This is a genomic window from Nocardia sp. NPDC127526 (genome assembly GCF_042672265.1).
Lineage (GTDB): Bacteria > Actinomycetota > Actinomycetes > Mycobacteriales > Mycobacteriaceae > Nocardia.
The window spans coordinates 397945-455254 of sequence record NZ_JBHXVO010000004.1; the positions used below are offsets into that span (position 1 = coordinate 397945).

At 67.9% G+C, this 57310-nt stretch carries 54 protein-coding genes, 1 tRNA gene and 1 riboswitch (2 of these 56 running past the window's edge); of the genes, 24 read left to right on the forward strand and 31 right to left on the reverse strand.

The features are described 5' to 3' along the window. A protein-coding gene (locus ACFVIV_RS10695; protein WP_379194770.1) for an AAA family ATPase crosses the window boundary here: on the reverse strand, positions 1–383 show its beginning. Its footprint begins 742 nt before the window's first position; 383 of the gene's 1125 nt are visible here — the first part of the coding sequence; the start codon lies at positions 381–383; the stop codon falls past the left edge of the window. A 174-nt stretch (positions 384–557) separates the two neighbouring features. Next, positions 558–1460 (reverse strand): LysR family transcriptional regulator, encoded by a 903-nt coding sequence (locus ACFVIV_RS10700; RefSeq protein WP_379194772.1) that lies wholly within the window; start codon positions 1458–1460, stop codon positions 558–560. A 91-nt stretch (positions 1461–1551) separates the two neighbouring features. On the opposite strand from ACFVIV_RS10700, the gene ACFVIV_RS10705 reads away from it, so the two are divergent. From ACFVIV_RS10705 to ACFVIV_RS10740, 8 genes are all read left to right on the forward strand, one after another. Further along, positions 1552–1872 carry a DUF1330 domain-containing protein gene (locus ACFVIV_RS10705; protein WP_379194774.1) on the forward strand — a complete coding sequence of 107 codons (321 nt, stop codon included), beginning with the start codon at positions 1552–1554 and terminating at the stop codon, positions 1870–1872. A 270-nt stretch (positions 1873–2142) separates the two neighbouring features. After that, the gene (locus ACFVIV_RS10710; protein ID WP_379194776.1) at positions 2143–3414 is read left to right on the forward strand and encodes a hypothetical protein; all 1272 of its coding nucleotides are present in this window, start codon (positions 2143–2145) and stop codon (positions 3412–3414) included. Further along, positions 3411–4382, forward strand: a complete 972-nt coding sequence (locus ACFVIV_RS10715; RefSeq protein WP_379194777.1) for a glutamate ABC transporter substrate-binding protein — start codon at positions 3411–3413, stop codon at positions 4380–4382. Before ACFVIV_RS10710 ends, ACFVIV_RS10715 begins: the two co-directional genes overlap by 4 nt. 6 nt (positions 4383–4388) lie before the next feature. Then, entirely contained in the window at positions 4389–5570 is a 1182-nt protein-coding gene (locus ACFVIV_RS10720) for a hypothetical protein (RefSeq protein WP_379194779.1), read from the forward strand. Further along, the gene (locus ACFVIV_RS10725; RefSeq protein ID WP_379194781.1) at positions 5567–7843 is read left to right on the forward strand and encodes a tetratricopeptide repeat protein; all 2277 of its coding nucleotides are present in this window, start codon (positions 5567–5569) and stop codon (positions 7841–7843) included. The genes ACFVIV_RS10720 and ACFVIV_RS10725 overlap by 4 nt, the downstream gene beginning before the upstream one ends. Next, positions 7840–8958 (forward strand): protein phosphatase 2C domain-containing protein, encoded by a 1119-nt coding sequence (locus ACFVIV_RS10730; protein WP_379194783.1) that lies wholly within the window; start codon positions 7840–7842, stop codon positions 8956–8958. Before ACFVIV_RS10725 ends, ACFVIV_RS10730 begins: the two co-directional genes overlap by 4 nt. Then, a complete protein-coding gene (locus tag ACFVIV_RS10735) occupies positions 8955–10247 on the forward strand; it encodes a VWA domain-containing protein (RefSeq protein WP_379194785.1) in 1293 nt (430 codons plus the stop codon). The genes ACFVIV_RS10730 and ACFVIV_RS10735 overlap by 4 nt, the downstream gene beginning before the upstream one ends. Next, the gene (locus ACFVIV_RS10740; RefSeq protein ID WP_379194786.1) at positions 10247–10945 is read left to right on the forward strand and encodes an FHA domain-containing protein; all 699 of its coding nucleotides are present in this window, start codon (positions 10247–10249) and stop codon (positions 10943–10945) included. The genes ACFVIV_RS10735 and ACFVIV_RS10740 overlap by 1 nt, the downstream gene beginning before the upstream one ends. A gap of 312 nt (positions 10946–11257) precedes the next feature. Here ACFVIV_RS10740 and ACFVIV_RS10745 read toward each other — a convergent pair whose 3' ends face one another. Together ACFVIV_RS10745 and ACFVIV_RS10750 are read right to left on the reverse strand one after the other, a co-directional pair. After that, positions 11258–13633, reverse strand: a complete 2376-nt coding sequence (locus tag ACFVIV_RS10745) for a beta-glucosidase (protein WP_379194788.1) — start codon at positions 13631–13633, stop codon at positions 11258–11260. Next, positions 13630–14472, reverse strand: coding sequence for an alpha/beta fold hydrolase (locus ACFVIV_RS10750; protein ID WP_379194790.1), 843 nt, complete (start codon positions 14470–14472; stop codon positions 13630–13632). Before ACFVIV_RS10750 ends, ACFVIV_RS10745 begins: the two co-directional genes overlap by 4 nt. 149 nt (positions 14473–14621) lie before the next feature. Between ACFVIV_RS10750 and ACFVIV_RS10755 the strand changes: the two genes are divergently transcribed. Continuing rightward, positions 14622–15224, forward strand: coding sequence for a TetR/AcrR family transcriptional regulator (locus tag ACFVIV_RS10755; protein WP_379194792.1), 603 nt, complete (start codon positions 14622–14624; stop codon positions 15222–15224). A 19-nt stretch (positions 15225–15243) separates the two neighbouring features. Here the strand turns inward: ACFVIV_RS10755 and ACFVIV_RS10760 are convergent, their stop codons facing one another. From ACFVIV_RS10760 to ACFVIV_RS10770, 3 genes are read right to left on the reverse strand one after another with little or no spacing between them, the layout of a single operon-like run. Further along, a complete protein-coding gene (locus tag ACFVIV_RS10760; protein ID WP_379194794.1) occupies positions 15244–17232 on the reverse strand; it encodes an acetoacetate--CoA ligase in 1989 nt (662 codons plus the stop codon). Continuing rightward, positions 17229–17987 carry a 3-hydroxybutyrate dehydrogenase gene (locus ACFVIV_RS10765; RefSeq protein WP_379194796.1) on the reverse strand — a complete coding sequence of 253 codons (759 nt, stop codon included), beginning with the start codon at positions 17985–17987 and terminating at the stop codon, positions 17229–17231. Before ACFVIV_RS10765 ends, ACFVIV_RS10760 begins: the two co-directional genes overlap by 4 nt. Continuing rightward, positions 17984–19360: an MFS transporter gene (locus ACFVIV_RS10770; RefSeq protein ID WP_379194798.1), complete on the reverse strand. Its 1377-nt coding sequence runs from the start codon at positions 19358–19360 to the stop codon at positions 17984–17986. The genes ACFVIV_RS10765 and ACFVIV_RS10770 overlap by 4 nt, the downstream gene beginning before the upstream one ends. A gap of 137 nt (positions 19361–19497) precedes the next feature. Here ACFVIV_RS10770 and ACFVIV_RS10775 point away from each other — a divergent pair, with 137 nt between their 5' ends. Next, positions 19498–20424 (forward strand): LysR family transcriptional regulator, encoded by a 927-nt coding sequence (locus tag ACFVIV_RS10775; protein ID WP_379194800.1) that lies wholly within the window; start codon positions 19498–19500, stop codon positions 20422–20424. Between the two features lie 76 nt (positions 20425–20500). Beyond that, positions 20501–21271, forward strand: a complete 771-nt coding sequence (locus tag ACFVIV_RS10780; protein WP_379194802.1) for an SDR family NAD(P)-dependent oxidoreductase — start codon at positions 20501–20503, stop codon at positions 21269–21271. 2 nt (positions 21272–21273) lie between these two features. Here ACFVIV_RS10780 and ACFVIV_RS10785 read toward each other — a convergent pair whose 3' ends face one another. From ACFVIV_RS10785 to ACFVIV_RS10795, 3 genes are all read right to left on the reverse strand, one after another. Next, on the reverse strand, positions 21274–22176 hold the full coding sequence (locus tag ACFVIV_RS10785; RefSeq protein ID WP_379194804.1) for an MOSC domain-containing protein: 903 nt from the start codon (positions 22174–22176) through the stop codon (positions 21274–21276). Positions 22177–22191: 15 nt separating this feature from the next. Next, positions 22192–22491, reverse strand: coding sequence for a three-helix bundle dimerization domain-containing protein (locus ACFVIV_RS10790; RefSeq protein WP_379194806.1), 300 nt, complete (start codon positions 22489–22491; stop codon positions 22192–22194). A 355-nt stretch (positions 22492–22846) separates the two neighbouring features. Next, positions 22847–23713 carry a thermonuclease family protein gene (locus ACFVIV_RS10795; protein WP_379194808.1) on the reverse strand — a complete coding sequence of 289 codons (867 nt, stop codon included), beginning with the start codon at positions 23711–23713 and terminating at the stop codon, positions 22847–22849. Positions 23714–23916: 203 nt separating this feature from the next. Between ACFVIV_RS10795 and ACFVIV_RS10800 the strand changes: the two genes are divergently transcribed. The 3 genes from ACFVIV_RS10800 to ACFVIV_RS10810 all read left to right on the forward strand — a co-directional run bounded on the left by ACFVIV_RS10800 (position 23917) and on the right by ACFVIV_RS10810 (position 25765). Continuing rightward, positions 23917–24249, forward strand: coding sequence for a hypothetical protein (locus tag ACFVIV_RS10800; RefSeq protein ID WP_379194810.1), 333 nt, complete (start codon positions 23917–23919; stop codon positions 24247–24249). Between the two features lie 28 nt (positions 24250–24277). Next, a complete protein-coding gene (locus ACFVIV_RS10805; protein WP_379194812.1) occupies positions 24278–24784 on the forward strand; it encodes a carboxymuconolactone decarboxylase family protein in 507 nt (168 codons plus the stop codon). A gap of 168 nt (positions 24785–24952) precedes the next feature. Continuing rightward, complete coding sequence (locus ACFVIV_RS10810; protein WP_379194814.1) at positions 24953–25765, forward strand: LLM class flavin-dependent oxidoreductase; 813 nt, start codon at positions 24953–24955, stop codon at positions 25763–25765. A gap of 119 nt (positions 25766–25884) precedes the next feature. Here ACFVIV_RS10810 and ACFVIV_RS10815 read toward each other — a convergent pair whose 3' ends face one another. The 10 genes from ACFVIV_RS10815 to ACFVIV_RS10860 all read right to left on the reverse strand — a co-directional run bounded on the left by ACFVIV_RS10815 (position 25885) and on the right by ACFVIV_RS10860 (position 37229). Further along, on the reverse strand, positions 25885–27120 hold the full coding sequence (locus tag ACFVIV_RS10815; RefSeq protein ID WP_379194816.1) for a cytochrome P450: 1236 nt from the start codon (positions 27118–27120) through the stop codon (positions 25885–25887). Between the two features lie 13 nt (positions 27121–27133). Next, positions 27134–28429, reverse strand: a complete 1296-nt coding sequence (locus ACFVIV_RS10820) for a cytochrome P450 (protein WP_379194818.1) — start codon at positions 28427–28429, stop codon at positions 27134–27136. A gap of 262 nt (positions 28430–28691) precedes the next feature. After that, positions 28692–29390: a hypothetical protein gene (locus tag ACFVIV_RS10825; protein ID WP_379194820.1), complete on the reverse strand. Its 699-nt coding sequence runs from the start codon at positions 29388–29390 to the stop codon at positions 28692–28694. A 77-nt stretch (positions 29391–29467) separates the two neighbouring features. Beyond that, complete coding sequence (locus ACFVIV_RS10830; RefSeq protein WP_379194822.1) at positions 29468–30733, reverse strand: cation:proton antiporter; 1266 nt, start codon at positions 30731–30733, stop codon at positions 29468–29470. Next, positions 30730–32115 carry a cytochrome P450 gene (locus ACFVIV_RS10835; RefSeq protein WP_379194824.1) on the reverse strand — a complete coding sequence of 462 codons (1386 nt, stop codon included), beginning with the start codon at positions 32113–32115 and terminating at the stop codon, positions 30730–30732. The genes ACFVIV_RS10830 and ACFVIV_RS10835 overlap by 4 nt, the downstream gene beginning before the upstream one ends. Next, positions 32112–33200, reverse strand: coding sequence for an alpha-hydroxy acid oxidase (locus tag ACFVIV_RS10840; protein ID WP_379194826.1), 1089 nt, complete (start codon positions 33198–33200; stop codon positions 32112–32114). The genes ACFVIV_RS10835 and ACFVIV_RS10840 overlap by 4 nt, the downstream gene beginning before the upstream one ends. Positions 33201–33205: 5 nt before the next feature. Next, positions 33206–34789 (reverse strand): NAD(P)-binding domain-containing protein, encoded by a 1584-nt coding sequence (locus tag ACFVIV_RS10845; RefSeq protein ID WP_379194828.1) that lies wholly within the window; start codon positions 34787–34789, stop codon positions 33206–33208. 105 nt (positions 34790–34894) lie between these two features. Then, entirely contained in the window at positions 34895–35671 is a 777-nt protein-coding gene (locus ACFVIV_RS10850; RefSeq protein ID WP_379194830.1) for a class I SAM-dependent methyltransferase, read from the reverse strand. Beyond that, positions 35671–36603 carry an amidohydrolase family protein gene (locus tag ACFVIV_RS10855; protein ID WP_379194831.1) on the reverse strand — a complete coding sequence of 311 codons (933 nt, stop codon included), beginning with the start codon at positions 36601–36603 and terminating at the stop codon, positions 35671–35673. The genes ACFVIV_RS10850 and ACFVIV_RS10855 overlap by 1 nt, the downstream gene beginning before the upstream one ends. After that, positions 36600–37229, reverse strand: coding sequence for a TetR/AcrR family transcriptional regulator (locus tag ACFVIV_RS10860; protein WP_379194833.1), 630 nt, complete (start codon positions 37227–37229; stop codon positions 36600–36602). The genes ACFVIV_RS10855 and ACFVIV_RS10860 overlap by 4 nt, the downstream gene beginning before the upstream one ends. 338 nt (positions 37230–37567) lie before the next feature. Between ACFVIV_RS10860 and ACFVIV_RS10865 the strand changes: the two genes are divergently transcribed. Beyond that, positions 37568–38749 carry a serine hydrolase domain-containing protein gene (locus ACFVIV_RS10865; RefSeq protein WP_379194835.1) on the forward strand — a complete coding sequence of 394 codons (1182 nt, stop codon included), beginning with the start codon at positions 37568–37570 and terminating at the stop codon, positions 38747–38749. Positions 38750–38987: 238 nt separating this feature from the next. On the opposite strand, the gene ACFVIV_RS10870 is transcribed toward ACFVIV_RS10865, so the two are convergent. Next, positions 38988–39061: transfer RNA gene (locus tag ACFVIV_RS10870), tRNA-Pro, on the reverse strand. Positions 39062–39309: 248 nt separating this feature from the next. Between ACFVIV_RS10870 and ACFVIV_RS10875 the strand changes: the two genes are divergently transcribed. Beyond that, on the forward strand, positions 39310–40017 hold the full coding sequence (locus ACFVIV_RS10875) for a helix-turn-helix domain-containing protein (RefSeq protein WP_379194971.1): 708 nt from the start codon (positions 39310–39312) through the stop codon (positions 40015–40017). 125 nt (positions 40018–40142) lie between these two features. Further along, a complete protein-coding gene (locus tag ACFVIV_RS10880; protein WP_379194837.1) occupies positions 40143–40460 on the forward strand; it encodes a hypothetical protein in 318 nt (105 codons plus the stop codon). Positions 40461–40514: 54 nt separating this feature from the next. Here the strand turns inward: ACFVIV_RS10880 and ACFVIV_RS10885 are convergent, their stop codons facing one another. Together ACFVIV_RS10885 and ACFVIV_RS10890 are read right to left on the reverse strand one after the other, a co-directional pair. Further along, entirely contained in the window at positions 40515–41033 is a 519-nt protein-coding gene (locus tag ACFVIV_RS10885) for an ATPase (RefSeq protein WP_379194839.1), read from the reverse strand. Between the two features lie 40 nt (positions 41034–41073). Beyond that, complete coding sequence (locus tag ACFVIV_RS10890; RefSeq protein WP_379194841.1) at positions 41074–41415, reverse strand: TetR family transcriptional regulator C-terminal domain-containing protein; 342 nt, start codon at positions 41413–41415, stop codon at positions 41074–41076. On the opposite strand from ACFVIV_RS10890, the gene ACFVIV_RS10895 reads away from it, so the two are divergent. Next, positions 41414–42046, forward strand: a complete 633-nt coding sequence (locus tag ACFVIV_RS10895) for a class I SAM-dependent methyltransferase (RefSeq protein WP_379194843.1) — start codon at positions 41414–41416, stop codon at positions 42044–42046. The two genes, ACFVIV_RS10890 and ACFVIV_RS10895, sit on opposite strands and share 2 nt — an antisense overlap. Here the strand turns inward: ACFVIV_RS10895 and ACFVIV_RS10900 are convergent. Beyond that, positions 41987–42388, reverse strand: a complete 402-nt coding sequence (locus ACFVIV_RS10900) for a DUF1918 domain-containing protein (RefSeq protein WP_379194845.1) — start codon at positions 42386–42388, stop codon at positions 41987–41989. The genes ACFVIV_RS10895 and ACFVIV_RS10900 overlap by 60 nt on opposite strands. Positions 42389–42644: 256 nt before the next feature. Here ACFVIV_RS10900 and ACFVIV_RS10905 point away from each other — a divergent pair, with 256 nt between their 5' ends. The 6 genes from ACFVIV_RS10905 to ACFVIV_RS10930 all read left to right on the forward strand — a co-directional run bounded on the left by ACFVIV_RS10905 (position 42645) and on the right by ACFVIV_RS10930 (position 49404). Continuing rightward, a complete protein-coding gene (locus ACFVIV_RS10905) occupies positions 42645–43223 on the forward strand; it encodes a CBS domain-containing protein (protein ID WP_379194847.1) in 579 nt (192 codons plus the stop codon). Positions 43224–43288: 65 nt separating this feature from the next. Beyond that, the gene (locus ACFVIV_RS10910; RefSeq protein WP_379194849.1) at positions 43289–44989 is read left to right on the forward strand and encodes an ABC-F family ATP-binding cassette domain-containing protein; all 1701 of its coding nucleotides are present in this window, start codon (positions 43289–43291) and stop codon (positions 44987–44989) included. 176 nt (positions 44990–45165) lie between these two features. Next, positions 45166–46530, forward strand: coding sequence for a glutamine synthetase family protein (locus tag ACFVIV_RS10915; RefSeq protein WP_379194851.1), 1365 nt, complete (start codon positions 45166–45168; stop codon positions 46528–46530). After that, positions 46511–47251 (forward strand): gamma-glutamyl-gamma-aminobutyrate hydrolase family protein, encoded by a 741-nt coding sequence (locus ACFVIV_RS10920; protein WP_379194853.1) that lies wholly within the window; start codon positions 46511–46513, stop codon positions 47249–47251. The genes ACFVIV_RS10915 and ACFVIV_RS10920 overlap by 20 nt, the downstream gene beginning before the upstream one ends. Next, positions 47248–48609 carry an aldehyde dehydrogenase family protein gene (locus tag ACFVIV_RS10925; protein WP_379194855.1) on the forward strand — a complete coding sequence of 454 codons (1362 nt, stop codon included), beginning with the start codon at positions 47248–47250 and terminating at the stop codon, positions 48607–48609. Before ACFVIV_RS10920 ends, ACFVIV_RS10925 begins: the two co-directional genes overlap by 4 nt. Before the next feature lie 30 nt (positions 48610–48639). Continuing rightward, entirely contained in the window at positions 48640–49404 is a 765-nt protein-coding gene (locus tag ACFVIV_RS10930; RefSeq protein ID WP_379194857.1) for a 3-oxoacyl-ACP reductase, read from the forward strand. A 9-nt stretch (positions 49405–49413) separates the two neighbouring features. Here ACFVIV_RS10930 and ACFVIV_RS10935 read toward each other — a convergent pair whose 3' ends face one another. From ACFVIV_RS10935 to ACFVIV_RS10965, 7 genes are all read right to left on the reverse strand, one after another. Then, the gene (locus ACFVIV_RS10935) at positions 49414–50964 is read right to left on the reverse strand and encodes an amino acid permease (RefSeq protein WP_379194859.1); all 1551 of its coding nucleotides are present in this window, start codon (positions 50962–50964) and stop codon (positions 49414–49416) included. A gap of 102 nt (positions 50965–51066) precedes the next feature. Further along, positions 51067–51699, reverse strand: a complete 633-nt coding sequence (locus tag ACFVIV_RS10940) for a (2Fe-2S) ferredoxin domain-containing protein (protein ID WP_379194861.1) — start codon at positions 51697–51699, stop codon at positions 51067–51069. After that, positions 51696–52484: an ABC transporter ATP-binding protein gene (locus ACFVIV_RS10945; protein WP_379194863.1), complete on the reverse strand. Its 789-nt coding sequence runs from the start codon at positions 52482–52484 to the stop codon at positions 51696–51698. The genes ACFVIV_RS10940 and ACFVIV_RS10945 overlap by 4 nt, the downstream gene beginning before the upstream one ends. Next, complete coding sequence (locus tag ACFVIV_RS10950) at positions 52481–53617, reverse strand: FecCD family ABC transporter permease (RefSeq protein ID WP_379194865.1); 1137 nt, start codon at positions 53615–53617, stop codon at positions 52481–52483. Before ACFVIV_RS10950 ends, ACFVIV_RS10945 begins: the two co-directional genes overlap by 4 nt. 89 nt (positions 53618–53706) lie before the next feature. Continuing rightward, positions 53707–54705 carry a FecCD family ABC transporter permease gene (locus ACFVIV_RS10955; protein WP_379194867.1) on the reverse strand — a complete coding sequence of 333 codons (999 nt, stop codon included), beginning with the start codon at positions 54703–54705 and terminating at the stop codon, positions 53707–53709. Further along, entirely contained in the window at positions 54702–55739 is a 1038-nt protein-coding gene (locus tag ACFVIV_RS10960; protein ID WP_379194869.1) for an ABC transporter substrate-binding protein, read from the reverse strand. Before ACFVIV_RS10960 ends, ACFVIV_RS10955 begins: the two co-directional genes overlap by 4 nt. A 30-nt stretch (positions 55740–55769) precedes the next feature. Further along, positions 55770–55984, reverse strand: a riboswitch (cobalamin riboswitch). Between the two features lie 18 nt (positions 55985–56002). After that, positions 56003–57310, reverse strand: the end of a protein-coding gene (locus ACFVIV_RS10965) for an amino acid adenylation domain-containing protein (protein ID WP_379194871.1). It continues 15723 nt past the right edge of the window; only the last 1308 of its 17031 coding nucleotides appear in the window; its start codon lies off the right edge, out of view; its stop codon occupies positions 56003–56005.

The following is a 57310-nucleotide window of genomic DNA, read 5'->3' on the forward strand; positions in this document are numbered from 1 at the left end:
AGGGTCGAGGGCCGCAGCACCGGCCCGGCCCAGACCGCCTCGGCCTTGATTTCCGGATCACGGTTGAACATCGACTGCCCGGGAATCGGTATACCCAGCTCGGCCGCGTACCCGAAGTCCTCACCGGCGAATCCGACCCGCAATCCCAGCGGCTCATTTCGCGCCGCACGGTTGGGCCCCGCCCACAGCGTCGAATCCAACCCGCCTTCCCGGGCCAGCCCGGCCACCGCCCCATTCCGCGAGAAATCCGCCAGCAACCGCAGCACCCGATACAAACTCGACTTCCCGCTCCCATTGGCCCCGGTTACCACATTCAACCGCCCCAACGGCACCACCAAACGCCGCAACGACCGGTAATTCTCCACCGCCAACGTGGTCAACATTCCCCCACCCTATTCGCAGAGATATCGAGTGGGCTTCGTCACTCTGCGCGGAGCCCGAAGACAGTGCCGAACCTCTCGAGCTGAAACGGCGCGACTTCGATCCGGCTGAACGTCACCTCGCCGAGTTCCCTTCAGGCTTGTCCTGCTGGTCCTTCTCGCTTGACCTCTTGCGCGTCAGCCCGGCAGCCAGTGCAGCTCGTGCGCCAGGGTCTTGGCGACGGCGCGGATGCGGCGGTGGACTGGCGACTGCTCGCGCGGGAGGACCAGGTGGAGTGTCAGGCTGGGCGCGCCTCGCAGCGGTCGCCAGGTGAGACCGGCCGATAGTGTCGTGACCGCAGCTTCACTGGCGGGGGCGAGGGTGAGCCCGTCGCGCAGGTCGTGCTGAGACATGTCGAAAGAGACTGCGGGCGTGTGGAATCGGGGGTGTGGTCGGGTGTCGCGGAACAGTGCGGACAGCTGATCGTGGATCACGGGATTGGCCGCACGGTCCGGGAGCCGCACCGGATACGCGGCCGCGTCGGCGATCTCGATCTCCGGGTGTTCGGCCAGCGGATGATGCTGCGCCAGCTGGACTCCGACGCGCGCACGCCGCAGCAGGAACCGGCGCACGCCACGACCCGGCTGTGCACCGCGGGTGATCCCCGCATCGATGCGGCCGGCGGCGACCGCGGGGGAGATCTCCGGTGTCGCCATCGGGACCGCGCCGACCTCGAGTCCCGGGCTGCTGCGAATCAGCCTGTCCACCAGGGCCGGTGCCGTCTCGGCCCCCGTGCTGATGCTGTAGCCGATGCGCAGTGTGCCCAGTTCACCGGCCGCCGCGCTCCGGGCGGTGTCCCATGCCCGGTCCAGCGCCGCCAGCGCGGGCGGCGCCGACTCCGCCAAAGCCGCACCGGCCGTGGTCAATACGACGCTACGCGTGTCGCGGATCAGCAGGGCCGTACCGAGTTCCGCCTCCAATCGGCGCATCCGGGCACTGAGTGCGGGCTGTGCGATACCGATCCGTGCGGCCGCGCGGGTGAAGTTCAACTCCTGCGCCAGCACCAGAAAGTACCGCAGGCTCACCGTATCCGGCGCCACATGCCCTCCCTGCCGATTGATAACGATCCGTTCTGAGCCTATCCCGTATCGGTCTTTCCCCCGATCACACATCAAGCCCTAACCTGCGCGTATGACGATTCAACAGGAGGCTTCCGTGGCTAAGGGCTACTGGGTCAGTGTCTACCCCGCGATTTCCGACCCCGAGAGCCTGACGCCCTACAACAAGCTGGCCGGCCCGGCTGTCCAGGCCGGGGGCGGGCGCCTCCTGTCCCATATCGGCAGTCGAGTCGTCGCCCACGAGGCCGGAATCGCGCAACGCGTCATTCTGATCGAGTTCGACAGCTTCGAACAGGCCGTCGCAGCCTACGAGAGCGAGGCATACCAGAAGGCGCTGGCGGCCCTCCCCGCCGGCGTCGAGCGCGACTTCCGCATCATCGAAGGCATCGACTGATGCTCGCGATCCGAGAGGTCCACGAACGACTCGACTCGTAATCGCCCCACCCGGCCCAGCCGCGGTGGAAAATTCAGAATGACGAGCCGGTGATGTCGGTGGAACAGGGGCCGGCTGCTTACGTTTGGTGAAATTTCTGCCCGCCGTGTTAACGAAACACGAGATTCACCAACCGAATCCAACTGGTCGGATCGTGATCGACACAACGGGAGGGCTACCGTACGATCGCCGTACGGGGAGCAGAGCAGCCGGTCGAACGGGGGAAACGGTGTGAGCAATCGGCTACCGGCGGCCCTCCGCGACGCAGCGGAGTGGGTGCGCCGTTTCGCACGGACGGCGCCGGGCACAATCGGCGCGGTGGGCGCGGGATTGGCCATTCTGTGTTTGATCGCGGGCCTGGTGAGCGCGAGTCAGCTCAGCGCCAAGATGACCCAGCGCGATACCGTCCTCGCCAATACCGAGCCATTGGCCAATGCGTCGCAGCGTTTGTACGTGGCCCTGTCATCGGCCGATGCCGCGGCCTCCGCGGCCTTCCTGTCCGGCGGCATCGAATCCGCCGAGGTGCGTTCGCGATACCGGCAGGCGCTGGCCGATGCCGCCGCCGCCCTCGCCGAGGCCACCACCGGCGCCTCCGACCAGCAGACGCGAATCGCCGTGGCGCGCATCTCCGCCGAGCTGCCCACCTACACCGGCCTGGTCGAATCGGCCCGCGCCAATAACCGGCTGGGCTTGCCGGTCGGGTCGGCGTACCTGCGGCAGGCCTCGGACCTCATGCAGAATTCCCTGCTGCGCGATGCCGAGCAATTGGAACAGAACCGGCTCGCCCACCTGCACGCGGAACAGGACGACATCGCCTCGCTGCCCTGGTTCAGCGTCGCGCTGCTGCTCGCGGTGCTGCTGGCCTGCGCGCTGGGGTCGCTGATGTTGTTGCGCCGCACCAATCGCCGCGTGAATCTCGGCGTGGCCACGGCCGCCGGCGCGGCGGTGCTGCTGCTGTTGTGGATCGGCGTGGCCACCATCGCCGCGCACACCGCCATCGACGGCGGCCCCAAGGGCGCGACCGCGCGGTTCGAAACCCTGGTCAAGGTCCGCATCCTCGCCCAGCAGGCCCGCACCGAGGAGACCATGCTGCTGGTCACCCGCGGCGATCTCGACGAGAGCGAGGGCCGGTTCGCCACCCGCAGCGCCGAATTGCGCGATCATCTGCTTTCCGTGGTCGGCTCGGACGCTCCGGCCACGCAGGCGTACGCGAGCTGGCAGGATGGGCATCGCGAGCAGATCGAGGCCTATCGGGGCAATGACTACCGCGGCGCGGTGGACCAGGCGATCGGCACCGGCGTGGACGACACCGCCACCCGGTTCGCCGCACTGGACGTCTCGCTGCGCGACGAATTGGCCCGCACCCGTGAAGAATTGCGTGACGACGTGGACGCGGCGGGCGACGCGCTCATCCTGAGCCCGCTGGTGGCCCTGGTCCTGCTGGTGGGCGCCGCCGGCGCGGTCGGCGTCGGAGTGTGGCCGCGGTTGAAGGAGTTCCTGTGAGCGCGCGGATTCGGCTGATGGTGCTGGCGGCGGTGGCCGGGCTGGCCGCGGCCTGCGGCGGGGAGGCGCCGGAGTCGGCGCCCATGGAGCTGACCGTCACGAACCTGCTGCCGCAGGGCGCCACCGAGATCACCAGTGCGCCGGGCGAACGCGGCGGCCTCACCTGCGACGAGACCGCGAGCCTGCGCCCGGGCGCACAGCCCGGTCCGGGAAACATGCCGGTCGGATCGACCATGGCGACCATTGTGGCGAACGGCAAACTCCGCGTCGGGGTGGACCAGAATCAGTATCTGTTCGGCTACCGGAATCCGGCCACCGGCCGCATCGAGGGCTTCGATATCGATATCGCCCGCGAGATCGCCCGCGACCTGTTCGGCGATCCGGACAAGATCGAGCTGCATCCCATCCAGTCCGCGGATCGCATTCCGTCACTGGTGAACAATGAAGTCGACATCGTGGTGCAGAATTTCTCGGCGACCTGCGAGCGCCGCCGCGATATCGAGTTCTCCACCACATATTTCGAGTCGGATCAGCGCATTCTGGTGACCAAGGGCTCCGGTATCGGATCCGCGGCGGATCTGGCCGGCAAGCGCGCCTGCGCGGTATTCCGCACCACCACCCTCGACGCGATTTTCGCGCTGCCGCAACGGCCCGCCATCATCGGCATGAACAATTGGCTCGACTGCCTGACCGCCATGCAGCAGGGATTGGTGGACGCTGTCAGCACCGATCTGCCGATCCTCTACGGCCTGGCCGCGCAGGACCCGAATCTGGAGGTGGTGGGCACGGCGCTGGCGAAGGATCACTACGCGGTCGGCGTGCAGCAGCAGGCCAAGGATATGGTCCGCTTCGTCAATGGCGTGCTGGACCGTATTCGCACCGACGGCACCTGGCAGCGGATCTACAACGAGCGCCTCAGCGTGCTGGGCCCCGCCCCGAGTCCACCCGCTCCCCGGTATTTCGAGTGAGCCGGCATGGACGGGAATTCGGGGCACATTCTCACCCTCGCCGAAATCGACCGGGAGATCGAAGCCCGGGAGCGCGATATCGCCGCCATCGCCTCGACCCTGGTCGATCTGGACAAGCATCCCGGGCTCGTGCAGTTGCGCAGTTTCCCGCCGATCGGAGTCACCGAGGAACGCTGGGCCGCGGCGCGGTCGGCGCTGGAATCGATGTGGGAGGACTTCGGGCGGCTGCGCACGATTCTGGATCGGGCGCACGAGACGCGGAAACGGCGGCGGCCCGACGCCTTGGATCGGGAGGAGTTGACGGGATTGCTGCGAGGCCGTCCATTGGAGGTGGCGCGCACGACGATTCCGCTGGTGCAACGCTCGCTGATGGGCCCGCGACATCAGGTGGAGTATGTGGGGTTCGCGGAAATGGTGACGCGCATGCACACCGCATTCCCTACTATCGCGAAGGTGCTCGATGCGGTGGCCACGGTGAATCACCGCGTCATGTCCGAACTGCAGCCCATGCGCTCCGAACTCGAACGGTCGGGTACCGGGATTCCGCAATTGCGCACGCTCGCGGACGATATCGACGCGCTCATCCGGCAGTCGGCCCTCGATCCGCTCTCCCTGCGGACCGAGGAAATCGACCGGCGGATAGCCGAGTTGGCCGCCCGCATGACCGCCGCCGCGACGCTGCGCGCGGAATTGTCGGCCCTGGCCGTGGATTGGGGCGGGGCCGTCGACGGACTGCGCGCCCGGGTGGAGCTGCTGCGCCGGACCTATGAGCGCGCCGACCACGCCCGGGTGGAGGTCGAGCGCACGGTGCTGGCCGGGCCGCTCCCCCGCCACGCCGACGACAGCGCCCTGTTCGGCGCGGAACTGACCGCGCTGCAAGCCAATCCCCCGGCGCCGGCCGCCCTGCTGGATCTGCGGCGGCGGGTCGAAGCCGCCCTCGCCACCGCGCAGCGCAATGCGGAACTGGCCCAGGGCCTGCTGGACCGGCGCATGGAACTGCGCGGCCGGCTGTCTGCCTACCGGGCCAAGGCGGCGCGGCTGGGCGTCGGCGAGGATCGCGATGTGCGGGCCACCTACCGGATCGCCGCCGGCCTGCTGACCCGCAAACCCTGCGACCTGGCGGCGGTCACCCGGGCCGTGACCGACTATCGGCAGCTCATCGCGCAACGATCGGGGAGGCGACCATGAACTGCACCGAAACCGCCGGTTGCACCGGAACCATTGCGGCGGACGGATATTGCGACACCTGCGGGGCCAAGGCCGCCGCGCCCGAGCCCGCGGCGCAGTCATCGGGCGCACCCGCGGCGCAGTCCTCGGCCACCGTGTCGGGGGCGCTGTCGCGGGGCAGCGCGGCGCGCACGACCATCCGGTCGGGGCGCACCGGCCGCGGGCCGATCACCGCACCCTCGCGCGGGCATCTGGGCGCCGGACTGGTCGCCGTCCCGCCGGTGGCGCCGATCGAGCCCACATCCGCCGTGATGACCGATCCGAAAGTGCCCGAGCACCAACGGTTCTGCAGCAAGTGCGACCGCCCCGTCGGCCGCAGCCGCGGTGAGCAGCCGGGCCGATCCGAGGGTTTCTGCGGGCACTGCGGGACCCGGTTCTCCTTCACGCCCAAGCTGTCCCGCGGGGATATGGTCGGGCAGTACGAGGTGCTCGGCGCGCTGGCGCACGGCGGGCTCGGCTGGCTGTACCTGGCGATCGATCACAAGCTCGAGTCCCGGTCGGTGGTGCTCAAGGGCCTGCTCAACTCCGAGGATCCGGATGCCATGCGGGCGGCGGTGGCCGAGCGGCGGTTCCTCGCGCGGCTCGAACACCCGAATATCGTCAATATCTACAACTTCGTCGAGGAGACCGGGCCGGACGGGCGGCCGGTCGGCTACATCGTGATGGAGTACGTCGGCGGCACCTCGCTCAAGCAGCTGCTGCGGCGGCGGCGCGAGCAGCACGGGGAGTATCTACCGCCCGCGCAGGCCATCGCGTACATGCTGGAGATGATGCCGGCGCTCGGCTATCTGCACGGGCGCGGGCTGGCCTACTGCGACTTCAAGCCCGACAACGTGATGCAGCGCGAAGAGCAACTCAAGCTCATCGACCTGGGCGCGGTCATCACTATGAGCGACCAGCAGAGTGCGATCTACGGGACGCCCGGCTATCAAGCGCCCGAGATCGCCGAGACCGGGCCCACCGTGGCCTCCGAGGTGTACACCGTGGGCCGCACGCTCGCGGTGCTGATCATGCGGATTCCCGTCGAGCACGGGCGCCTGGGGCCGCTGCCAGGGCCGGATACCGAGCCGCTGCTCGCCCGGCACGAATCGCTGTATCGATTCCTGTTGTGCGCCACCGATCCCGATCCCGAAGCCCGGTTCGCGTCGATGGACGAGATGGCGGATCAGCTCACCGGGGTGCTGCGGGAAGTGGCGGCCGCGGCGGACGGGAAGCCGCGCGCCGGACTCTCCACCAGGTTCGGGCCGCCGCGGGCCGTCTTCGGCGCGGGCGCGGAGCTGCCCGACGATCCCGGGAGAATCATTGCCGCACTGCCGGTTCCGCAAGTCGATCTGAGCGACAGCGGCGCCGCCCTGCTGGCGAGCAGCAGCGCGGTGACCCCGGCCGAGCTGGAGCGCGAGATCGCAGGCATGCGCGCGGTGGCGACCCACCCGGAGGACTCCATCGAGATCCCCCTGCGATTGATCCGCGCCGCACTGGAATCCGGCGATGCCGACGACGCGCTGCGCCGCCTCGACGAGGTGGGCGGTGCGCTCGACGGCGACTGGCGCTTGACCTGGTTCCGCGGGCAGGCCCGGCTGCTGCAGCGGGATTGGGCCGCCGCGCACGAGGAATTCGATGCGCTGTACACGGCGCTGCCCGGTGAGCACGCGCCGAAGCTCGCCCTGGCGGTGACATCGGAGTTCATGCTGCACGACGGCCGCGAGCCCGAACCAGAGCAGGTGCGCGAACGCGCGGTGCGGTACTACGAGGCGGTCTGGCGCACCGATCGCACCTATCCCGACGCCGCTTTCGGCGCCGCCCGGCTGCGACGGACCGCCGGCGATCGCCAGGGCGCGATCGCGGTGCTCGATCAGGTGGACGCGAGCTCGGCGGTGCACACCGAAGCCGGTGTGCTCGCCGTGGACATCCTGCTGGACGTGCAGCGCTCCGGTGAACTCACCGAGAATCTGCTGCGCGATGCCGGCCGGCGAATCGGGAATCTCACCATCGATTCCAAACGCCGTGCGGCGCTGGCCCGGATGCACGTGCTGGATGCGGCACTGCAATGGCTGCGCCTGGGGCGGGTGCCTGCCGAGCAGGCCCCGCTGTTGAATGTGACGCTCGATCAACAAGGGGTGCGAACCGGTTTGGAACGGTGTTATCGGGTCTTGGCCCGGGAGGCGGACGATATGTGGGAGCGCATCGCGCTCGTGGAGCAGGCGAACGCGGTTCGCCCGAGGACCACGCTGTGACCGCGCGCTGCCCGGCCTGCGGCACGTTCGCGGCGGAGACCGACAGGTTCTGCGAGGCCTGCGGGCGGCAGCTCGGGGGGCGGGTGGCCCTGCCGCCCAATGGGAATGCGCCGTCCGGTGCGAGTGCGGCCCTGGCGGGCGATGACGGGGCGCCGCCCAGCACGACCGTGCAGCCCCACACCGGGACGACACTGTCCTACGACACGCAGCCGCTGATCGTCTGCGAGAACTGCGGCGGACGGCGATTCACGACCGACGGCTATTGCGATCAGTGCGGGCAACTGGGCCCGCAGCGCGACCGGTTCGAGGCCGACCTGGCGACGGTATCGCTCATCACCGACCGCGGAATCGCGCACGCGCACAACGAGGATGCCGTCGCGGCGGCGATTCTGGCCAGCACCTCCCCCGGTACGCCGCCGACCACCGTGATCGCGGTCTGCGACGGAGTGTCCACCTCCGAGGACCCGCAGGCGGCCTCGGGCGCGGCCGTGCGCTCCGGGGTGGACGCGTGCCTGGCCGCGCTGGTCACCGCCACGCCCGCCGAGACGAGCGTGCTGGCCGGGCTCAATGCCGCCGCGCAGGCCGTGCGCGATATCGGCACCCCCGACGGCCGATCGCCGTCGTGCACCTACGTCTCGGCCGTGGTGCAGTTCGACAATGCCGGCGGCGCGCACATCACCGTCGCGAATGTCGGTGACAGCCGGGCCTATTGGCTGCAACCGGGCGCGGACGGCTCCCGCCGGCTCACCGCCGACGACTCCCTGGCGCAGGCGCTCGTCGACAGCGGCGCCATGGACGAGGCCGCGTCCATGAACACCCCGCACGCCCACGTGCTCACCCGCTGGCTCGGCGCGGACGGCCATTCCCAGCCGTGGTCGGCCAGTTGCGTGCGCACACTGCACACCCGCGAGCCGGGCGTGCTGCTGCTGTGCACCGACGGCCTGTGGAACTACCTGCCCGACGCGACGGCGCTGGCGCGCATCGCGACCGCGTCCGCACCGCTGGCGGCGGCCCGGGCGCTGGTCGATTACGCGCTGCTGGCCGGGGGTAAGGACAACATCACCGTCGCACTCGTCCCGATTTCATTCTCCGCGCCAGAAGGAGACGCACCGTGAGTTCCGCTGTAGACAACGCCATTTCGGTTTTCATCGATCAGAACGAGTACCTGGCGGAGGGGGTGCGCACGGTCGACGCCATCATCACCGTGGAGACGCCCGCCGATCTGGTGGTCGCCGCACCGGTCAAGGAGCGCGTCGAGATCCTGATCATCGACTGCTCGGGATCCATGGGCAACAACGACAAACTCGAACACGCGCGCCGGGCGGCCACGGCAGCGCTGAATGTCCTGCCCGACGGCACCCGCTTCACCATCATCGAGGGCACCGATCAGGCCGAGGTGGTCTTCCCGCGGGACGCCGCGACGGCCGTCATGAACAAGCAGAACCGGTCCGCAGCGCAGCACGCACTGAAAAAGCTGCACGCGCACGGGGGTACGGCCATGGGCACCTGGCTGGGGCTGTCGCGCATGGTCGCCGAACGCCATCCGGATGCCATGGTGCACGCGATCCTGCTGACCGACGGCAAGAACGAGCACGAGACCGCCGAGCGGCTGACTGCGGAGATCAAAGCTTCCGAGGGGGTCTTCACGTGCGACTGCCGTGGGATCGGAACCGATTGGCACGTAGCGGACCTGCGTGCGATCGCACTAGCGCTGCACGGTACCGCGGATATCGCCACGACACCGGAGGAACTGGCCGCGGAGTTCGCCGCAATGGTGGAAATGTCGATGGCCAAGACTATTCCAGAGCTGACGCTACGAGTCTGGTCTCCGGCCGGGGCCACCGTACGGTTCATCAAGCAGGTCGCGCCGCAGATCGAAGATTTGACCGGACGCCGTACCGATGTGGCACCGCTGAACGGTGAGTATCCGCTGGGCGCTTGGGGTGCGGAGGAACGGGACTACCACATTCAGATAGATGTGGAACCCGCCGACGCCGGACGCGAAAAGCTTGCCGCCCGCATCAGCGTGCTCGCCGACGGCGCGATTGTCGGGCAGGGTCTGGTGCGGGCGGTCTGGACCACCGACACCGATCTCTCCGCCCGGATCAGCCGCCGGGTCGCGCACTACACCGGGCAGGCCGAACTCGCCCAGGCCGTGCAGGAGGGACTGGCCGCTCGCAAACAGGGTGATCTGACCACCGCCACAGCCAAATTGCAGCGCGCGGTAGAGCTGGCGAACGAATCCGGAAACGAGGCCACCGCGAAACTGCTGGCCACCGTCGTCGATGTGGACGAGCGCACCGGTACCGCCCGATTGCGTACCGAGATCGACGATATGGACGAGCGCGCGCTCGATATGCGGTCGGTGCTGACGGCCCGGGTGCGCAAGGAGGACGGTGCGTAATGGCAACCTGTCCCGAGGGACATGATTCAGCGGCGGTCGATTACTGCGATACCTGCGGGCTGCCGATCGAAAACGGCGGAGGCGGCGGAACTCCGGCCGCCCCGGCCGTCGCCCCGGTCTGTCCCGCCTGCGATGCGCCCTCGGAGAGCCGCTTCTGCGAGAACTGCGGCTGGGATCGTGACCTGGCCGCACCGCCGCCGCTCGAACAGAACTCCGCGATCAGTGGTGATACCACGATTGTCGGCGGGGACACGGGCGCGTGGACCGGCATCGGCTCCGGCTCCGGGCCGCTGGTCTGGGTCGCGACCATCAGCGCCGATCGCGACCACTACGAGCGGATGATCGCGATGAAAGGCCCGGACAAGGACCGCGTCGAGTTCCCCGACTACTATCCGGATCGCCGAATTCCCTTGAGCGGTCCCACCGTACTGATCGGAAAACGCAGCGCCTCGCAAGGCATCCATCCGGAGATCGACCTGTCGATCGCCCCCGCCGACATCGCGGTCTCGCGCTCACACGCCATCCTGCACATCAATGACAACACCCTGACCGTCACGGACCTGGGTTCCACGAACGGCACCTGCGTCAACGACAGCTCGAAACCCATCCCCCGCCACATCCCCATGGACCTGCGCCCGGGCGACCGCATCCACGTCGGCGGCTGGACCACCATCACCCTCACCGCCGAACCGCGGTAGCCGAATCCAGCGCCCGCCGCGAGCGGGAACCACGGCGTGCACACCCCGCACCAACAGCAGACCGCCGACCAGGAAGAGCGGCGTAAATCCGGCGAGGCCGACGACCGTGGAGGCGACGAACGGCGCCACGTTGTGCGGTACGGCGTTGGCGATATGCAGCACGCCCATATCTCGGGCGGCTTCCATGGGCGACGGTCCCGTGCGACCACGTCGACGGCGTTGCATCATCGCGAGATCGGCGTGCATGCCCCCTTCGACCACTGCGCAACCGACGGCTTTCCGGGCTCGCACGCGGCGAGCCCCGAAGCGCGATCAGCTGATTTCGGTTGTGAGGGGCAGGTTCGCGACAGAGGTGCCGATGTGCAGGGTGAAGGGGCCGGGTTCGACGGCCCAGCCCTTCTCCGTCCAGTGTTCGAATGAGCGGCGGGGCAATTCGATGGTGGCCGTGACGGATTCGCCGGGGGCGGCTTCGACGAGGGCGAAGGCGGACAGCCAGCGGATCGGGCGATCCACGGTGCTGGTCTCGCGGGACAGGTACGCCTGCACGACCTGTCGGCCCGGGCGGTCACCGGTATTGCGGACGGTGAGGGTTGCGGTGCGGCCCGAGACCACGAGGTCCGCCAGTTCCCAGGTGGTGTAGCCGAGGCCGTGGCCGAAGGGATAGGCCGGGGCCACACCGGATTTCAGCCATGCGCGGTAGCCGATGTGGATGCCTTCGTCGTAGGGCAGGGTGTTGTCGGGGTTGGGCTTGGTGTTCAGCACCGGGACGTCGGCCATGGCCTTGGGCCAGGTGGTGGGCAGGCGGCCGCCGGGTTCGGTTGCGCCGGTGAGCACATCGGCCAGGGCGGCGCCGAATTCCTGGCCGGGGAACCAGGCCAGCAGGACCGCGGCGACGTCGTCGCGCCACGGCATCTCCACGGGGGCTCCGGCATTCACGACCACGACGGTGCGCGGGTTCACGGCGGCGACGGCCGCGACGAGTTCGTTCTGGCGGCCGGGCAAGTCCAGCGTCTTGCGGTCGTAGCCCTCGGATTCGATCTGCTCGGTGGTGCCGACCACGACGACGGCCACGTCGGAGGTGCGCGCCAATTCCACTGCGGCGGCGAACTCTTCGTCCGCGGACCGGCGGGGCCGGCCGATCGCGAAGGTGAGCGCCAGGGCGGGCATGCCGCCGGCGGGCACGAGCCGGATGCGGACGTCGACCTCGTCGCCCTCGGCGAGGGCGCGGGTCACGAACCGCTGCGGCGGGTTGAGCAGCATCTCGACCGGATCGGTGCCGTCGGGCAGCACACTCTCCGCGAGCACCGTCTCGCCGTCGAGTTCCAGGCTCAGGTCGCCGACTCCGGCGAAGCCGATGCGCCATTCACCGGCGGTATCGGCGCGCAGCCGGCCGGTGATCTCGATGGCCTTGGCCCGCATGGCATGTGGATTGCCGAACAGCATGAGATTGCCCGCCGCGCGATGCTCGGCGGCAAGCATGGCATCGCCGTCGAAGTAGCGCAGGCACACGCCTTCGACGCCGGTTTCCGGATCGGTGACCAGGGCGAGCGGCACCGGAATCAGGTGCTCGCTCAGGTATACACCCGGCGTGTAGGTCACCGGGAGCACCGCGGACAGGCCCGCCAACGGTGAACTGGTGTGCGACGGGATGACCGTGGCGCTGCCACCGCCGCCGAAGCGGGGTTCACCGGCGGCCGAGCCGAGCAGGGCCACCCGGGCGGGCGCACCCAACGGCAGCGTGCCGTCATTGGCGGCCAGCACCATGGCCTTGGCGGCGGCCTCGCGCACCAGCTGCCGCGCCGTGTCGTCGGTGAAAGCCGGTGTGGCCGCGGGTGTTCCGTTCAACGCCCCGACGCGCTCGGCGAATCGCAGGATGCGCCGCACCTTGTCGTCGATGGCGGACTCGGGCACCTCCCCCGTGCGCACGGCCTCCTCCAGCGCTTCGCCCCACAGCGGCCACGGTCCGGGCATGGCGAGGTCATTGCCCTTGGCCGCGCCGAGGGTGGACCGCACCGCGGTCCAGTCCGAGACGACGACGCCGTCGAATCCCCACTCCCCCTTCAGCGGTTCGTCGAGCAGATCGTTCTCGGTCATGGTGACGCCGTCGACCGAGTTGTAGGCCGACATGATCATCCACGCCCCGGCCCGCACCGACCGCTCGAACGGGTACAGGTACAGCTCGCGCAGGGTGCGCTCGGCGGCGATGACGTCGGCGGTGAAGCGCTCGGTCTCGGAGTCGTTGGCCACGTAGTGCTTCGGGCACGCGCTCACCCCGTGTGACTGCACGGCCCGCACATAGGCGTCGGCGATCTCGGCGGTGAGCATCGGATCCTCGGAATAGCATTCGAAATGCCTTCCGCCGAGCGGAGATCGGTGCAAGTTGATGGTCGGGCCGAGCACGGCGTACACATCCTTGCGCCGCGCCTCGGCGGCAATGAGCCCGCCGATCGCGGTAATGAGCTCCCGATCCCAGGTCGCGGCCAGCGCGGTGCCCGAGGGCAGGCTCACCGACGGATCCCGCTCGTCCCACAGTTCGCCGCGCACCCCGGACGGTCCGTCCGAGACCGGCATCTCCGCCAGCCCGATGGCCGGATCGCCCGCGAACCGGAACATCCCGGCCCCGGACACGAGCCGGATCTTGGCGGGCAGGTCGAGCTTGCCGAGCAGGTCTTCGATGCGGTCGCTCATGCCGTTTCCTCCCAGAATTTCACCAGGTCCGCGCACACCTGCGCGGGTACGTCCTCGTTCGGCAGGTGCCCGACGCCGTGGTAGACGGCGGTCTCGGCATGCAGCTGCGCGGCGAAGTTCTCGTGCACGCCGGGCGCCCACAGATCATTGGTGTCGCCGTAGGCGACCAGGATCGGCACTCCGGCATCGCGCAGCACGGCCGGATCGGCTACCGGCGGCACCTCCATCACCTTCAGGATCCCCAGGATATTGGCCTTCTTGGTGGCCAGAATGCGGTTGTGCAGAAACTCCAGGCGCTCCGGGGCCGGGGCGTTTCCGGAGTCGAACATGGCGGTGCTCATCTGCTGCCAGATCGCCTCCTGCCCACCGGCTTCCACGAACTGGGCGACCAGCTGCGGCGGCGGGAAGTTGATGTCCTCGATCGAGGAGGGACCGGAGGCGAGCAGGGTGAAGCTGCGCACGCGATGCGGTGCGGCGATGACCACGACACGCGAGACATAACCGCCGAAGGAATGGCCGACCAGATGGACGGGCTCGTTCGGCGACACCTGGTCCAGGACGCGGATCAGATCGCCGGTGAAGTCGTCCATGGTGTAGCCGGAGATATCGTCCGGGCCGTCGGACTGCCATTGCCCGCGCTGGTCGTAGGCGACGGCGCGATAGCCGTCGTGCGCCAGCAGCGGCAGCATGGCCTCGAAGTCCTCCTTGGACCCGGTGAATCCCGGCACCAGCACGACCGTGCCGCGCACCTCGACCCCCGCGGGTGGCCGCGCCTCCCAGGCCGCGAGTGTTCCGGCTCCGCCGCGCAGCGTCAGCGGGGTGATAGGTGCCTGGCTCATCGGGATCCCTTCTTCGTACGTCCCTGTACGGCTGGCACGAGTGTGCCAGCGGAGTTCCCAGTTTACCGAGTGGTTACTCGGTACTGTTATAGTTTCGTTACCTATGCCGATTTCCGCAGGTCAAGTAGAGCGCACTACTGTCCACAATCATGACGCCGCACCCCCAACGCCGGAGACGGGGCGACGACCGCCGCGAACAGATCATCGACGAGGCGCTGAAGACCTTCGCCGACAACGGGTACCGCAGCGCCTCCATCGCCGAGATCGCCGAGCGCTGCGGGCTCTCGCAACCCGGTCTGCTGCACTACTTTCCGAACAAGGCCGCCCTGCTGTCGGCGGTGCTGGACTACCGCGACCGGCTGGATTACACCCGGCTCGGCTTCGATCAGGACCTGCGCGGCACCGCCCTGCTGGAGCGGCTGATCCAGCTGGTCGAGCACAATATGCACGTGCCGGGACTGGTGCGGCTGTTCACCGTGGTCACCAGCGAGGCGGTCACCGCCGACCATCCGGCGCACGAGTGGGTGGTCGACCGCTACCGGAATTTGCAGGCCCACTTCGTCAAAGCCCTCGAGGCCGGCATCGCCGACGGCGAATTCCGGTCCGATATCGATACCCGGGCCATTGCCCGGCAGATCGTCGCCATGATGGACGGCCTGCAGCTGCAATGGCTGCTCGATCCGGAGGGCGTCGATATGGGCGCGCTGTTCCGAGAATTCATCGAGGAGCTCAGCGCGCACATCGCGCGCTGAGCTCCTCGGAAGGCGCCCATTACCGCCGGTGAGCGGCGTACCAGGCCAGCAACTCCGGATCGTCGACCGAACTGGGGTCCACCACCCGGTCCGGATCGACCCCTTGCAGAATGCGTTTCAAGGGGACCTCGAGTTTCTTGCCGGTGCGAGTGTGCGGAATGCCCGGGGCCCGCAGGATTTCATCGGGGACGTGCCGGGGCGACACCTCGTCGCGAACGGCGGTGGCGATGCGCCGCTTCAGATCCTCGGTGAGCTCGTGCCCCTCGGCGAGATCGACGAACAGCGGCATCCAATAGTCGCCATCCTCCCCTTCGATGCCCAGCACCAGGGCCTCGGCGATCTCGGGGAGGGCTTCGACGGCCTGATAGATGTCGGCGCTGCCCATGCGAATGCCATTGCGGTTCAAGGTGGAATCGGAACGGCCGTGCACGATGACGCTGCCGTGACCGGTCAGGGTGATCCAGTCACCGTGCCGCCAGACTCCGGGAAACATGTCGAAATAGGCGTCGCGGTAGCGGGTCCCGTCCGGATCGTTCCAGAAGGCCACGGGCATGGACGGCATCGGCTTGGTGATGACGAGCTCGCCCACCTCGCCGCGCACCGGATTGCCCGCACCGTCCCAGGCCTCCAGGGCCACACCGAGATACGGGGCCGAGAGCTCGCCGGGCCAGACCGGGACCGTCGGCGCGCCGCCGGCGAACGCCGAGACCACATCGGTGCCGCCACTGATGGAGGCGACGGGGATGATGTCGCCGACAGTGTCGCGCAGCCACAGCGATGACGTGGCGGGCAGCGCCGAACCGGTAATGCCGATCAGGCGCAGCGCGGTGAGGTCGTGGTCGCGGGCGGGCACCGCGCCGGCCTTCTCACAGGCCAGCACGTAGCCGGGGCTGGCGCCCAGCACGGTGGCCCGGGTGCGAGCGGCCATCTCCCACAGCGCATCCGGAGCCGGATGGGCCGGGCTGCCGTCGTAGCAGACGATGGTGGCGCCGGCGAGCAGGCCCGCGACCTGGAAGTTCCACATCATCCAGCTGGGGCTGGTGTACCAGAAGAAGGTGTCGCCGGGACCCATATCGGATTGGAGCGCAATGGCTTTCAGATGCTCCAGCAGCACGCCGCCGTGGCCGTGGACGATGCCCTTGGGCTTGCCGGTGGTGCCCGAGGAGTAGAGCACCCACAACGGGTGATCGAAAGCCACCGGGGTGGTTTCGAGCACCGTCTGCGGGATCTCGCCGCCGCGAGCCTCGTCCGTCCGCTCCAGCGTCGCCTCGTCCCAATCGAGCGCGCCCGGCACCTCGTACCCGAGCGCGGACACCGCCACGGTGGCCCGCAGGCTGGGCAGACCCGCACGCAGCGCCCGGATCTCGGTGCGCTTGTCGTGGGCTTTGCCGCCGTAGCGGTAGCCGTCGGCGGTGATCAGCACCGCCGGTTCCAGCTGCCCGAGCCGGTCCAGGGCGGCCTTGGCGGTGTAGTCCTGGCCGCAGGCGCTCCAGATCGCCCCGAGCGAGGCGGTCGCCAGGAACGCGATCACCGCCTCGGGGAGATTGGGCAGATACCCGGCCACCCGATCGCCCGGCCGCACGCCCAGCTCACGCAGCGTGCGGGCGAGTACCGCGGTGCGGGAGAGCATTTCGGTCCAGGACAGCTCCCGTGCGGGCCGCCCCTCGCTCAGCGCGATGATGGCGGGGCGATCCGTGCGCGCCTGCCGGGCGACCTGATCGACATAGTTCAGCGTGACGCCCGGGCACCAGCGCGCACCGGGCATGGCATCCTCGGCGAGCATGAGTTCGGGTGTCTCGCCGAGCTCGAAGTACTCCCACACCGCACGCCAGAACCCGGCCACGTCATCCACCGACCACTGCCACAGTTCCCGGTAGTCACCGGCCCGCACGCCGTAGCGCTGTTCGGCGAAGCGCGCGAAATCGGTAATGCGGGCGGCGGCGATATCGTCCGCTTCCGGAACCCACTGCGGTGTACCGGCTTCCGCCGCCGTGGCGTCGAGGCTCATCGGGCGCTCCATCCACCGTCCATGGTGTAGGACGCACCGGTCACCATGCGGGCGGCATCCGACGCCAGCCAGGCGACCAGCGAGGCGACCTCCTCCGGTTCGACGAGACGCTGGATGGCATTGTCGGTCAGCATGATCCGCTCCACCACCTCCTGCTCGTCGATGCCGTGCGCCTTGGCCTGATCGGCGATCTGCTTGTCCACCAGCGGCGTCCGCACATAGCCCGGGTTGACGCAGTTGCTGGTCACCCCGTGCGGACCGCCTTCCAGCGCGGTGACCTTGGACAGGCCCTCCAGCGCGTGCTTGGCGGTCACGTACGCGGATTTGAACGCCGAAGCCCGAAGCCCGTGCACCGACGAGACATTGACGATCCGCCCGTGGCCGCGCTCGTACATGTGCGGCAGGGCCGCGCGGATGAGCAGGAACGGGGCCTCCACCATGAGCGCGAGCATGCCGCGGAACCGCTCGGGCGGGAATTCGGTGATGGGGCTGACGTTCTGCACGCCGGCATTGTTGACCAGGATGTCGACCTCGAGCCGGAGCTCCTCCAGGGCGGCGACATCGTGCAGATCCACTTCCCAGGCCTGCCCGCCGATCTCGGCCGCCACCGCCTTGGCCCCGAGGGCGTCGATATCGGCGACGGTGACGGTGACGCCGTGCGCGGCCAGTTCCCGGGCGCAGGCCGCGCCGATGCCGCTCGCTCCGCCGGTGACCAGGGCGCTGCGCCCGGCTAGGCCATCGGTTCCGCTCGTCATACCTTCAGTCCCTTTCCTGCCTCCGCGGCAACGGCTTCCGCGTCGGCGCGATCGATTGCCTGCAAATCCATGCCCTTGGTCTCCCGGGCGAACACCACCGCCACGACGGTGATGGCGCACGCGATGGCCAGGTACAGCGCGATGGGCACGGAGGAGTCGTAGGTGTCCAGCAGTCGCACCGCGATGATCGGCGCGAGCGATCCGGCGACAATGGAGGTCACCTGATAACCAAGGGACACACCGGAATACCGCATCCGGGTCGGGAACATCTCGGCCATGATGGCGGGCTGGCCGGCGTACATGAAGCCGTGGAACACCAGCCCGATGATGATGGCGGACAGGATGACGAGGTTCTCGCCGCTGTCCATCATGGGGAAGGCGAAGAAGCCCCAGGTTCCGGTCACCACCGCGCCGATCAGGTACACCGTCCGCCGCCCGAGCCGGTCGCTGAGCCGTCCGGCCATCGGGATCACCGCGAAGTGCACCGCGTGCGCGGCCAGCAGCCACCACAGGATGTGCTTGGTATCGGCCCCGACGTGCACCTTCAGGTAGGTGATGGAGAAGGTGACCATCAGGTAGTAGGAGATGTTCTCGCCGAAGCGCAGGCCCATGGCGGTGAAAACGCCGCGCGGATAACGCTTCAGCACCTCGACCGCGCTGAACGAGGCCGCCTTCTCCTGCTCGGCCAGCTGCTGCGCGGCGACGAAGATGGGCGCATCGGTGATCTTGGTGCGAATGTAGTAGCCGACCAGCACGACCACCGCCGACAGCCAGAAGGCGACCCGCCAGCCCCAGGACAGGAAGTCCGCGTCCGACAGTGTCGAGGTCAAGGTCAACAGAACGACGGTCGCGAGCATATTGCCCAGCGGCACCGCGGCCTGCGGCCACGACGACCAGAAGGCCCGGCTCTTGCTGGGGCTGTGCTCGGCCACCAGCAGCACCGCGCCGCCCCATTCGCCGCCGACCGCGAAGCCCTGGATGAACCGCAGCGCCACCAGCAGCGCCGGCGCCCAATAGCCCACCTGCGCGAAGGTCGGCAGACAGCCCATCAGGAAGGTCGCCGCGCCGACGAGCACCAGGCTCAGCTGCAGCAGCTGCTTGCGCCCGTACTTGTCGCCGAAGTGACCGAAGACGATGCCGCCCAGCGGCCGCGCCGCGAAGCCCACCGCGTAGGTCACGAACGCCGCCAGGATGGCGTCCAGATCGCTGGTCCCCTTGGCGAAGAACACCTTGTTGAACACCAGCGTGGCCGCCGTGCCGTACAGGAAGAACTCGTACCACTCGACGACGGTCCCCGCCATCGACGCGGCCACCACCCGGCGGAGTCCGGACAGCCCGGCCCCCTCCCGCGGCTCCGAAACCCGGACGCTCATGCGCGACTCCTCACACTCGGGCCGCACCACCCCTCATCTGTGATGCGGCCCACAAACTTGATCGCTACAGAGTATTCGTGCACATTGATTTGCCCGCAATGGCCAGATTCGCAGCATGTATCTGCAAATATGCACACATGAGCGTGAGCCCCACCACTCCCCGCCCGAATCCGGACGACCTGCTGGTCCTGCTGGCCGTCGGCCGCTCCGGCCGCTACGTTTCGGCAGCCGAGGAACTGGGCCTCAACCACACCACCATCTCCCGCCGCATCGCCGCGCTCGAACAGGCCCTGGGCGGCCGCGTGCTCACCCGCGGCGCCGGCGGCTGGGAGCTCACCGACCGCGGCCGGGACGCGCTCGCCGCGGCCGAGACCATCGAATCCGCGGTCCGCTCACTGACTTCCGGCTCCGCGGGCGCGACCCTGCTGGAGGGCGTGGTCCGCATGTCGGCCACCGACGGCTTCAGCGCCTATCTCGCCGCGCCGGCCGTCGCCACCGTGCAGCGCACCCATCCCAAGATCTCGGTGGAGATCGTCGCGGCCACCCGCCGCGCCTCACCGCAACGCTCCAGCCTCGATATCGAAGTGGTGGTGGGCAAGCCGCAGGTCCGCCGGGCCGAGGCCATCGCGCTGGGCGACTACACCCTCGCCCTCTACACCGCCCGCTCCTACCTCGCGACCCACGACTCCCCGACCTCCGTCGCCGATCTGGCGCACCATCCCTTCGTCTACTTCATCGACAGCATGCTCCAGGTCGACGATCTGGACCTGGCGTCGTCGTTCGCCATTGCCATGCGCCAATCCATTTCGTCCACCAACGTTTTCGTCCACGTCGAGGCGACCCGCGCCGCCGCCGGGGTCGGCCTGCTGCCCTGTTTCATGGCCGATCGGCACCCGGATCTGGTGCGGATCCTGCCCGATCAGGTCGCCATCCGGCTCACCTACTGGCTCGTCACGCGCGCGGAAACTCTGCGTCGCCCGGAGGTCGCCGCCGTCGTCACCGCCCTGCGCGACCAGGTCGCCGCCTGCCGCACACAGCTGCTGGGCACGCCGCCGCCCGCCTGAACTCCGACCAAGCAGTTGCTTGTTTTCTAGGTTCGAGCTACTAATGGAAGGCCACCGGCAGCGACGAAGGAAGCAGATGAACGACTTCGGTCACCGACCCGGGGCCGCCTTGGTGCTCGGCGCCAGCGGCGGCCTGGGACGCGCCACCGCACGGATGTTGCTGCGGCGCGGCAGCCGGGTCGCGCTGACCTACTTCCGCTCCCCCGAACCACTCGAACCGCTGCTCGCCGAGGCCGAGGCACTCGGCCGCACCGCCCAGAGCCGGCAGCTCGATCTGTCCGACGCGACCCGGACCGCGGAGGTCTGCGCTGAGGTGGCCGCCGCATTCGGCGGCATCCACACCCTCGTCTACGCCGCCGGACCGCACATCCCCATGCGGCATCTGAGCCGAATCACCCCGGGCGACTTCCGATCCCAGATGCTCACCGATGCGGTGGGGTTCTTCAACGCCGCCCATGCCGCCATCCCGCACCTGCGCGCCACGGCCGGGAACATCGTCGCCATCACCACCGCGGCCACCACCCGGTTCCCCATTCGCGACGGGCTGTCGAGCTCGCCGAAAGCCGCGGTGGAGGCGCTGATTCGCGGTATCGCCGCCGAGGAGGGCCGCTTCGGCATCCGCGCCAACTGCGTCGGTCCCGGCATGACCATCGACGGTATGGCCGAGCGCCTCATCGCATCCGGTGAACTCGACGAGCATGCCTTGGACGTCACCCGGGGCAATATCCCGCTCCGGACATTCGGCGACGCCGAGGACATCGCCGAGGCCGTCTGCTTCCTGGCCTCCGACCGCGCGGATTTCATCAGCGGGCAGAAGCTGGATGTCGACGGCGGCTACGGCGTGTGAGGTCAGTGCACGATGATCTCGTCACCGACGGCAATGGTGCCGGGAGTGGTCACCGCGACCTTGATGCCGAAGGTGACGCCGCCGTCCGGATCACGGCGGTAATCGGCAAGGGTGCGTAGCGGTTCCGGGCCGGACCGTTTACCGGTCGGTTGGTCGACGAGGGTCACATTGCACCGGACGTCGGGCTTCACCCATCGCAGCCGGACATCACCCAGGGTGAAATCGCGAATGCCGTCCTCGATATACGGCTCGGTCCATCCGGTCATCACGATATTGGGGCGGAAGCGTTCCATCGGTACGGGATTCGCGCCCTTCTCCAGGATCCTGGCATTCAGATCGTCCAGTGACGAGACCGAAGTCAGGTGCAGCGGAGTGGAATCCGTGAAGGTGATGTCGCCGTGCCGATCGTCCACCGAGCGCTGATGCTCCGGCGGGACGCGCACCAACCGCACCTCCTCCCCGAGGAGATCACTGGCCCACGCGGCGGCCTCATCGCCCTGGTCCACCGCGCTGCCCTCCCACACACCGTGCACGGAAACGGTCAGCCGCGGGCCGTCGTAGCGCACATCGACTGTGGCGCTGTCGAATTCGTCCGCGGCCAGCGTCAGCTTCGCGCCGTCGCTCGCCAGCTCGGGCCGGATGATCGACAGCCGTGGAGTGCTCCGCTGGGTGCGGAACAAACCGTCGGGCCGCACGAACATGAAGGTCCGATCATCGGCCACACCGGTCGGCACGATCCGGGCCGCGGACATCGGACTGCCCGCACATCCTTTGATGGGGTAACACATCAACGCAGAAACGATCGCCACTCCAGCCACCCTAACCAGTCCGGCCCGCTCCCGCTCGAGCGGACCCGCGGCAGGTGATGGCGCGGGCCTGTTCTCGGCATTCGCCCGCACCACCACCTGCTGCGCGGACGGTTACCAGCGTGGTGGTGCGTAGGGGCTGGGCGACAGCGCGACCGAGCGCGCGGATAGCTCTCCCAGCGAGGGCGCGTCGTGATGGACGAGGCTGGAGCAGTACGACACTCGACGGCTCAGGTGCCGTTCGGCAATTCGCTCGACGAGTAGCGGAATGAACTCCCGGACCCGGTGGCCGTCGAATTCCCGATGGATGCCACGCACCACCTCGGCGACGACCCGCGATGTCAAGTGCGGGAACCTGATCGCCAATCGCGTGATGAGCTCGTCGATCTGCTGATCTTCCTCGGGTGCCGCCATACCCCAGCCTCGCCTCCAGTACGAACCGCATGATGCCGGCATCCGAAACGCCCCTGCGGATGCACAGCGAAGTGGACAGCGGCCCGGGCTATCCCACCACCCGGACCGCGCCCCTCGAGTATCAGCTTATGGAGGGAATTTGTGCTCTCGGGAATCCCTTTCTGGCACAGCTTGTCTGCGGAGTAGGCACAGGCTGTCCGGGGCATGCGAAATGCGAATTGCAAGTGATTTTGCAGTTGCAACAACGACTTCCGCCGACCACTGTAGCGCCTGCCGGCGCCGATGGGGGTTGAAACGCCACGCTACTTCACCGATACCGGCCGTCAGCAACGGAAGTGGCGCAGGATCGGCCCGGTTACGAGACGCCGACCAGCCGCGGCGACGGTGTCAGGTTCAGCCGGCTGACCGCGTCGCGCACGTCGGCGGGCCAGATGAACAGCCGGTAGATGGGATCGATGTCGAAGTAGTCCTCGGGCCCGACGAGCACCCGGGTCCGCATGTCGACGCAATACCGTTCCCGCCAGCCGAACGGTTCCGCGGCCGGTTTCCCATCGACGATAAGGGATTTCGCAATGGCGAACAGCCGCTCGACCGACCGGTACTCGTAGGCGGGCATGGTGGCCGGCTCACCCCAGATCCCGCGCCCCGCGGCGACCGCCGCATCGGCGGCGGCGAGGAACAGCGGCAGATCCAGTTCACCCGGTATGGACGGGACGATGACGAACGGCGCGGCCCACCCCTCCCGCACCATGTCCAGGTTGAACGTGGAGCGCTGCTCGCGGGTCAGCGTCTCCCGTTCGGCCTTCGAATAGTTCGGCGCCACATAGGCCAGCAGTCGCCCATTGGTGTCGAACGGCGCATCCGCGGTCCGCACGAACAGCGCCCGCTTGCTCCCGTCGGGTCGCGTCAGCCGTTGCGCCGCATTCGCTTTCGCGAAGTCGGCCGCCAGCGTCCCCTGGGTGAACTGCAAGGTCCCCGCCTTGCCGGTCTCGATCTTGGGCAGCAGATAGTCCGCGAACCGCCGCGACACCGGCACATCGCCCGGCCGCTGCCGAATCCACTCGGCCAGCTGAGCGAATTTCTCGTCCACCCGTTCCGCACCCTGCTGCGAACCCGCTGTGACTTCGGGCGTGTCGATCGACAACATCCGCACGGGCATCCGGATGGCCGGAGTATCCCCATCATGGATATCGATCAATGCCTTGGTGTCCAGCGACGGCATACTGACGCCCCGCGGCGCCCAGAAAATTTGCACTGCCTCGAGCATCACAGACCCTCACACTCCGCTGAAACGAAAGTCTTCCACCTGTATCGTCCGCTCGAACCTCCTGCTACGCACGAGTAGCGCCCTACCCGATTCCGGGCGCGCTGGAGTCGAGTAGTTCCCCGCATCCGCGCGGGCGCCGCGTCGGCAAGGATCGGACCATGGTTGCTCAGCAGCGCTGGCTGCGATACGGGGGATGGGCACTGGCCGTGGTCGCGGTCACCGGATGGGCCGTCGTCGGTTTCTATCTTTACGTGCTCGCCGCGTTCGCGGCCTCGGACACCCGATGCGGGGAGTACACGCGGAATCCACAGGTGAGCGGCGAGGGCGCGATATGGGTCATCACCACCGGGCTGATCTGGGCCACCCCGTTCGTGATTCTCGTCCTCGTCCGCCGGAATCGGCTCACCATCGCGCTGGCCACTATCGCAGTCCTGATCTCGAACGTGGCCGCCATCAGCATATTCACCCACCCGGCCGCGTTCTGCTTCTAGTCGCCCGAACAAGCCTAAAATCGTTCTGATGGCACGCATTTCGTATGCCGATCCCGATCGGCTCCAGCCGCATCTCCGCACCTGGTTCGACATCCTCCCGCCCGATCCACGCCTTTTCCTGGCTTTCGCTCGCGCGGAGGGCACCGCGGGCCTGGTCATGGATCTCGCCTTCGCCCTGCACCGCGCCCTGAAACTCCCGGAGCGCCTGGTCGAACTCGTCGCGACCACCGTCACCCGCGTGGAAGAGTCGGAATACCTTCGCCAACGCCATATCCCGCGCGCGGGCCTACTCACCGACGCCGAACGCGACGCCATCCTCCAAGGCACGGACGCCCCGACCTTCGACGATCGCGACCACGCCGTCCTCCGCCTGTCCGAGGCGATCTCGGCCGGTCCCCGCGTCGGCGAGGCCACCTACGCCGCGGCCCGCGAACACCTCTCCGACCGCGAACTCGTCGAACTCATCCAGGTACACGCGTACTACTGGATGGCGGCCCGTACGGCCACCGTCCTCGATATCGACGCCGACGCCTGACCCGGATCAGCGCGCTGGATGACGTCGGCCGATTATCGCTGCGGCGGGCCTACCTCCTCGAGGTGAGCGTTTCGGGCATGGTTCGGAGTGAATCACGCATTGAAACGCCCAAATGAGCGCCTTAGCGTTGGTCATGAATCAACCGTTAGGGAAATCGGAGGCCAACCGGTGGCTATTCAGATCGGCGTATTCCTGCCCACGTCCGGACCGCGCATCGCGGGATCCGGGGCAGCTCACGTGCGGGCGAGCGCGCGGACAGCGGAGGCGGCCGGGCTCGAATCCATCTGGGCCTCCGACCATCTCATCGCCGGTCAGCCCATGCTCGACAGCACGGTCGCCCTCGCCACCGCCGCGGCGGTGACCGATCGGATCCGGATCGGATTCGGCGCCATGCTGCCGGCGCTGCGGCCGATCGCATGGGCGGCCAAGGAGATCAGCACCCTGCAACAGCTGTCGGACGGCAGGGTGCTGCTGGGTGTCGGCACGGGCAATCCCGCACACGGCGATATCGGCTGGCGCGCGGCCGGAGTACCGTTCGAGGAGCGCGGGACTCGCACCGACCGTGCGCTGGCCGTGCTGCCGGATCTGGTCGCCGGCAAACAGGTGACGCTGAACGACGGCCTCGAAGTCGCCTTGTCACCGGGTACGTCGATACCGCCGATACTGATCGCGGGAAACAGCGCTCGCGCCCGTCGCCGGGCCGCCGCCCACGGTGACTCCTGGATGCCGATCGACCCCGGCCTCGAGCGCCTGCCGCAGCTCCTGGCCGAGCTGCGCGAACTCGCGCAGCGATACGAGCGCCCGACGCCCGCGATCACGGTCGTCGCACCGGCGTTGCCGGCTGAACCGCGCCGGGCCGCCGCCGCATTGGCCGCCTACGAGGCCGCCGGGGTCGAGCGCGTCATCCTGGCTCCGACCGGCCCGGACTGGCAGCGCGACTACGCATTCGCCGCCGAGCTCGGCGCTCGAGAGGGCCGGTAATGCCGAGTTCGGCTCCGGCGCGTACTACTCGCGTCTCGCCGCTATCGATTCGATCGAAGCGGGTGAGGCCGCCCGGGTTTCGGGGTGGACGCGCAACTCGGGCGGCCTCGACTGCCTGATCAGGAGAGGTATACCGGCAGTGAGCCGTGGCCGTTGGAGATGAAAGACGGAACCGTTCCGAGGTCGGCGGGGTCTTTGGCCAGGCGCATTGCCGGGAACCGCTCGAAGAGGGCGGACAGGGCGATTTCGGCCTCGAGCCGGGCGAGCGGGGCGCCGAGGCACAGGTGCGCGCCGTACCCGAAGGCGAGGTGCGCCTTGACTTCCCGGGTGAGGTCGAACTGCTCGGCGGTGTCGCCGTGGACCTTGGGATCCCGGCCCGCGGCGGCATAGGAGGCGAGAATGGGCTCGCCCGCGGCGATCCGGACGGGCCCGGCGTCGGTGTCGATCTCGAGGTCCTCGACGGCGTAGCGCAGTGGCAGGTGCGCGACCGGGGATTCGAACCGGAGCGTTTCCTCCACCACCTCGGTCCACGACACGGCGCCGGAGGTGACCTTCGCGTACTGCTCGGGCTGGGTGAGCAGCAGGAAGATGGCCTGGTCGAGCAGGTTCACGGTGGTTTCGTGGCCGGCGCTGATCACCAGCAGCAGGGTGTCGATGAGTTCCTGCTCGGTCAGCGTCGAGCCGTCGTCCTCGTCGCGGTGGGTGATGAGCACGCTGGTCATGTCATCGCCCGGCGTGTCCCTGCGATAGGTGACGAGCTCGCGCAGGATCCGCTGCATCTCCAGGTAATTGGCCAGTGCCTGCTCGGGCGTGAGGCTGGTGTCGAAGATCCCGTCCACGCAGGTCCGCAATCCGGCGTGCAGGAACTCCGGCACACCCATGAGTTCGGTGATGACCCCGATCGGCAATGGGTAGCAGTACATTTCGCGCAGATCGACCGGCTGGCCGGGCGGGGTCTGCGCGAGCCGGTCGAGCAGCTCGGCCGCGATTTCCGCCACGCGCGGCCGCAGCGCTTGCGTCCGGCGGGGTGTGAAGGCGGGGCGCACGAGCTTGCGCAGCCGCGTGTGATCAGCGCCGTACGCGGTGAACATATTGTTCACCGCCACCCAGGTGTAGAGCGGCCAATCCTGGCCGATCTCACCGGAAATGAACGCGGGCCAGTGCTGGCGAGCGTCCTTCGACACACGGGGATCCCGCAGCAGGTTGTGCAGTATCTCCTGATCGGTGACCGCCCAAGCCTGAATCCCGCCGGGCATCTCGACCCTGCTGACCGGCCCGCGAGCCCGAATGCGCGCCGACTCGCCCTGAATATCTGTGCCGGTAGGGTCCAAGACCAGCGGCGTGGTGTGCTCCATCGTGCTTCCTCACTCAGTGGTTAAACGGCAATGGCGGAGATACGGGGAACTTGACCGGCAGCGATTGCAGGGCGCGGTGAAACGGCCCGGGTCGCCACACGAGTTCGGTCTTGTCCACGGCGATTTCGAGCTCGGGCAGAGCGTCGAGAAGATAGTCGATGGCGTCCTGGGCGACCTGATACCCGAGGCGCCGGGCCGGGCATTGGTGCGGCCCCAGACTCCACGCCAGATGCGAACGATTCCCCGACTGCGCGCGGCGACCGGCTTGAATCGCGGGGTCGGCATTGCATCCCGCCATGCTGATCACCACCGGCTGATGGGCGGGTAGCCACACATCATCGATCAGTGTGGGCTGGCGCGGATAGGTCACGCAGTAATTGGCCAGCGGCGGATTGGCGAACAACACCTCATCCAGCGCGTCACGGGTGGACAGACTGCCGCCGAGCAGGTCTCCGGCGAACCGGTGATCGGTCATCATCAGCAACAACGTGTTGGAGATCAGATGAACCTGCGGTTCACTGCCCCCACCGTGCAACGTCACCAACTGATGGATGAGCTCCTCGGTGCTCAAGTTGCTGTTCTTGATCAGCTGAGAGGTGACGTCCGTCCCCGGGCACGCGCGCTTGCGCCGGACATGCTCGTCCAGAGCCTCGGCGAGCATCTTGTTCCCGACGTCGGCGTCACCGGAGGCATCGAAGATCGCCGCCATCCCGGCCCCGACCTGCGCGCTGGTATCGGCATCGAACCCGAGCACATAGTCGAGCACGCGATAGACCAGCGGATAGATGTACTGCGACAGCAGATCCGCGGACCCCATCGAACCGACCCGGCCGCCGTCGTCGCCCGTCCCGCTGCAGAAGGCATTGATCAGCGGCACCGCGATCTGCTCGACGACCACATGCATCCCGTGCAGGTCAACGGTTCCCAGCGCCGCGACATTGGCCACCCGGTACCGATCATGCTCATACCCGCTGCTACGCAACGCATTCGGCCGCCACTCCATCATCGGCAGGATGGGGCATCCGGTGGGCACCGTCGGCTGCCACAGCCGGGGATCAGCCGGAAAATGCTCCGGATCATTGAGAATCCGCACCGCGGTCGCATACCCGAGCACCAGAGTCGCAGGAACCCCGGGCGCAAGATCCACCGGCGCAAGCGACCCATACCGGCTCCGCAACGCCGCATACGCGGCGTGCGGATCCTCAGCAAACTCAGGGGTATACATCGCGAAGCGTTCATCGGCACCAGAGCGATGCCCACCCGAATGCTGTTGCGATGACCAGGTTCCTGGCGGGTACGAGGCAGTCACAGATCTCCCAGAACGTAGTTCTACAGCTGAAACAACAGGTCAGCACCCCGGCGCAAGCAGCACGCCCGAACGCTCGACAGACCCGCGCACACCGGAACTCTCGTCAGCTGCAAGGCATTTCCACCCCCGGCGCGGACATCACAACTCCTGGTATCGCTGTTCTCGCCAACGCCCGGACCACAACCATTGCCCCAGAGCATCTTTCAGGAAAACACACAATACGGTACCCACTCGGCGCGTCCGCCGCAGCTCGGGAGCGGGCTCAGCGCGGGGGTTCGGCGTGACGAATGTGCTGTGCGCCGTCGCGGTCCCGGACATCGATGCCGAGGGCGGACAGTTTCTCGTCGAGCTCCTCGGCCGCGAGCGGATCCTTTCCGGCGAGCGCGCGGCGGCGGGCGCGCAGTAGCGCGTCGATATCCGGGCCGGTGCCCGGCGCGCCGTCGGCCCAGCGAGTGAATTCCGCCCGGTAGGGATCGTTGTCGTCGCGCCAGGGATAGCCGTGCTCGCGGAGTGCTCGCTCGATGCGGAGACGGGGCAGGTCGGAGGCGTCGAAACGGGCCACCCGCCGCCGGTTTCGGCCGGTGAGCACCAGATCGGCGTCCTCGCGGTAGATTTCGGCGATGTCGGTGCGGGACACGTACTTCGCGCGGCCGTTCTGCTCGAGGTCCACGTGATCGTCGGCGACGGTCAGCGTCAGGCTCTCCTTGCGTGCGATCTCGAACAATGCCAGGCCCGCGAGCAGTCCGAGCACCGTGGTGACCGGCACCAGCCATGCCGGCGGCACGGTCATGGCGACCCGGACGGGACCGGGTACCGAGCCCAGCGCATCGACGGCCCACCTGCCCAGCGGCGGCAGCCCGAAACCGGCGCCGACACCCAATAGCAGGCCGCCGCAGGCGAACAGCCAGCACCAGGCGACGGGGAAGCGCAGCACGACGGGTGCGGTCTTGGCGGTTGTCATCGGTCCTCCGATCCGATCGGGCGCAGCAGCCGGGCGACGGTGGCACGCAGGAGCGGACGGGGATCCCCCCGGGCCGCTCACGTCGCACTCGCCGGGACGGGCGGTCCGATCACGGTGCTCGACTTGGCATCTCGGCGCTCGAGGCGGCTCAGCACCGGCGTCGTCATCGTGGTGGTCACCAGTGCGACCAGCACCAGGGCGGCGAACAGCTCGCTCGAGACGATTCCGGCCTGCAGGCCGATATTGAGCGCGATGAGCTGCATCAGACCGCGGGCATTCATCAGTGCGCCGACGCGCAGCGCCACCGAGTTGGATTCGCCGCACAGCCGGGCGGCGCCCCAGCAGCCACCGAACTTGCCGATCACCGCCACGACGACGGCGGCGAGGCCGAAAATCAGCACCGCTGGTTCGGCGAACACATCGAACCGGGTGTGCAGCCCCGAGTAGGTGAAGAACATCGGCAGGAAGATCACGCGGGTCACCGAGTGGGTGCTGTGGACCACCCGTTCGGCGGCCTCACCGCGCGGCATCGCCATCCCCACGCAGAAGGCGCCGAACACCACGTACAACTCGATCACATCGGTGAACCATGCGGCGGCGAACAATACCGCGATCGTCACCAGCAACCGCGTCTCATCGCTCCAGCCCGGCCGCCGCATGGACCACGCGAGGAAACGGCGCACCACGAACAGCATGACCAGCGCGAAGACCAGGGAGCCGCCGACCGTCATCAGAGCGGGCCGCAGCTCGCCGGCGGCCACGCTCAGCAGTCCGGCGAGCATGAGCCAGGCGAGCACGTCGTCGGTGGCCCCGGAGGCCAGGGCCAGGGAACCGTGCCGGGTACCCGACATGGCACGCTCGGTAATGATCCTGGCCAGCATCGGAAAAGCCGTGATCGCCAGGGCAATGGCGACGAACGCGGCGGTCACCCCGAGCGGAACCCCGTCGACGAAGAGATCGACCCGGCCGTGCGCGGCGAATGTCAAGGCCAGACCGAGCGCACCCGGGATGAGCACGCCGGCCGCCGAAATCGCCACCGCACTGCCCGCCAGCCCGCGCTCCGCGTATCGCCGGAACTCGTGCCCGGCGTGAAACATCAACGCCGCCAGGCCGATTTGCCCGACGACATACAGCAGTGGCAGCAGGTCGGCGGGGAAGATCCGCTCGGACAGGCCGGGGGCGACGAGCCCGAATACGGACGGCCCGAGCAGCACGCCCGCGATCATCTCGCCGACAACGGCGGGCTGACCCAGCCGCGTGACGACGATCGAGACCAACCGGCAGGTCAGCAGGATCACCACGGCGGCCGCGAAGAAGGCGGGCGCGAGATCGGCGGTGCTCATCGGGACACCGCCCGGCGGTGGTCGGCGAAGTAGTTCCGGCACAGCCGTTGACGTCGCGCGTCCCAGACCATCCAGCTGCCCAGGACGAGCTGAACCACACTGCGCGGCACCGCCTCCCAGCGGTCACGCCACCGCAGCAGGGCCAGCCTGCCCACCGGCCTGCCCGGCCGGGTGCCGCGCGGTGTCAGCAGGCACGGTCCCCGGCTCGGCAGGGATCTGGTGTGGACGGCGGTCGAATCGAGGCGGTACCGCCGCAGCACTTCCTGGGCGCAGACGCGCATTGTCAGGGTGGCGAAACCCCGTGCGGGGCACGGTCGGTTGGTGGTGACGCCGAACGGGATGTAATGCGGTGGTCTGGATTCCGGTGTCCGCCAGCGGTCCGGGTCGAACCGCTGCTGCTCCTCGCCCTGCTGATAGCGGGCGTAGTCGAACAACAACACCGCACCGGACGGGATGGCGGCAGCGCCCTCGGTGCGCGCGATCTCGGCAGTGGTTATGCGGTGGGCGACGCCGAAAAGCGGGTAGTGCCACAATGTTTCATCGACCACATGATCCAGGTATCCGGTATCGAGCGGATCGGCGGCCAGCCGCGCCTGCACCGGCGGATGGGAGGCGACGGCCAGCAGTAGATGCGCCATCGCCTCCGACGTCTGCACCACCGCCGTATTGAAGAAGGTGCCCTGCAGGTAGTACGCCCGCTCGTGCGCCGAGAGCGTGCCCGGCAGCGCTGCGGGCGGTGGATTCGTGGCCAACCGCTCCCGGAGGTAGGCCGTGAGCCGGGCTCGACGGTCCATATGCCGCAGCCGAGTGCATTTCAACGCGCTCACCACATCGTCGGCATTGCCGACGATCAGATCTCTGACCTCCCGTGGACACGGCTCGCGGAAGACCAGCTCGTAATAGACCTCGGCCCAGACCGGCATCATCAAGTCCCGCAATCGAACCCACCGGATGCGCGCAGCCCTGCCGCCCCGAACCGGGCGAGCGTCGTGCTGGTCGAGCACGTTGCGTGTACAACGGCCGACCAACTCCACCCATTCCGGCCTGCCCAGCCCGGCCAGGATCCGCCGGGTGGTTCTGGCGACGTCGTCGTAGCGCGGACCGGGTTCCAGGTGTTCCTGGTGTACCTCGGCGCCGGGAGACAGCCAGTACCAGAACAGATCCGACAGTGCGGCGCCCTTGCTGCGGCCGTTCGCCGCCGGATGACCGTAGAGCCGCTTGAACTCGTCGATCGGCAGCCGGCGGCTCGGGCTCGGGATACCGCTGTCGCCGTTGACCATCGCGAATATCCTTATCCGCAGCGCGATTACGGCCGCGGGAAGCCAGTACGGCAGGCTGACCAGCACCGCTGCCGCCGGGACGGACCACCACCATGCGCTCATTGCGGCACCCCGCGGACCAGGTCGGGCGTCAGATCGCGCGCGCTGGTCGCGCCGCAGAGCGTCAGCGTGTGGTCGTACTCCTCGCGCAGCAATTCCAGCACTCGCCGCGCGCCCGCCTCGCCACCGGCGGCCAGGCCCCAGAGCACGGGTCGGCCGATTCCGACCGCAGCCGCGCCGAGTGCCAGCGCCTTCACCACATCCGTGCCACGCCGCACGCCACCGTCGAGCACGATCGGAATCCGGCCCGCGACCGCGGCGACCACCTCGGGCAGCAGTTCGATGGTCGACGGCACCGTGTCCAACTGCCTGCCGCCGTGGTTGGACAGCACCAGTCCGTCGACGCCGTGCCGGACCGCCGAGCGCACATCCTCGGGGTGCAGCAATCCCTTGAGCAGGATCGGCAGCGAGGTGATCCGGCGCAGCCAATCGATGTGCTCCCAGGAGATCTCCGGCGACATGACGATCTGACGGACATGGCCCGGTTCGCCGTCACGCAGATCGCGCAGGTTCTCACAGGCCAGCCCGGCCGGCAGATCGGTGAAGCCGTTGCGCCGGTTGCGTTCGCTCGCCCCGAGCGCCGGGGAGTCCACCGTCACCACCAGCGCTTCGCAGCCCGCGTCGGTGGCGCGGCGCACGAGCGCCTCGGTGAGTTCGAGGTCCGGCTGAATGTAGAGCTGGAACCACAGTGCGCCATGGCCACCCGTGGCGGCGCGGGCCGCGGCGGCGATCTCGCCCACCGCCACCGTCGCCGCCATCGCGACGATCATGATCGTGTCGGCCGCCGCGACGGCGCGCGCCGTGGCCAGTTCCCCTTCCGGATGGACGAGCTTGTGGAATGCGGTGGGCGACACCAGGATCGGCATACTCGCCCGGCTGCCGAGCACGGTCACGTCCAGCTCCCGTTTCCCGCCGCCGCGAAGCATTCTGGGCAGCAATCGCAGCCGCTCGAACGCGGACTCGTTCGCGCGCACCGTGATCTCGTCGCGCGCACCACCGGCGATGTAGTCGGCGTACACCGGGTTCAGTCCGGCGCGCGCCACCGCCTCGATCTCGCTGAGGTTCAATAGGTCCGACATATCGGCCATGGCGATCACCGGCCCGTCGCGACTGCCGCCCGCGCCAGCGCGGCGGCGAAGAACCCGGCCAGTGGCGCGTAATGGGCCCGCTGGTCGTCCCACTGGTTCTCCAGGTTCTCCGCCATGTGATGGGTGGCGCGTAATCGACCGCTCCCCCACTGGCGGATCACCGGGTGCAGATACGCGGCGTCGACCGCCTGGTCTGCCGCGTTCTGGGCGGTGCGCCGCACCGTGATGTCGAACGGATCGACCTTGTCGTGGTCGGGCCCGTACTCCAGGGTGATGGTGAAATAGTCACAGTCATAGTGCTTTTCGTGCGCATGATCGACCGGAATCTCCTCCAGGTACCGCGCCGGGCCCGCCGGTGGAATCAGCAGCAGATCGCCGATGACCCCGAACTGCTGCCACAGCGCCGAACTGCGATTGACCCGCGCCGTGACGGCGGCCGCCAGCGCGTCGGCCGTCCGATCCAGTTGCCGCTGCGGCCATTCCCGGCCGTGGTATCGCTCGTCGAGGATCCGGCTCAGCGCGCGCACCGCATACCGGAATCCGTGAATGAACCCACCCGTCGACTTCTTGAAGTCGCGGTGCTGCATGAGCGTGCCCGCGAAGTACAACCCCGGCACATTCACCGATTCGTACGCGGGCGTCAGCGCCGGAAACCGGTCGTCGATGACCAGCTCGGGCCGGCAGTCCTGGTCGAAAATCGAAGCGTCGAACCGGAATCCGGTACACACCAGCACCCGGTCGTAGCGCAGCTGTTTGACCACCTCATCCGCGCGAGAGAAGCTGAAGCGCACGCGATAACCCGCATCGTCCCGCTCGATCGACACCACATCACCGTCGAGCAGCGCATTCTGCGATTTGAGCTGGTAGGTGTCGAGAAAATTGTTGTTCACCGCACGCAGGTGGCCGACATAGTGGCTGTTCCAAGCCATTCGAATGGAACTGCGCCCCGCCACGTGAATCACCGCGGCGGTCGCGATGAGGTTGTCCGCGGTCTCCAGCGCGGAGTTCCCCTTCCCGATGATCAAGACCCGCTGATCGACGAAATCCTCGGGATCGACCGACATGGTGGCGTAATGCTCGGCGCTCTCGATCCCGGGAATCGCTGGAATGTTGTACGGACTCAACCCCGTCGCCACCACCAGCCGCCGCGCCCGATACCCGCGGCCCCCTTGATCGACGACCTCGAATCCCGTTCCCGCCCGGCGAATCCGGACCGCCCGTATCCCATAGGAGATGGCCAGGCCGAGCGTCTCGGCGACGTCGGTCAGATAGCGCACCAGATCGTCGGCCTGCGGAAAGTACTGCGCGCTATACCGGGTGAACAGCAACCGCGGATCGGGCGTGAGCAGCGAATTCCAGTCCATCCGCAGATTCAGCTCCGGGTCCGCGCTCCCGGTATGCGGCTTGTTGATCGAGATCAGTTGCCGGTGCCGGGGAAAGGTCTTGAAGAAACCGCCCGGCGTCCCACCGGATTCCAGTATCCGATAGGACCGCCCCGCAGCCTGCAGCAACTGCCCGAGCTGCAAGCCACCGGGGCCCGCGCCGATGATGAGGTAATCGTAAGTGTCGTAAAGAAATTCGCGCTGCACGGTTCACCGCCGATGAGAGTTCGGGTGGTACTACCGATTACGGCGCAGCCCAGAAGGTAGTTCAATCGTCAACCACCCTGAATTGCAAGCACAGACCGGTCCGATTCATTGGGTGTCGATGTCGGCGATGAGGAGCCGGTAGCCGAGATCCAGTTGCGGGATATTGCGCAGATGGTGGTGGCGGCGTTCCCATTCGCCGGTCTCGAGGTCGGCTTGCAGTCGCGAGAGTCCTTCCTGCAGTGCATTTTTCGGGGTGAGGGCGAGCATGGACATGCCTGCTCGGATGCTGGGGTCGAGGTAGGCGCGGGGACGGCGCCAGAAGGCGCCGCCGAACCCATCGGCACAATCGTGCGGGACCGGGATGTCACGGATCGTCACATTGCCGAGCAGAGAGATCAGTCTGGTGATCGGGACGGCAAGGGATGCGTCGGTATGCGCGGCGGCCGGCAGGTAGTCGCGCAGCAGCCAGAACCTCCGGAAGATGTCGTGGTCCCAGGTGAGGATGACCACGCGGCGGCGGGCGATCCGGCGCATCTCGGCAATGCCGCGGTCCAGGTCGTCCCAGTGGTGGACGGTCAGCACCGCCAGCGCGGCGTCCACGGCGCCGGACCGGATGGGCAGATTCTCGGCCCGCGCTCGCAGCGCCGGTGCGGCGCCGGGTGCTCGCTGGGCGATCATGACCTGGCTGGGTTCTATCGCGACGACGGTGTGTCCCGGTTCGTAGGACCCGGCTCCCGCTCCGATGTTCGCCACGGTTGTCGTACCGCGCAGAGCCTCGTCGATGACCGCGGCGATGCGCGGGTCCGCTCGGCGGGTGTGCGAATAGGTCTGCCCGGTCCGATCGTATCGCGCCTGCTCCGCCTCCGGTCTCGGCGATATCATCAGTCGATGCCGAGCAGGCGCGCGGCGTTGTCCCACAGCCATTTCCGGGCGACCTCGGGTGGGATCGGCAGAGCGCGCATTTCGTCGAGCAGTTCGCCGGGCGGGCGGTTTATCAGGAATGCGCCGGTGCCGTACACGATTTTGTCGGCAATGGTGGTCGTGCCGTAGCGCAGCAACGGTTCCCATCCCGCCCCCGGGGCGGTGAAGTACCGCGGGCGGTGTGCACCCAGTTCGAGGTAGACGCGGGGGTGTTTCCACGCGATCAGGCAGGCCTCGAGCACCCACGGATACCCGGCATGGCTCATGATGATCGCCAGATCCGGGAAGCGGCAGGCGATGTCGTCGATGTGGCGGGGATGACCGAGATCGGAGGGTCGCGTCCGGGTCCAGTTGTGCGAGCTGTGAATGCTGACCGGGACACCGAGCTCGGAACACTTCGCGTAGAACGGATCATAGGCCGGATCGCTGGCGGGACGTCCGATCATGAACGGGCGCAACGACAATCCACGGAACCCGCGCTGAGTGATCCAATAGTCGAGATCTGCGACAGCGCGCTCGCCGGCGAGCACATCGGCACCGGTGAACGGGATGAACCGCCCGGGATGCCGTTCGACGAGCGCGGCCACGGTGTCGTTGGCGACGAATGTGGTTCCGCAACTGGTGCGTTCGTCGAAGCCGGTCACCATCGTCCAGGCAATTCCGGCCCGATCGAGATCGCCGAGGATCTGCTCATCCGTGCGTGCCAAGCTCGGCGCGGCGGCCGCGTATTGCTCCGCGGTGACATCCACCCCGGTGAACACACGCAGGTAAGCCAGCAGTTCCGCAGGCAGATTCGTCGCAACGTGAGCCATGATCTCGCGGGTCGGCACAATCGGCGCCCACATATCGATCACCGCGGTCTCGGCGATGGGTTCGTCAACCAGTCCGGTCATGATTGCCGTTCCTCTCTCGGATGCCCCGATAGCGATCGCCAGGCCGCCGCGGACAACTCCCCCGCCGCATCGGTCAGAGGGAACGTGACCCGCCCACCCAGCCAGTGCCGAGCCAACTCCTGACTCGGCCCGATCCACAACGCAGTCCCCACCTCCGTCGGCAGGTCCCGCAACTCGCCGGCAGCAACCCGCGGCCGCATCCACGCCCGCACCGCCGTGAAAAAGCGCCGATTGATCCCCCGCAGCTCCCGCCCGCCCGCAACGTCCTCCCCCGGACCACTACCGAGCAGGAATATGAACCGAGCAAGATCCGCGTGCTCTTCCACCCAGGTCAGATGGTGCGTAACCGCATCCTCGACACCACCGCGAGTCGACGACGCACCCCTGAGTGCGTTCACGAAACCATCCTGATAGTCGCGCAACCCCTCCACATACAACGCGCCCGCAACAGCCTGCTTACCACCGGGAAAGTGGTGATAGATCGACCCGACACTCGCACCGCTCCGCCGGCGAATCTCCTCGATCGAGGTGCCGGCAACGCCGTGCTCGACAAAGGCGGCCAGCGCCGCGACAAGGATCTCGCCGGGGCGAGACCCGGCCATCAGAACGGTCTCGGTCGGACCCACCCCACTAGAATACCATTCTAGAATCCCATTCTAGAAGAAGCGGTTTCAAGCCCGCCGCCGCGATGTCGTTGTCCAAGATCAGGATTGGCCGCAGCCGTTATGGAAAATCTCGATCACAAACGGCAGCAAGCAAATGGGCATCCGACATAGCGAGACTCACCGGCATCGACCAATCGGCCTGGGCTCGCATCACCTGCCGCTGGCAGTCCCAATCCCGCATTGATGGCACGTCGTCATGCATCAGGAGGTTGGGTAGCTGGAGAGCGGTCGAATATTGTTCTGGGCGCGAAGGGGTTTCGCCTCGAAGGTGCGCCCGCTGTTCTGGTCGAGGAGGCTTTGTGGCGTTGGTGGAGGGATTTGTCGAGCGCGGGTTCGAAGGGGTCCGGGACGGGTTCGTGCGCGCACACGATGATGATGAGGGTGCCGCGCAGCTGTGTGTGTATCGCGGCGGGCGGGTCGTGGTGGATCTGTGGATGGGGCGGGACCCGGAATCCGGGAAGACCTGGGACGCGGAATCGCTGACCGTGCTCATGTCGGTGTCCAAGGGGATGACCGCTACGTGCGTGCACATCCTCGCCGATCGGGGCCTGCTCGACCTCGATGCGCCGGTGCGGGACTATTGGCCGGAGTTCGCAGCGGCGGGCAAGGCGGACATGACGGTCGCCGATGTGCTGTCACATCGCGGCGGCCTGTCCAGCTTCGATGCCGAATCCGGTATCGGGGCATGGGAATTGACGGACTGGTCGAAGTGCGTGTCGGCACTGGAATCGATGACCCCGCTGTGGCAGCCGGGGACCGCGTTCTACTACCACTCCCTCACCTGGGGTTACCTGGCCGGAGAACTGATCCGCCGGGTCTCCGGCAAGAGCGTCGGCGAGTTTCTCGCCACCGAGATCACCGACCCGCTCGGGCTCAGTATGTGGATCGGCCTGCCCGAAAGCCAGGAACACCGTGTCGTTCCGCAGTTCACCCGCCGGCACCTGCCCGGCGCCGCCGACATCGAAGCGATGTTGAGCCGCATGGGTGTCGATGTCGACGCACGCCTGGTTCGTGCCACGCTCGCGACGGTCGCTGCCCGCGATGAGGGCCTCGCATTGCTGAATACCCGAGACGGTCATGCAGCGGAGGTCCCGTCCGGCAATGGAATCGGGAACGCGCGTTCGGTGGCACGAATGTTCGCGGCGACGATCGGCGAGGTCGACGGCATCCGGCTACTCGGCCCGGAAGCAGTCGAGCGGGCCCGCCGGCCGCAAACCGAAGGCCTCCCCCACCCGGCTCCCCTGTCCGTGATGCCGCGCGGCAACTATTTCGCCCACGGCTACGAACTAACCCGTCCCGCCCAGCTCCTCGGCGACGGCGCGTTCGGCCAGGTCGGCTCCGGCGGCCGACTCGGCTTCGCACACCCCGAATCCGGTGTCGCAGTCGGCTATACATGCACCAACATGGTCGGTGACGACACCGGAGGCCCTGACCCGCGCTGGCAGCCATGGTCCGACGCGCTGCGCACAGCACTCACCTGAGCCGGCAACGTCGAACCGCACGGGCCGTGCGTTACCCACGCTGGCATCCGCCACCGCGATGGCGGGCGCCAGAACGCTCCCGCGAACACCCGACAGCCAGACCAGTACCTTCATCCTGATGTGGGCGCAGTCACCGCCACCGTGGACTGGCTCTCGCAACATCTGCGGTCCCGCTACCAAGGTGGAGCGGGAATGAGAAAACACCCTCTGACCGAGGTCAGAGGGTGTTTTACAACTGTCGGGCTGACAGGATTTGAACCTGCGACCACTTGACCCCCAGTCAAGTGCGCTACCAAGCTGCGCCACAGCCCGTTGCACTCCGCTGCGCTTCGTGCTCGATGAGATTACATCAGGACCCCCCTGTTGGACCAAATCGGCTGGTTCTGGGCGTGTGAGGGAGCTTGCCGGGTGGGGGCGCGGGACGGGGAGAACAGCGGGGGTTGGGCCGAAGATGCTGGGGCTCAGGGGAATCGTTGTTGGGGGGTGCGGGGGCGGGTGGGGGTAGGTTCTTGGGGTTGTCGGGCGAGGGTGTGGAGGTTGGGTTGGTGGATGGGGCGGAGATGGGGATTGCGGGGTATTTGCGGGGGCGGAGGGAGGGGGCGGGGTTGAGTCGGGGGGAGTTGGCGCGGCGGGCGGGGGTTTCGGTGGGGTTGATTCAGAAGATTGAGCAGGGGAGGCGGGCTCCTACGGGGGAGGCGTTGGCGGCGCTGTTTGATGCGTTGGGGGTGCCGGCGGTTTATCGGGAGTATGCGAGCAGTGTTTTGCAGCCTGGGTTGACGCGGGTCGCGGGGGTAGAGGGAGGGCCTGGTCGGGCTGAGTTGGATTTCTTGGAGGGGATGCCGCATCCGGCTGCTTATCAGGTTGCGCCGGCTATGGATTTGGTGGCGGTCAATGGGGCGTTTGCGCGGGCGTTTCCGGGGTTGGGGAGTGGGGGGAATGTTATCGAGTGGTTGTTGTTCGATCCGCGGGCTCGGGTGGTGATCGAGGATTGGGAGCGGGAGGTGCACGTCGCGGTGCAGGCGTTTCGGCATATGTCGGCGGGGTATGTGTCGCCTGAGCGGGTCGAGGAGATTATTGGGGTTTGTTCGCGGTCGGCTGATTGGGGGCGGCTGTGGTCGACTGATATCGGGGCGGTGGATTTTGATTGGCGGCCGGTGCGGATTCGGCCGGTGGAGGGTGGGGAATGGACTGCCATGCATGTTCAGGTGCTGAGGTTCGAGGTGCCGCGGCGGGGGTGGTCGTTGTACTCGATGGTGCCGATTCCTTAGCCGGTGGTTCGCGTGTGTGCTGTGACCCTGGTTCGGGGGTCTGCGGTGGGGGTGGTTGACCGGGTACGGTATGCGGGCGAGGGGCTCGCACCAGGTATTAGCGGGCCTCCCTTAGAGCAAGAGGAATGATGAAGAAGCTGTTCTCCGGGGCCGTGTTGACCGCTACGGCCGCGACCCTGCTGGTTTTGCCTACCGCGCCGGCGCAGGCCGCATCTCCGGTGTGCGACAAGGCTATTGCCATGATCAATGCCGCGGTCGACATGTCGGGCGGGACGTTCGACACGGAGACCCAGCAGAAACTGTCGGATCGGTTGTCGGGGCTGGCGGTCGTGGCCGTGGGGCCGGAGCGGGACGCTATCACCGCTTATGCGAATGCCTTGGTCGATGAGAACGTCACCGATATGGATGGCGTGACGGCGGAGCTCAATCGCGTCTGCGCCTGAATTCGCTGAGGTATGGCGTCCAATGCCGGAGGGCATTCGGCGCCATACTTCGTTTCAGCACCAGCCGGTGTGTGTGACGATTTCGGCGGCGATATCGGTGGTGGAGCGGTTGTCCGTCCAGATCCGGTGAACCCAGGCGGGAGCGGCGTCCAGGCGTTGGGCCATTGCGCGGCTGCGGTCCAGGTGGATGTCGAGCGCGCTGCCGATTTCGCGATGCGACAACCGTTGGCGCGCAGTGTCGTCCGTGCAGCAGAGCAGGATGGCGATCACTTTGGGGTCGTCGCCCATCGCGGTGGTCAGCGACCGGATGACCGGTTCGAGGACGCTGGCCGTGTTGGTGTAGATCATGCGGTGGTAGCCGAGTGCGCGGTAGTTCGCCCACATCGCGGCCAGATTTCGCTCGGCCAGGCCGTGCTCCCACGGTGGCGGGTACGCCAGGTCGAGGACGTCGCCCTCGATCAGGCAGTGCCGGATGCGGGCGGCGCTGAGCTGTTCGTGGATCTCCGCGCCCACGCTGGACTTGCCCACTCCGGACCGGCCGCCAATGAACAAGGCTTCGGTTGGGATGTCCATGGCGTCCTCCTGTCCGCGGTGCGGTGAATACCTTTGCAGATCAGGACAATCCGAGTCGTGTGAGGTGGGCGTCGAGGGCTTCGGCCGCGGCTTCGGGGGTGAGGTGGCCGGCGAGGATGCGGACCGTCATGCCGTCGACGGCGGAGAGCAGGATTTCGGCCTGTTCGGTGGCGGCCGGCACGTCGGCATTGCGGAGCAGCCCGGTCAAGTGGTCCTTCAGCTGGGGGGAGGACGCGGCGGCGAAGGTCGGGGAGACGGCGGCTCGGGCCATGAAGGCGACGGCGACATGGGTGCGGCGGTCGCGACCGTGCGCAGGCTGACGCCTTCCAGGCCCTGTGTGCTCACCGTTCGCCACAGCGCCGCGGCGATCTTGCGCCGTCATGGGAAGCACTCGGCAACGCCGCGCGTGGGATATCGCCAGCTACGGCTTCGGGCTGGGCGAACTGCTCGGCGCGAACCATCGCCACCTGACCGTGGATGCGCTCGGCCTCTCCCCCGGCGAGTCCGTACTGGATGTCGGATGCGGGGCGGGACACGACTTCGGCCTGCTGCGCGAGGCGGTGGGGCCGCACGGGCGGGTCGTGGGCGTCGAGTTCAGTCCGAAACTGGCGGGCCGGGCTCGCGCCCGCATCGCGGAGGCTGGATGGTCGAATGTGGAACTGCGACACTCCGACGCCACCGCGGATCCGATGGGTGACGCGGAATTCGATGCGGCCGTGGCGAATTGCTCGCTCAGTGCCATGCCCGCCATGGACGCCGCGATCGACAATATTCATCGCGCGCTCAAACCGGGTGGGCTCCTCATGGTTTGGGACGTGAACCCTAAGGGTTCCTTCCGCCTGCTGTACCGAACGCTCGCGGGCGCACCGGGAGTCGATGTCTCACATCGGATCCGGCAGCGGTTCGACGACGTTCACATGCTCGATGGCAAGGCCCAGCGCATCGCGTGGCGCTCACCGAGCCCCTGGTTCCTGCTCCTGTTGGCCCGCAAGGCGGTTCGACTCCCCCATTGACGGGTTCGAGTCGGTCCGTCCGGTCACTGTCAGCGCAGGCATCGAACCGCCAGCACCGACAACGTCTCGAGGAAGCCGGCCACGGTCGCCGGGACGCACGGTGAGCCCCGGCGAGGACCAGCGCGCCGCGGCGATCTCTTCGCGCGCATGCAATTCCGCGCTGCCGATCACATGGGCATCGGGACCGGGGAATACCAGGGCCCGCGCGCCGGTGTCGACCCAGTGCACGAGATACGGTGGCGCGCCGTCTTTTCCGCGCACCTCCTCAATCAGACCGTGACGGATCACGCCGCCGACGGCGCGGCCTTCGACGATCAGCCAGTCTCCTGCCGCTGCTCGCATGACCCGTTCTCCTCGCGCGGTGACCGATGACTCGTGGTCCGTGCTCCCATCGTCGCGTCGCGCCCCGGACCGCCGATAGGGCCGGAGGTCCCGGTGACGATCGACCGATGTCGGCGCCCGCTCGGTGCGAACGGCGCCCTACCGGCCCGGGGACATTGGTCCTCGTCCGGCGGGCAGGACGCCTCTGCCCACCGGTACGGTCACCGCTCAAGCTGGATTTCCATGAAATATCCGGTACCTCGATGAGGTGATACTCGTGTACGCACGCGACATCCTGACCCGGCCCGTGGTGGTCGCTCACCCGGGAACACCTGTCCGCGAGGCGATCTCACTGCTCACCGAGCATGGTTTCGCCGCCCTGCCGGTCGTGGACGACGATGGGCGGGTGACGGGTGTCTTCTCCGAATCCGATGCGCTGAAGGTCGCCTCCCATCTCGACACCGCCATTGTCGGAGCGGTGATGACGAAGCCGGTGGAGGTGATCCACCCCGGCACCGATACCGCCACCATCGCCGCGCGCATGCTCGGCTCCGGGCTGCGCTCACTGCCGGTGGTGGAAGCCGGTCTGCTGGTCGGCATTGTCGCGCGCAGAGACGTGCTGCGCGCCCTGATCCACGACGACGCCATTATCGAGGCGAGAATCCGTGCGCTGCTGGATGATTACGCGGGCAGCCGCCGGCAGTGGTCCCTCGAGGTCGCAGAGGGGGCGGTGACCGTGCGCGGCGCGTTCGCCGATGACACCGAGCAGAAGGTTGTGGCCGCGCTGGCGCGTACGGTCGAGGGCGTGCGCCGGGTGGAACTCGCGGGCGAGGCGGTCGCCCTGCCGGAGCGCTGATCCGGACTGCTACCGTATGGAAATTCGGTTGCGCTGCCCGGACGGGTCCGGTTGCCTGGAACCCCGTGGCTCACGTGGATGTTTCCGAGGTCGACTACTTCCTTCCGGATGGACGGCAGTTGCTCAGCGGTGTGAGTTTCCGGATCGGGGACGGTGTGAAGGCCGCCCTGATCGGGCCGAACGGGACCGGGAAGACGACTTTGATCAAGATCATCGGCGGCGATCTGGCCGCCGATGAGGGTGCGGTGACGCGGTCCGGATCACTGGGGGTCATGCGGCAGTTCATCAGGCAGATCGGTGACGAGTCGACGGTGCGGGATCTGCTGTTGTCGGTGGCTGCGCCCGCGGTCCGGGAGGCGGCGCGGGCCCTCGATGCCGCCGAGGACGCGCTGATCGAAAACGATGACGAGGCAACGCAGTTGGCGTACGCGCACGCGCTCACCGGTTGGGGTGATGTCGGCGGGTACGAGGTGGAGGCGTTCTGGGACAACGTCACCACGGCGGCGCTGGGCATCGGCTTCGATCGCGCCAAATGGCGGGCGGTGCGCACGCTCAGCGGCGGCGAGCAGAAGCGGGTCGTGCTCGAGGCGTTGTTCGCGGGTCCGGATGAGGTGCTGCTGCTCGACGAGCCGGACAACTACCTGGATGTGCCGGGTAAGCAGTGGCTGGAACGCACGATCGCCGCCTCGAACAAGTCGGTACTGTTCGTCAGCCACGACCGGGAGCTCATCGCGAACGCGGCCAATCGCATCGTGACGCTCGAACCCGGGGTCAGCGGCGCCACGTGCTGGATTCACGGCGGCGGATTCGCCGGCTATCAGCAGGCCCGCGAGGATCGGACCGCGCGGCTGGCGGAACTGCGCCGGCGGTGGGACGAGGAGCACGCCAAGCTCCGCGCCCTCGTGCTGCGACTGCGGGAGAAGGCCAAGTTCAACGACGGGATGGCGGCGCGCTACCACGCCGCCCAGACCAGACTGGCCAAGTTCGAGGAGGCCGGGCCGCCCGAGGCGGTGCCGGTGCGCCAGCACGTCTCGGTCCGGCTGCGCGGCGGCCGCACCGGCAAACGCGCATTGGTGTGCACGCGACTGGAGCTCACCGGTTTGATGCGGCCCTTCGACGCCGAGATCTGGTACGGCGATCGCGTTGCGGTCCTGGGAGCCAATGGATCCGGCAAATCCCACTTCCTGCGCCTGCTCGCCAATGGCGGCACCGATCCCGATATCGAGCACCAACCGATCGGCGACCTCGCCCTCGCCCCGGTCGCCCATACCGGTACCGCAGCACTCGGCGCCCGCGTCCGTCCCGGCTATTTCGCCCAGACGCATTCGCGCCCGGACCTGGCCGGCCGCACCCTGCTGGAGATCCTGCACACCGGCAACGAGCACCGCGACGGCATGGGCCGCGAGGCAGCCAGCCGGGTCCTCGACCGGTACGGCCTCGCCCGCGCAGCCGAGCAGCGCTTCGACGACCTCTCCGGCGGACAACAAGCCCGCCTGCAGATCCTGCTACTCGAATTGTCCGGCGTCACAATGCTTCTGCTCGACGAGCCCACCGACAACCTCGACCTGCACTCCGCCGACGCCCTGGAAGAGGCCATCGCCGAGTTCGCGGGCACGGTGGTCACCGTCACCCACGACCGCTGGTTCGCCCGCGCCTTCGACCGCTTCCTCGTCTTCGGCTCCGACGGCGTTGTCTACGAAAGCGATACGCCGATCTGGGACGACGGCGTGCGCAAGCACGAGGCGATCGCAAGAATGGGCCGATGAAGCAATTCCGGGGCGGCATGTAGCGGCTGGGGGCAACGCCCCGGGAAGACATGCGGATCCGGCCACGGCGACCGAGTGAACTGGCGCGGAACACGCCGGGGCGATCTTGGTTGATTCGGGCACGCGTGGGGGTGGGGTCGCTTAGCGTGGGGCTGTCTACGTCGAGAGAGGTCCTCATGCGTGCCGGGATGCTGAGTGTTGCGGAGCTTGTGCAGCAGGTTGAGGCGGGGATGCTGGATACCGTGCTCGTTGCCATGACCGATATGCAGGGGCGGTTGCAGGGGAAGCGGTGTTCGGCGCGGTATTTCGTGGAGGAGGTGCTGGATCACGCCACCGAGGCTTGTAATTATCTGCTGGCGGTGGATGTGGAGATGACCACCGTCGACGGGTATGCGATGTCCTCGTGGGATACGGGGTACGGGGACTTCGTTCTGCGGCCGGATCTTTCGACCTTGCGGCTGGTGCCGTGGTGGCCGGGGACGGCCATGGTGTTGTGTGATGTGGAGCAGGTGGAACCGGAGGGGAAGCCGGTGGTGGCCTCGCCGCGGCAGGTGTTGCGGGCACAACTGGATCGGCTGGCGGCCCATGGGCTGCGGGCCTATGTCGGGACCGAGTTGGAATTCCTCGTTTTCGACGACAGTTATGAGGCGGCGTTCCAGAGCGGGTATCGGGATCTGCGGCCCGCCAATCAGTACAACGTCGACTATTCGATGTTGGGGACGGCGCGGATCGAGCCCTTGCTGCGGCGGATTCGCAATGAGATGGCGGGGGCGGGAATGTATGTGGAGTCGGCCAAGGGGGAATGCAATCCGGGGCAGCACGAGATCGCGTTCCGGTACGACGAGGCGCTGGTCACCTGCGATAACCACAGCGTGTACAAGACCGGGGCGAAGGAGATCGCGGCACAGGAGGGGCGGAGCATCTCGTTCATGGCGAAATACAATGAGCGGGAGGGGAATTCGTGCCACATTCACATCAGCTTGCGCAATGAGGCGGGCGAGCCCGTCTTCGCGGGCGACGGCGCGGGCGGGGAATCGGAGCTGATGCGGCACTTCGTGGCGGGCCAGCTGGACTGCTTGCGCGAGTTCACCTATCTGTTCGCTCCGAATATCAACTCCTACAAGCGGTTCCAGGCGGGCAGCTTCGCGCCGACCGCGGTGGCGTGGGGGCGGGACAATCGCACCTGTTCGATGCGGGTGGTGGGGCACGGGGCCGCGCTGCGGCTGGAGAATCGGGTGCCGGGGGCGGATGTGAATCCGTATCTGGCCGTCGCGGGCGCGATTGCGGCGGGCCTGCACGGCATCGAGCAGCGGCTGCCGCTGGAGCCGGAGTTTCACGGCAATGCCTACCGGTCCAATCGGCCGCGGGTGCCGCGTACGCTGCGGGATGCGGCGCAGTTGTTCGGGGAGAGCAAGGTGGCGCAGGCGGCATTCGGGGAGGACGTGGTGCGGCATTATCGGAATGCGGCGCAGGTCGAGATCGACGCCTTCGACGCCGCGGTGACGGATTGGGAGCGGATGCGTGGGTTCGAACGACTCTGAGGGTGCGCGGCGGCCGGTCATCGGGCTGCCCACTTATTCCGAACGGGCCCGGTACATCCACTGGGATACCGACAGCGCGGTACTCCCCCGCACCTATGTGGACATGGTGGAGCGGGCAGGCGGAATTCCGGTATTGCTGCCGCCGACGGGAATCGCGCGCCCGGAACTCGTGCGGCGATTGGACGGGCTGCTGCTTACCGGGGGCGCCGATATCACCCCGGCCCGGTACGGGGCCGAAGCGGACCCCACGACGAAAGTCCGGCCGGACCGCGACGAATTCGAGTTCAGCCTTTTCGAGCTGGCGCATGAGGCCGGTATTCCGGTGCTGGCGGTGTGCCGCGGGCTGCAATTGGTGAATGTCGCGCTGGGCGGGACCCTGGTGCAGCATCTTCCGGATCGGCTGGGCCACACCGACCACTCCCGCGGTCCCGGCGTCTTCGGCGTCACCACCGTGGCGACCGCGCCGGACAGCCGGGTCGCCGCGATCATCGGGCCCGAGGTGAAGGCCCACTGCCACCACCATCAGGCGATCGATACCCTCGCGCCCGGTCTCACGGCCTCCGCCCATGCCGCGGACGGCACCATCGAGGCCGTGGAGGCGGACACCGGCCCGTTCCTGGTGGGTGTGCAGTGGCACCCGGAGGAGGACGCGACCGACTACCGGCTCATGCGGGCCCTGGTGGAGCAGGCGGCACTATACGAACAGGAGCGCAACCGGTGACAACGACCGATGTCGTCAACCCCGCGACCGAAAAGGTCGTGGCCACGGTGGAATTGGCCGACCAGGCCGCCACCGACGCCGCCATCGAGCGGGCACAGCGGGCTCTGCCGGCGTGGCGGGCGCTCGCGCCGGGTGACCGGGCGCGGCTGCTGCGGCGCTTCGCCGAGGCCGTCGACGCCGACCTGGAGAACCTGGCCCGGCTCGAGGTGAGCAATGCCGGCCACACCATCGGCAACGCGCGCTGGGAGGCGGGCAATGTCCGCGATGTGTTGCACTACAGCGCCGGACTGCCGGAACGCCTGCTGGGCAGTCAGATTCCGGTCGCGGGCGGGGTGGACATCACCTTCTGCGAACCGCTCGGCGTCGTCGGCATCATCGTGCCGTGGAACTTCCCCATGCCGATCGCGGCCTGGGGATTCGGGCCCGCTCTCGCCGCCGGGAACACAGTCGTGCTCAAGCCCGCGGAACTCACGCCGCTGACCGCGATCCGGCTCGGTGAGCTGGCCCTGGAAGCGGGCCTGCCGGAACATGTTTTCCAGGTGCTGCCGGGCAAGGGCTCGGTGGTCGGCGCGCGGTTCGTCACCCATCCCGCCGTGCGCAAGGTGGTGTTCACCGGGTCCACCGAGGTGGGTAAGGGGATCATGGCCGGCTGCGCCGACCAGGTGAAGCGGGTCACCCTCGAATTGGGCGGCAAGAGCGCGAATATCGTGTTCGCCGACGCCGATATCGAGAAGGCCGCCGCCACCGCGCCCTACGGCGTGTTCGACAATGCCGGGCAAGACTGCTGCGCCCGCTCCCGGATTCTGGTGCAGCGCAGCGTCTTCGACAAGTTCCTGGAGCTGCTCGAGCCCGCGGTGCGAGGCGTGCAGGTGGGCGATCCCGCCGACGAGACCACCGAGATGGGCCCGCTCATCTCGGCCGCGCACCGCGACCGGGTCGCCGGATTCCTGGATGGGTCCACCACCGTGGCCTTCACCGGAACCCGCGTGGACGGCCCCGGATTCTGGTTCCCGCCAACGGTTGTCCTGCCCTCCGGTCCCGCGGATCGCATCGTCACCGAGGAGGTCTTCGGCCCGGTGGTGGCCGTGCTCCCCTTCGACGACGAGGCCGATGCCCTGCGCATCGCCAACGACACCGAATACGGCCTGTCCGGCTCCATCTGGACCTCCGATGTCGGCCGGGCACTGCGCGTCGCCCGGGGCGTCGAGGCCGGAAACCTGTCGGTGAATTCACATTCCTCCGTGCGGTATTGGACCCCGTTCGGTGGTTTCAAACAGTCCGGCCTCGGCCGCGAACTCGGCCCGGATGCCGCGCGCGCCTTCACCGAGACCAAGAACGTCTTCATAGCCACCGACTGAGCACACCCTCATCACATCAAAGGAGTTACGTTGCAGCGCTTACAGGATCGAGTCGCCGTCGTGACCGGCGGCGGCAGTGGCATCGGCCTCGCCACGGTCCGGCGGTTCGCTCAGGAAGGGGCGAAAGTCGTTGTCGCCGATATCGACGCCACCGCCGGCCAGGCCGCGGCGGCGGAGGTCGGCGGCCTGTACGTGAAGGTCGACGTCACCGACGAGGAACAGGTCAAGGCCATGTTCCAGACCGCGGTCGACACCTACGGCGGGCTGGACATCGCCTTCAACAATGCCGGAATCTCGCCCCCGGACGACGATTCCATCCTCACCACCGGCATCGACGCCTGGCGGCGCGTGCAGGAGGTGAACCTGACCTCGGTCTATCTGTGCAGCAAGTACGCCATCGAGCACATGCTCGAGCGCGGCAAGGGCTCGGTCATCAATACCGCGTCCTTCGTCGCCGTCATGGGCGCGGCCACCTCGCAGATCTCCTACACCGCCTCCAAGGGCGGCGTGCTCGCCATGAGCCGGGAGCTGGGAGTGCAGTTCGCCCGCAATGGCATTCGCGTCAACGCGCTGTGCCCGGGACCGGTGAACACCCCGTTGCTGCAGGAGCTGTTCGCCAAGGATCCCGAGCGCGCCGCCCGCCGCCTCGTGCACATCCCCGTCGGCCGGTTCGCCGAACCGGAGGAGATCGCCGCCGCCGTGGCCTTTCTCGCCAGCGACGATTCCTCCTTCATCACCGCCTCGCAGTTCCTGGTCGACGGCGGCCTCACCGGCGCCTACGTGACCCCGCTGTAGCCGGCCGATTCAGGCGCCGACGGAGGCTTGCGCCTCCGGCGGTTCGCCGACATTGCGCTTGGGCCCGGTGAACCAGCGCCGGGCCGAGGCGAACCACCAGACGGCGATGGCGCCCACCACGCCGATCAGGGTGATCGGGGCGTAATTGACCGCGGTCCAGGTGAATTCGTCGTTCCACGGATAGCCGCGGTCATCCATGGGCAGGATGAACAGCAGGCTGATCAGCACGATCCACACCAGGGCGATGATCCCGATCGGGCGATACCAGCCGCCGAGTTGCCAAGGGCCGGTGTGGAATCGACTGCCGTGCAGCTGTCGCTGCAGGATGGGCAGGCCGTAGGCGATATAGAGGCCGATGGTGGCCACCGAGGTGGCGGCGGCGTAGGCGGTCGGGGCCTTCTCGGCGGGCACCAGCATCGACGGAATCAGCAGGACGAACGCGAAGAACGAGATGAACAGCACCGCGTTCACCGGCACCCGGCGCGCCGACAGTGTGGACCACAGCGCCGATCCGGGTACCGCACCGTCCCGGGCGAAGGCGAACAGCATCCGCGAGGCCGAGGTGACCGAGGCGTAGCCGCAGAACAATTGCGCGACAGCGGCAATGATCAACAGCAGGCCCGACCAGAACGAGTTGAGCGAATTCTCCAGGATGTAGATGACCGGGTAGCCGCGGTTCTTCTCCGGATCGAGCGCATCGTCGAGATTCGGGATGGCGAAGGTCACCGCCATGATCAGCAGGTAGCCGGCCACCGCCGAGACGATGATGGTGTTGACGATGCCCTTGGCCGCCATGCGCGCCGCATTGTGCGTCTCCTCCGACATGTGCGCCGAGGCGTCGTAGCCGGTGAAGGTGTACTGGGCGTGCAGGAGCCCGAGCATGAAACTGAAGGCCACGCCGCCGAATCCGACCGCGCTGTTGTCCACGGTCTCGGTGAACACGAACCCGACGCTCTGATGGTTCTCCGCCCCGAATCCGAGCACCACCACGAAGATGGCCACGCCGCCCACATGCCACCAGGCTGAAATATTGTTGATCATCGCCGACAGATGCGGCCCGATGGCGTTCAGCACCGCGTGCAGCACCAGAATGGCGGCGAACACCAAAAAGATTGCGGTGCGGTCGGTTCCGATGTCCATGCCGATGACATTCAGCACCACCGTGGTGAAAATGGCGGCGCCGTAATCGATGGCGGCCGTGACCGCGATCTGCCCGATGAGGTTGAACCATCCGGTGAACCAGCCCCAGATCGGCCCGCCCAACTCCGAGGCCCACCAGTACAGGCCGCCCGAAGTCGGGTACGCCGAGGCCAATTCGGCCATTGCCAGCCCGACGAACAGCACCATTATCGATACCAGCGGCCAGCCCCACGCCATGGTGATGGGCCCGCCATTGGCCAGGCCGATACCGTAGCTGGCCAGGCCGCCGGTCAGGATGGACACAATGGTGAAACTGATGGCGAAATTCGAGAATCCCGACCATGATCGGGCCAGATCCTGTTTATAGCCGAGCTCGGCGAGCCGGCGTTCATCGTCGGATTGGGGCTGGGCCTGGGTCATACTAACTCCCGCGGGAAAACGCCGCCCTCATACAGCGTTCGACAGAAGATCAGTGTGAAGTAATCTCTCCTCAACCGCAGGCCAACGCGGAATCTCGCTGCCTCACACCGCCCGATCGCAGACCTCGGCGTCGGCCCCGGGATGCGCCACGGCATGCGAATGCCATTGGCCCCCGGGATAGGTGATGTACAGCGGTCCCAGATTGCACGGGGTGAGGCAGCCGGTCGGAGTCACGAGGGCGTCGGGGTGCTCGCGAGTCAAGCCGCGGTGCAGTTCCCCCGCGCCGTACACCGTGCAGCGCGGACCACGGCAGACCAGGATGTGCGCGGTGTGCTCGGGGATTTCCGACCAGGCGGGGCTGCGGAAGGCGCGGGGGCTCGCGGTGACCGCCGTGCCCTCCTCCCGCATCCGGGCTCGCACGATATCGGCGAATTCGGCGGCCTTGTCGATGCTTTCGGTGATCCGCACCTCGAGATCGCGGCTGCGAGTCTCCCTCCAGTTCGCCACCGCGCGCGCGATCCAGGTCTCGAGATAGCGGTCGCGCGGCACGGCCAAGGGGATCAGGGTGACCGGAACCGCGGCGGCAGCGGCCTCGTCGAGGACGTCGTGAATCGTCGGTTCGCCCTGGTCGAGCAGCGCGTAACCGATGCCGCAGGCGCGAGCCAGGGCGGCCACGGCGGTGAGATCGACCCCCGACGGCGTGGGCCGGGCGACGAGAACATGGCGGCGGCTCATGCGGTGCGCACCGTTCGCGCGGCGGGCACGACCAGCGGGGTCCCGGTGATCGGATCGTCGATGACGGCGCAGTCGAGATCGAAGACCTCGGCCACCACCTCGGGCCGCACGATCTGTGCGGGCGTCCCCTGCGCGACCACCCGCCCCTCTTTCATCGCAATCAGGTGATCGGCGTACCGGGCGGCCAGATTCAGATCGTGCAGCACCGCGACAATGGTGCGCGGCAACAGGTTTCGCAGCACCTCCAGCACATCGAGCTGATGCGCCAGATCGAGGAAGGTGGTCGGCTCGTCGAGCAGCATGACCTCCGGGTCCTGGGCGATGGCGAGGGCGATCCACACCCGCTGCTGCTGCCCGCCGGACAGTTGATCGACGGTGCGCTCGGCGAGTTCGAGGGTGCCGGTGGCCGTCAGCGCGCGCCGCACCGCGGCCTCGTCCGCGTCGGACCATTGCCGGAACCACCGCTGATGCGGATGCCGCCCGCGGCCGACGAGTTCGGCGACGGTGATCCCGTCGGGCGCCTGCGGCTGCTGCGGCAGCATGCCGAGGCGACGCGCCAGCGTGCGCGCGGGCTGCTTCGCGATATCGGTCCCATCGAGCAGCACCGCGCCGGAAGCCGGCGGCACCAGCCGGGCCAGCCCGCGCAGCAGCGTGGACTTCCCGCAGCCATTGCGGCCGACGATGACGGTGAGCTGCCCGGCCGGGAAATCGACGGTGGCATCGGTGACGATCGCGGTGTCGCCGTAGGCGAGTGCGAGGCCGGTGGTGGTGAGATGTGCGGTCATCCAGCGTGTCCGATTCGGGTTGCGCGGGCGAGGAGGTAGACGAGAACGGGCGCGCCGAGAATGGCGGTCACCACGCCGACCGGGAGTTCGGCCGGGAACAGCCGCCGGGCGGCCAGATCGGCGGTGACCACCAGCAGGGCGCCTGCGGCGGCGGCCGGTGCGAGTCCCGCGCCGCGTTCGGCGAGCAGCCGCCGCGCGATCTGCGGGGCGACCAGGGCGACGAAGGCGATCGGACCGGCCGCGGCGGTGGCCAGGGTCGCGGCCGCGGCGGCGAGCACTATCAGAGTGGCGCGGTGCGGGCCGCGCCGTCCGGCGAGGGAACTCGCGAGTTCGTCGCCCAGTTCGAGCAGCGGCAGCGAGCGCGCGAGCACGACGAGCGGTGGCAGGACCAGCGCCAGCGCCGCCACGCCGAACCAGACGTGCGGCCAATCCCGGTTGGCCAGGCTGCCGGTGAGCCACGCGGCGACGGTGTGGGCCTGATAGATATCGGCCCGGCTCAGCACGAACGAGATCGCGGACGACAGCATGGCAGTCACCCCGATGCCGACCAGGACGAGCCGGTATCCGTCGAGACCATTCTTGGTGGCGACCAGGACGATCAGCGCCATGGCCACCAAGGCTCCAGCGATCGCACCGGCGACCAGAAACAGGCCCGACGCGCCGAGCACCACACTCACCGTCAGCGCGCCCAGCGACGCACCCGCGTTGATGCCGATGATCTCCGGACTGACCAGCGGATTCGTCGCGATCCGCTGCAAGATCGCGCCCGACACGGCGAAGGCCGCCCCCGTGCACAACCCGGTCAGCACCCGCGGCAGGCGATCGGATACCACCACGTCGTACTCGATGAGAGTGCCTCCGCCACCGAGGATTCGGAGCACATCACCGACGGTGAGCGGATAGTGGCCGATGGTCAGCGACCACGCCGCCACCGCCAGCGCCGCGACCGTGAGCACCGTCGTGATCAACACCGAGCGCCGGTCGACGCGCACGACGATCCGCCGTCCGGGTGAGCGCAGCAGTACAGTCCCGGCAGGCAGCATGCGCGACGTCTCGCCCAGCGTCCGCCCTGTCATTCCGGCGTGCTTCTGGCCGGAATCCACAGCACCGTTGGAGATCCCGGCCAAAAGCATGCCGGGATGACGAGCCGGTCTGCCGAGATGACGAGCCGGCGTGCCGAGATGAAGGGGCGGGCTTCCGTCACCGCGATCAGGCGGGGTCTTCATAGCGTCGCCACCTTCCGGTTGCGCACGAGGTAGAGGAAGAACGGCGAGCCCGCGAACGCGGTGATGATCCCGACCTGGATCTCCTGCGGTTGCGCGACCACGCGACCGAGAATGTCGGCGGTCAGCAGCAGCGTCGGACCGAGCACGACGCACCAGGCCAGAATCCACCGGTAGTCGTGTCCGGCGAAGGCTCGCGCGATGTGCGGAATCACCAAGCCGATGAACGCGACCGGACCGGCGACGGCCACCGCGGCACCTGCCAGCAGCACCACACTCAATGCTCCGGCGGCGCGGACCCGGACCAGGCGCGTGCCGAGGGTCCGGGCCATATCGTCACCAATGGCGATGGTGTTCAGCGTCCGCGACACCACAAGCGTCAGTACCGCCCCGGCCAAAACGAAAGGGGTTGTCCCCCGCACGGTTTCGAGGTCGGATCGGGTCAGCGACCCGATCACCCAAAACCGGAAGTTCTCGAATTTCGCCCGATCCAGCAGTGTGATCGCGGTGGTGACGGACCCGCACAGCGCGGTGAACGCCGCACCCGCCAAGGCCAGCTTCACCGGTGTGGCGCCACCGAATCCGAGTGAGCCCAGCGTATACACGGAGATCGCCGCAATGGCCGCGCCGAGGAAGGCGAACCAGACGAAACCCGTTGCGGTACTCAATCCCAGCGCGCCCATGGCGACCACGACGGCCAGGGACGCACCGGCATTGATGCCGAGCAATCCCGGTCCGGCCAGCGGATTTCGGGTCAGGCCCTGCATAACCGCTCCAGCCAGCGCGAGGGCGATCCCGGCGAGCAGCCCGGCGGCGGTGCGCGGCACCCGGATGTAGCGCACGATCCGGTCCGTGTCCGTCCCTTGGAAATCGGTGAATGCCCGCACCGCCTCGCCGAGCGTGAGCGCATGCGATCCGATCAGGATGGACGCCACGCAGACGGCCGCGAGCACAGCGCCGGCGAGGATCAGCCCGGCGCTGCGAGTCCCGCGATTCACCGCTGGAACAGATCGGGGTGGATCAGCGCGGCGACCAGTTCGGTGGAGTGCGCGATCCGTACCCCGGCGGCGCGGTCGGCGAACAGGAATGGATGCACGGCGCGCGTGCGCACGGCGGTCAGATTGGCGAACGCCGGGTTGTTGCTGATCTTGTCGGCCTGCGGTTGCGCATCGGCGCGCGTGTATTTCGCATCGCAGCACAGGCTGGTCAGGATGATGTCCGGATCGCGTTCGATGAGTTTCTCCGCGCCGATGGAGATATTGCGCTTCTCGGTGAGGTCGCCGAAGACGTTGACCCCGCCGGCGGCCTCGATGATCTGGGTGACGAAATCGATGCCGCTCGCCACGCTGAAGGACCCGTCGTCCTTGGGCGTCACCACCGCCACCCGAGGCCGCTTCGCCCCGGCGACCTTCGCGCGCACGGCTTCGATCCGGCCGCTCAGATCGGCGACCACCCGCTCGGCCCGATCGCCCGCACCCCACAGCGCACCCAGGTCCCGCAGATCCGAGTAGACGTTCTCGAACCGCACGGTGGCCGGGTTGATGGCCTCATCGGCGAGCCCATCCGCGCTGGGGCACAACGGGCTCAGAATCCAGGTGTCCACACCCAGCTCGTGCAGGCTCCCCCGGGCGCCGATGCTGTTCTGCGCGGATTTCGCGAACACCCCATTGAAGCCAGACAGCACGAAATCCGGGTTCTTCGCCAGCATTTCGTCGCGGCTGGGCAGCTTCTCGACATACGGCGAGCGGGCCTGCGCGTCCTGGTATTCGGGCAGCACGGCCGAATCCAGGAAGGCCGTCCCGGCCAGCCGGTCGGTGACGCCGAGGGCGTGCGCGATCTCGATGGCCGGTTGGTAGGCCGCGTAGATGCGCTGCGGCGGTCCGCTCACGGTGACATCGATTCCGCAATTGGCGCGGGTGACAACGGATTCGCCGTCGGCGGCGGGGCCGGATTGCGCGCCGCAACCGGTGAGTGCGATCGCGCAGGCGATCAGCGCGCCGGTACGCAGGCGCGCGGAAACAAACGTGGTCAAGATGACCGCCTTCCAGGTCCTCGTGGAACGGGTGGTACTGCCTGCCGTGGCCGGTCTCCTGGCTGACGGGTTGCCGCGCGGCCGATCTGCCTTCCCAGGGCACGAGTGCCCCAGTGGCTCCGGACGGAAATCTCCGTCCGGGACGATCAGCCGCTCCCGATCACAGTGGCGAGGGCCGCACCGGTTTCACACCGACTTCCCGAACACCACGGCTCGGGGACTGTACCAAGCGGTCGAGGATTCCTGGATTCCGTGGCATCACCTCAGCTCGAGACCGGCACCGGGGCGGCGGCCAGGACAGCGTGCAGTACCTCGGCGATGCGGCGGAGTGGTGCGTCGGCGGTCATCCGCCAGTGGGTCGACGCCACCGGATGGTTGTGCACGGTGCCGGTCACCGCCGCCACCCAGGTCTTGGCATTGACCGAGCAGGTGCGATCGTCGCGGGCCGCGGTGAAGTAGACGAGGTCGCCGTCGAAGGCGCGGGCGCGGTAGGACGCGTTCCGGGCCGCCGAGGCTATGGCGGAGTCCACGACGCGCTGGATCCGCTCGGAGCCGAAGGACGAGAACGGTTCCGGCAGCCGGCTCAGCTTGTCCGCCAGGTCGGTCACGTCCGGGACGGCGTCCACGCCGAGTTCGGCGGCTCGATCGCCGAGCAGCCCGCCGAGCAGTTCCGGGATGGACACCTCGGGTGCGGCGACGGGTGTCGAATCGGCTTGCTGGAGACGGCTGTCCATCATGGCCAGCAGCGCCACCTGTTCTCCTTCGTCCTGGAGTTGGACGGCCATGGCGTGGGCGAGGACGCCGCCGAGCGACCAGCCGAGCAGGTGGTAAGGGCCTTCGGGCTGGACCGTCCGGATGTGCTTCACATAGAGGCGCGCCCAGTCCTCGATCGAATCCGGCAGGGGCTCGGACGAACTCAGCGCGGGTGACTGGAGTCCGTAGATCGGGCGATCCTGATCCAGGTGGGCGGCGAGCCCGGCGAAGGACCAGGCGATGCCTGCGATGGGGTGAATACAGAACAGCGGTGCGGCCGTGCTGTTTTCGGTGCGGGCACGCAGGGGCAGCAGGATGCCGAAGGCCGCCTCGGATCCCGAGTCGTCGGTGCCCGGCCGCCCGAGGGTCCCCGCGATTCCGGCGGGTGTGGGCGTGGTGAACACCCACATCACCGGCACGGTCGTGGCCACGGCTGCACTCAGGCGCGCCACCAGCTTCGTGGCGATGAGCGAGTTGCCGCCGAGTTCGAAGAAGTTGTCGTCCAAGCCGATTCGATCGAGGCCCAGGACTTCGGCGAACACCTCGCACACGGTCGTTTCGAGGGCTGTCGCCGGCGCCCGGTATGCGCGGGGCGCGAACTCGGGTGCGGGCAGGGCCGCACGGTCGAGCTTGCCGGTCCGGGTCAGCGGCAGCTGGTCGAGGACCACGATCGTGGCGGGAACCATGTGCGAGGGCAGGGTCCGGGCGGCCCATTCGATCAGGCGGTCCGGATCGAGCGTCCGCTCCCCCGCCACGTAGGACACCAGAACCGTTGCCCCGGCGGGATTCTCGCGGCCCACGGTGACCGCGACGCTGAC

Bases quoted from the DNA above. Each gene is read 5' to 3' on its own strand.
- ACFVIV_RS10705 (WP_379194774.1), top strand. From the start codon at position 1,552: ATGACGATTCAACAGGAGGCTTCCGTGGCTAAGGGCTACTGGGTCAGT.
- ACFVIV_RS10720 (WP_379194779.1), top strand. From the start codon at position 4,389: ATGGACGGGAATTCGGGGCACATTCTCACCCTCGCCGAAATCGACCGG.
- ACFVIV_RS10725 (WP_379194781.1), top strand. From the start codon at position 5,567: ATGAACTGCACCGAAACCGCCGGTTGCACCGGAACCATTGCGGCGGAC.
- ACFVIV_RS10740 (WP_379194786.1), top strand. From the start codon at position 10,247: ATGGCAACCTGTCCCGAGGGACATGATTCAGCGGCGGTCGATTACTGC.
- ACFVIV_RS10745 (WP_379194788.1), bottom strand. From the start codon at position 13,633: ATGAGCGACCGCATCGAAGACCTGCTCGGCAAGCTCGACCTGCCCGCC.
- ACFVIV_RS10750 (WP_379194790.1), bottom strand. From the start codon at position 14,472: ATGAGCCAGGCACCTATCACCCCGCTGACGCTGCGCGGCGGAGCCGGA.
- ACFVIV_RS10755 (WP_379194792.1), top strand. From the start codon at position 14,622: ATGACGCCGCACCCCCAACGCCGGAGACGGGGCGACGACCGCCGCGAA.
- ACFVIV_RS10760 (WP_379194794.1), bottom strand. From the start codon at position 17,232: ATGAGCCTCGACGCCACGGCGGCGGAAGCCGGTACACCGCAGTGGGTT.
- ACFVIV_RS10765 (WP_379194796.1), bottom strand. From the start codon at position 17,987: ATGACGAGCGGAACCGATGGCCTAGCCGGGCGCAGCGCCCTGGTCACC.
- ACFVIV_RS10770 (WP_379194798.1), bottom strand. From the start codon at position 19,360: ATGAGCGTCCGGGTTTCGGAGCCGCGGGAGGGGGCCGGGCTGTCCGGA.
- ACFVIV_RS10775 (WP_379194800.1), top strand. From the start codon at position 19,498: ATGAGCGTGAGCCCCACCACTCCCCGCCCGAATCCGGACGACCTGCTG.
- ACFVIV_RS10780 (WP_379194802.1), top strand. From the start codon at position 20,501: ATGAACGACTTCGGTCACCGACCCGGGGCCGCCTTGGTGCTCGGCGCC.
- ACFVIV_RS10790 (WP_379194806.1), bottom strand. From the start codon at position 22,491: ATGGCGGCACCCGAGGAAGATCAGCAGATCGACGAGCTCATCACGCGA.
- ACFVIV_RS10795 (WP_379194808.1), bottom strand. From the start codon at position 23,713: ATGCCGTCGCTGGACACCAAGGCATTGATCGATATCCATGATGGGGAT.
- ACFVIV_RS10800 (WP_379194810.1), top strand. From the start codon at position 23,917: ATGGTTGCTCAGCAGCGCTGGCTGCGATACGGGGGATGGGCACTGGCC.
- ACFVIV_RS10805 (WP_379194812.1), top strand. From the start codon at position 24,278: ATGGCACGCATTTCGTATGCCGATCCCGATCGGCTCCAGCCGCATCTC.
- ACFVIV_RS10815 (WP_379194816.1), bottom strand. From the start codon at position 27,120: ATGGAGCACACCACGCCGCTGGTCTTGGACCCTACCGGCACAGATATT.
- ACFVIV_RS10825 (WP_379194820.1), bottom strand. From the start codon at position 29,390: ATGACAACCGCCAAGACCGCACCCGTCGTGCTGCGCTTCCCCGTCGCC.
- ACFVIV_RS10830 (WP_379194822.1), bottom strand. From the start codon at position 30,733: ATGAGCACCGCCGATCTCGCGCCCGCCTTCTTCGCGGCCGCCGTGGTG.
- ACFVIV_RS10835 (WP_379194824.1), bottom strand. From the start codon at position 32,115: ATGAGCGCATGGTGGTGGTCCGTCCCGGCGGCAGCGGTGCTGGTCAGC.
- ACFVIV_RS10840 (WP_379194826.1), bottom strand. From the start codon at position 33,200: ATGGCCGATATGTCGGACCTATTGAACCTCAGCGAGATCGAGGCGGTG.
- ACFVIV_RS10850 (WP_379194830.1), bottom strand. From the start codon at position 35,671: ATGATATCGCCGAGACCGGAGGCGGAGCAGGCGCGATACGATCGGACC.
- ACFVIV_RS10855 (WP_379194831.1), bottom strand. From the start codon at position 36,603: ATGACCGGACTGGTTGACGAACCCATCGCCGAGACCGCGGTGATCGAT.
- ACFVIV_RS10875 (WP_379194971.1), top strand. From the start codon at position 39,310: ATGGGGATTGCGGGGTATTTGCGGGGGCGGAGGGAGGGGGCGGGGTTG.
- ACFVIV_RS10880 (WP_379194837.1), top strand. From the start codon at position 40,143: ATGATGAAGAAGCTGTTCTCCGGGGCCGTGTTGACCGCTACGGCCGCG.
- ACFVIV_RS10885 (WP_379194839.1), bottom strand. From the start codon at position 41,033: ATGGACATCCCAACCGAAGCCTTGTTCATTGGCGGCCGGTCCGGAGTG.
- ACFVIV_RS10895 (WP_379194843.1), top strand. From the start codon at position 41,414: ATGGGAAGCACTCGGCAACGCCGCGCGTGGGATATCGCCAGCTACGGC.
- ACFVIV_RS10890 (WP_379194841.1), bottom strand. From the start codon at position 41,415: ATGACGGCGCAAGATCGCCGCGGCGCTGTGGCGAACGGTGAGCACACA.
- ACFVIV_RS10900 (WP_379194845.1), bottom strand. From the start codon at position 42,388: ATGCGAGCAGCGGCAGGAGACTGGCTGATCGTCGAAGGCCGCGCCGTC.
- ACFVIV_RS10915 (WP_379194851.1), top strand. From the start codon at position 45,166: ATGCGTGCCGGGATGCTGAGTGTTGCGGAGCTTGTGCAGCAGGTTGAG.
- ACFVIV_RS10935 (WP_379194859.1), bottom strand. From the start codon at position 50,964: ATGACCCAGGCCCAGCCCCAATCCGACGATGAACGCCGGCTCGCCGAG.
- ACFVIV_RS10940 (WP_379194861.1), bottom strand. From the start codon at position 51,699: ATGAGCCGCCGCCATGTTCTCGTCGCCCGGCCCACGCCGTCGGGGGTC.
- ACFVIV_RS10945 (WP_379194863.1), bottom strand. From the start codon at position 52,484: ATGACCGCACATCTCACCACCACCGGCCTCGCACTCGCCTACGGCGAC.
- ACFVIV_RS10950 (WP_379194865.1), bottom strand. From the start codon at position 53,617: ATGCTTTTGGCCGGGATCTCCAACGGTGCTGTGGATTCCGGCCAGAAG.